The organism is Marinomonas profundi, from assembly GCF_020694005.1.
Taxonomy (GTDB): domain Bacteria; phylum Pseudomonadota; class Gammaproteobacteria; order Pseudomonadales; family Marinomonadaceae; genus Marinomonas; species Marinomonas profundi.
The window spans coordinates 2,766,379-2,823,695 of the sequence record NZ_CP073013.1; the positions used below are offsets into that span (position 1 = coordinate 2,766,379).

Sequence of the window (57,317 nt, forward strand, 5' to 3'; positions counted from 1 at the left end):
GCCGGAGAGATTACCTATGGGCCGATGTTGCCGTATTTTACCCAGTGGCGCTGGATGCTGGTGCCGGATCTAAAAGGCATGGGCGATTCTTTTCATTGTTACAGTGAAAAGGGCGAGTTTCATCATCGTGAGGAAGGCGCGGTGTCGATTGATGAATTGACCGACGAAGTCGACGCTCTATTGGCTCATGTGAAATGGGACGATTTTGACTTGGTGGCGTATTCTCTTGGTGGTTTGGTGGCGCTAAAGCTGAATTATCAGCGTCGTTTGCAAGGCAAAAAGCCAGTAAAAATGGCCCTGCTGGAACCTGCGTCTTTGGATCGTGAAGATTTATCGACCTTGATGGATGTGCGACAAAAATATCGTCATGCGTCGAAACTGATTCGGGATACCGGTGATGTGGAGCTTGGCGTGGCGAGTTTTATGGATGGCGTGTCGCCGAATCGTCGTAAGCATCCAGTGGCGGAAGCCACGACACAATCTCGTCTTGCTCATCGACCATTTGGTTTTGCTTATGCGTTGGATGCGGTGACGGATCATGTGGCGCGAATGGCGAACGAGCCTCAGCTGCGTCAGTCATTGATCGAGGCGTCTGAGCAGGTATTTTTGTTTTCCGGTGAATTGAGTCATGACGCCTTACGCCAGCATTATGATTTGTTGAGCGAGCAAAATGCCGCCTGGCAGCACAAGGCGCTGAGTGGCTGTGATCACTCTTTGCCTTTTCAAAAACCCAGACAAATTGCAAATCATATTAACAAATGGTTCGAGACCGTTTAGTTTTAGTCGTCTTTGTGCTAAATGTTACTTTCATAAGATAACGTTATTTTTGTACTAAACGTTATCTTTGTACTAAAAAGCGCGGGCAGGATGCCCGTTCGCTGAACAAGCAAAACAAGGAGGTTTTCAATGGGCCATCAGCATGGCTTTTCTTTATTAGAGCTTTTATGTGTGCTCGCCATCATCAGTATTTTGGCGTATGTCGGATCCACGCCGATTTTAAGCATGAGTCAAAAAAGCAAAGACAAAAGCACCCTCAACGACAGCATCTTGCATTTAGCCAACGCCTTAACTCAGGCTCGCCAATTGGCGGTGCTAAGTGGTCAAGCGAGTTTTTTATGTGGCGGTGTGGCGTGCGATGGGCATTGGTCTTCCGGTTTTAAACTCTATCAAATCGAACCTGTAAGCGGTGTGGAAAAAACCTATCGACAGATTGTATTTGATGCCTCGTTGCAAGTGTCTTGGCGAGGCTTTCCCGTTAAAAAGCAGCAAATAGAGTTTCAATCTAATGGCTTGTCTGGTTATCAAAATGGCACCTTTGTTTTTTGTTTGGGCGTTTGGCAAGCCGACTTGGTGTTGAATCAAAGCGGTCGTTTCTACCTGACGGGCCCGGAAGGTCAAAAGGAGGGACAATGCCAGTGAATAAAAGCAACGCAAACAGCACAAATAAGACACAGCCTAAGCAGCAGAAAGGCTGGATAGCGATTGAAGTTATGTTGTGCTTGCTGCTGTTTGCTGTGGTACTGCACCTTGCCCAACGTCAGACCCATGCCCAGTGGCATTCTGTTCAACAGCTTGAAAGGCAGAAAAAGCAGCAGGAAAACACCCAAAAACAACAAGCCATGCAGCAACTTATTGGCAATGTGGCTTGGCTAGAGGAAGACGAGTCAGTAAAGCGTGCTTACCCCCGCTGCCAGCAATGCACAGGGGATGAGTTTAAAAATTGGTTTTATGCAATACAACACAATACCGCGCCCCTGCAACAGGGGGCGCCATGAACAGACGAGTTCATTTGCACGGCGGTTTGTTGGTCGAGCTTTTGCTCGTTTGTGCCTTGATCGCGATGTTTTTGCCTTTCCTAGTGACTGCGCTTTCTCGTCTGCAAGAGCGTCATTTATTGGCCGAAACCTACCAGCAACAGCAGGCGCTTAATGCCGCCATAGAGGCGCATTTTCAGGCCCAGTGGTCACGTTTGGTGCCCGCTAATTGCCGACCGAATGATGCCTTGTTTTTAACCATACAATCTGGCGCGTCGCCACCTGATCGATTAGCGTCTCGGTCTGTCGCCGCGGATTCGGATTGGTTGCAGGGGCGTGATTATGGCTTATGTCGGCGTGCTATTGAGGTGTCAGAAAACCCCTTTGAAAGTACACTAGCATGCCACTGGAAAGCCGGTGATCGGGTGACGTTTTCATCTTGTGAGTCTTATTATCAGGGCGAGGTACTGAGTGTTTCGACACATAAAAGTGTGATCCAACTGGCTGGCGACGGGACTGCGGATGGCGCCATTGGACAATCTGGCATGCTGGAAAGCCAAGATGGATTCTATTGGTATGTCTCCAAGGGAAAAGATGGACTGAATGCTTTTTGGCGAACACCAGAAGAAAGTGGTAATTCATTGGAGCTATGGAATGGCATCGAACGCTTGTCGGTTTTTCCCTTATTGGACAATAACCAAGATGGGCTGGTGGATACTTTAGACACGCGTTATGGCGATATTAGACTGACTCATTTACGTGGATTATGGGTCGAGTATCAATATCGACTCAGTGATTGTTTGGCGATAGATGATCAATGGCAGACTCAAGAATACACCTCTATGCGTGGTGATTCGTGGCAATATGCTTCGCCTTGTCAGGGTGTGGGTAATCAAATTATCGTATTGAAGGGGAGGTAATCGGTATGATTTATAACAAACACAACATCCAGCGCGGTTGGGTATCGTTGCCGATCATCGCCCTTTTATTGGCCATATCTGCCTTGTCTTCCCAGTACCAGCAGCGATTGCAAGCAGGGTATAAATGGCGCGGTCAATTGCATGACGTCGAAGAAGGGCAACAAATATGGGGGGATTTTTATCAAGCGTGGGTGGTGGCTGCCGATTTTTCTAGCGCGAAGGCGAGTGCCTGCGTGGGGTTTTGTGATTTACAACAATCGGCCTTAGAGCGTATTTGGCAAAGTAATGACCAATGGGTGTATTACCGTTGGGAACGTTATGTCTCCGTGCCTGACGAATCGGAAAACACACATTTATCCTATCGACTTTGTGCCACACAAAACCAGCAACAATACCGTTGCTGGTGGTGGCAAGAAAGTCGCTTGCTTGCCAGCGGCTGGGTCAGTGCTTCTGGTTGAAGATTTTTAAATGTTCCGCGCTGCAAAATGGACGGGCTTCTTGGTCATGAATCGCATGGGAGCGCGGCGTGAAGGTTTTGCATTCTGCACAGCGAACCATGCTTTCTTGTGCTTCCTCTTTTTTGCCAGACGCCTTCTTTTTCACTTCTTCTGGCGACTGACTGCGTTTAAAAGCGACAAATTGGCGATACAACCACCAACCAATAAAGAAAATAGCAACAAAAACGATCAAACGTACGATCATACACTTTACCTAGCTTGGGTAATTCCAGACAATAACGGGCATATTCTAACAGAGTTCACGAGATAGCAACTGTATGACATTACGAATTGCAATGGCCCAGCTGGATATGCTGGTCGGCGACATCACAAAAAACACCCAATCCGTGATTGATGCGGCATGTAAAGCCCGTGATGAAGAACACGCGGACGTGGTGGTGTTTCCTGAATTAACCTTAACTGGCTATCCGCCAGAAGATCTACTGTTACGTTCTAGCTTAGATACCCGTATTGAATCTGCACTGGCTAAGTTACTGGCCGAGATCCGCGATATCCATGTAGTGGTCGGCTATCCACGACGTATTGATGGCGAACTGTTTAACTGTGCTGGGGTGATTTACCAAGGACAGCTGTTGGTGGAATACGCCAAGCAGGAGCTGCCAAACTTCCTTGTGTTTGACGACAAGCGTTACTTCAGTGAAGGCTGCGAAGCGGGTCTGGTTGATATCAAAGGTGTTAAAGTTGGCTTAAGCATCTGTGAAGACATTTGGCATCCAGAGCCTATCGCACAAGCCAAAGCGGCTGGAGCAGAACTGATTCTTAACCTAAACGCCTCGCCTTACCACATCGAAAAAATGGGCGAGCGCGAAGCACTGCTTCACCAGCGTGCCATTGAAGTCACTCTGCCTATTGTCTATGTTAACTACATGGGCGCACAGGATGAATTGGTGTACGAAGGTGGCTCTTTTGTGGTCAACGCCAAAGGCGAGAAAATCATGCAAGCGCCTTGGTTTGAAGCGGGTTTGTACAGCATCGATATGATCGTTGACGACAGCCAACCCAACAAGGTGGAACCGGTGGCGGGAGTCATTGCGCCAGCGCTAGGAGTGGAAGCCAGCGTCTATCAAGCCATGGTGCTTGGATTGCGAGATTACATCACCAAAAATCGTTTCAAAGGCATTGTGCTGGGCTTGAGCGGCGGTATTGACTCCGCCTTATCTTTGGCGGTCGCGGTAGATGCCATCGGCGCAGATCGCGTTCAAGCGGTGATGATGCCTTATACTTACACGTCTTCCATCAGCTTGCACGACGCCGAAGAAGAAGCCAACTTGCTGGGCGTGAAATACAGCGTCTTACCCATTGAAGCCATGGTATCCGCCTTTACCGACGTGCTGGCACCAGAATTTGAAGGCTACAGCAAAGACACCACAGAAGAAAACCTACAAGCCCGTACCCGTGGTGTGACCTTAATGGCGATTTCCAACAAGAAAGGCTATATGGTTCTAACCACAGGCAATAAGAGTGAAATGGCTGTTGGTTATGCGACGCTTTATGGCGATATGGTCGGCGGTTACTCCGTCCTAAAAGACGTCTTCAAAACCTTAGTCTTCAAGCTTTGTCGCTACCGCAATACTTTAGGCTACGTCATTCCAGAACGCGTCATCACACGTCCACCTTCTGCAGAACTGGCACCCGACCAAAAAGACGAAGATTCTTTACCAAGTTACGACATACTCGATGACATCTTACGCATGTACATCGAAGAAGACCAAAGCGCCGAAGCCATACTTGCGACCCAGAAATTCGACCGAGAAACCGTCTACCGCGTACTTCGCCTTGTCGACATCAACGAATACAAACGCCGCCAATCCCCAACCGGCGTGCGCATCACCGCCCGTGGTTTTGGACGAGATCGTCGCTACCCGATTACCAATGGCTGGCACATCGGCGAATAGCGCTTTCAAAAAAGCGCTCAAAACTCGTTTACTCCCGCCCTGCTGAGCAGGGCTTAGTTCCTTCCCCTTTCTTCAAGGGGAGGGTTAGGATGGGGTTGTTCTTTGTTCCCTCCCCTTATGTCTTCCAAGGGGAGGGTTAGGGTGGGGTTAATCTTTGGGCTTCAAGTGTATTTGTTTCTTCTCAATTGCTTTTAGCTGCAGGTTTTTTCCACTTTTTAATTCAGGAAGAAGCTGAGCGGGTAACTTTTTGCTAGCGCCCAAAAACTTCAGTTTAAAGGAAAGCAAAAATTCGCTTTAAGATCTTTAGTGCCTCGCTTTTTTCATAGGCGCATGGTTTTCGCCTACGCTCGTTATATCGTAAGGCATGGATTGTTTATTTGGTGGATGATAGATCGTCAAACAATGACTCTGAAACGCCATAAAGTCGCGCAACTTCGTCGCGTCGAACTAACTTCTTCGTAGCTATTCGTAGGGCCTGATGAGGGAGGCACGACCGTAATCAGGCGTTATCCATTTGTATTGTTTTTTTGTAGGTCGTGGCTTCAGCCCGACGCGGAATTCATGTTCCATTCAAACGTTTTTATCCCCGATTTGCTTACCGCTATCATGCTTATAACAGCAAGTCTGCTCACTATGTTGATGGGCCTGATCACACTTTTGATAATAAATTGATGAATCAGATGTAAGAGCCTGAAGCATAAGGCTTGCCAATTGAGTGAAGTCGACGTAAAAAGAGACATAGAGCAAAGTAAAGATAACGTATTAAAACTGTCAGCAACTAGAAAACGACCGTAATACGCACAAAACCACACCGCAAACCAACAGGGAAGTCAGATGATAAAAAAAGCAAATTCCCTATATAAAATGCGGCCGTTCAACAGAGAGTTATAGCCGTGGCTACGCCACTGTATAAGCCTTAATTGTTGAGTGTTATGTTTGAACAATTTTTTGTAGTTTAGGAGTTAGTGTGGTCATTTTTTTATTTTGGATTTTCTTCTCTGTATTAGTGGCTGTTTGGGCTAAAAAATGGAATCAGTATACTGGTTGGTTTTTTTTCGGCTCATTAATATTATCGCCTTTAATTGCCGCAATTATTTTGCTTATTAGTGGGAACGGGAATCCGAAGTGTCCTCGCTGTAAAGGAAGGGTAGAAGAGGGCGCTCGTGTGTGTATGCATTGTAACCAAAAGTTTAAGGCAACCACATAAAAGGAGCTTAAAACTTATGTAAGCCATCAAGACCCACGCAAAAATCTTTAGAAGCCAGTCATATCAAGGGGTTTAGTTTCGATTTGATGGATTACGATTGCACTGTAAATTGCTAACAAGGCCATGCACGGCGACGGCTTTTTCGTTGCGGCTGCACCTCCACTACAAAGCTGCACGTGTTGGCGGCGTTATAAGGCGTCATGAAACTATGAACGAACAAAATGAAATCCTTTGGCGCCAGTACCAGCAACATATAGATACCTATAAGTTCTATTTGGATACTGTCGTTAAGTTGATGAGCCTCTACTTTGCCGTTAGTGGTGCCATTATTTCTTACTACGCATCAAATAGCGAAACCACAAACGCTTTACTTGCTCTTTTTCTTCCTCTCGTAATGGGATTTGCCCTTGTTGTGGTTGAATTAGCCGGACACTTCAATAAAGGATAATATCCAATTATTGAGGTGTAAAATGACTAAACGTACTAACAAACAATATCCAAACGATTTTAAGCAAGAAGCGGTGGCGCTGGTGATTGAGCAAGGTTACTCCGTTGTTGAGGCTGCCGCTTCACTGAATATCACTGACAAGCTACTTTATAACTGGGTAGCGAAGTTTAAACAACAAGATGAAGATTCAGAGTTGTCGAAGGATGAGCGGGCTGAACTCGTTCAGCTCAGAAAAGACAATAAGCGCTTGCTGATGGAGCGCGAAATATTAAAAAAGGCTTCAGCGTTTTTCGCAAAAGAAATGAAATAAAATATTCATTTCTCAAAAGTTTAGGTAAGCAGTACCCAGTTGCCATATCGTGTAAAGTGATGCGCGTTAGCAAATCTGCATACTATGCTTGGCGAAAACGTCCCGCGATAATTATCAGTGCACAAACACTGAATTTACATCGTAGGGCGAAGGCGCTTTTTGAAGATAGTCGAGGCAGTCTGGGTAGCCGAGAGCTTGCGAAAAAGCTTCGCAAAGAAGACTTTGATGTTAGCCGGCATCGTGTCATTGGCTTGATGAAACGATTGGGGTTAGTCGTTAAGCAGCGTATCGCTTACAAAGTCACCACAAAGCGCAAAGACAGTGATGCTGTAGCGGATAATTTATTGAACATGAATTTTAACCCGTTAGGCCCAAACCAGGTGTGGGCTGGGGATGTGTCATATTTAAAAACAGGCGAAGGCTGGCTATACCTTGCTATTGTAATGGATTTATTTGGTCGTCGCATAGTGGGTTGGCACACGTCAAAACGTATGACGACAGACTTAATTGAGCATGCATTTTTAAAAGCACATCGCTTACGACAGCCGCCAAAGGGCTTAGTGTTTCATAGCGACAGAGGCTCGCAATACACGAGTAAACACTTTAGAAGCCTATTAAAACGGCTTGATTGCCGCTCTAGCATGGGTGACGTCGGTGCGTGTTGGGATAATGCCGTGGTTGAAAGGTTCTTCGGCAGTTTAAAACATGATTGGTTGTTCAAGGTAGCACAACCAACAAGAGAGCATATGAAGCAAGATGTTGCGGCGTATGTGAAATATTACAATCTGGAGCGATTACATTCGTCGAATGGCGACCAATCACCCATTGAGTATGAAAACTCCTTTAGGAAAGTGTCCGGTTGGACTTGACCAGAACACCTCTTCATTTTTTTCACAACAGGGGCCGTTCTATCTCTGGTTACGCGAAATAATGTTTTTGAACTCCGTGACGCATTAGGTCTTCGCGTAGCTCCAGAAACCGGCGTACTTACAATGCTATTAGCAATTTTTGCTTTTGTTTTGCTGGTTTGCTCTTGCGCACTTAGTTACGCAATTTGGTGTGGCAATGCTTTATGACAAGTTGCTCAACCACTGTTCCGGCCCAAAAACGGCTGCCACTCATAGCAGTGGCTGTTTGGGGTGTTAGGGTTCTTGACATCGGGTCTTGATGTACATACGATGTACATATGATTAAATTTGAATGGAATCAAACCAAGGCGGCTTCAAACCTTAAGAAGCACGGTGTCTCTTTCGAGGAGGCGCAGTCAGTATTCTATGACGAGTTTGCCATTCAATTTTTTGATGAAGACGGCTCAAAAGCTGAAGATCGCTTCCTTATGCTCGGAATGAGCAGTGAGGCTCGGCTTATCCTTGTGTGTCACTGCGAGCGTGACGGTGGAGGGACGATACGAATCATCTCCGCTCGGAAAGCCACTAGCAGCGAACGCAAGCATTACACGGTGGACTAACATGAAAACTGAATATGACCTTTCCAAAATGAGCTCCCGTAAGAATCCTTATGCCTCTAAGCTCAAGAAGCCCGTCACTATGCGCTTGAGCGAAGATGTCATCTCTTATTTTAAAGACATGGCAGAAGAGGTCGGTGTTCCTTATCAGAGTCTTATTAATCTTTATTTAAGAGATTGCGTGGCTCAACATCGTAAGTTGAGCATTGATTGGCCATCCCAGCCCTAACAATCGGCTGCACCGGATAAATTTCCGCTGTCATCTTTTGTGCAAAAATACGCAAAAAACCTACCGAATATTCAGGCTAAGTAGGCAGATCGGTTGATCGGTTGATCGGTTGATCGAAATCGATAGTGGGATGCCTCTGGAGAAGTTCCATAGAATGTTTCCTGAGGCTTATGTTGGAGGGCAAAATCGTCAAACAACCGCCTACGAGATCGTAGATATTCAAAAGTATGTAACTCAAGAGGACACAAATTACGCCTTGTCGGGCTAAAGCCACGACCTACAAAAAACAATATCAATCAATCAATTGCAGGCTAAATAACGTCACATGCCTGATCACGGTCGTGCCTTCCTCATCAGGCCTACAAAAACAATATCAATCAATTGCAGGCTAAATAACGTCACACGCCTGATCATGGTCGTGCCTCTCTCATCAGGCCTACAAGACGTATCCAACCTTCGCTGACTACCTTTGGCGAAACTTGAATGTAATAACCCTTTAATACCTTTTCTTTGTCTCTAGCTGTTACAACATAGGACGTTTTAAACACAGTAGGAGAAGGTGTCATGTCGAATAAAAAAATCTTAATGATCACGGGTGATTTCACGGAAGATTATGAAACTATGGTGCCGTTTCAGGCGTTGATGAGTGTCGGTCATACGGTGCATGCGGTGTGTCCAGATAAGAAGTCTGGTGATTCGGTGGCGACGGCGATTCATGATTTTGAAGGCGATCAGACGTATACGGAGAAGCCGGGGCACCGTTTTTCGTTGAATGCGACGTTTGCGGATATCAAGGTGGAAGATTACGATGCGTTGGTGATTCCCGGTGGTCGAGCGCCTGAGTATCTGCGTTTGAATAAAGCTGTGGTGGCTATGGTGAAACACTTTTTTGCGGCTAATAAGCCGGTGGCGGCGGTGTGTCATGGTGCGCAGTTGCTGGCGGCGGCAGGGGTGTTGGAAGGTAGGAAGTGTTCGGCGTATCCGGCGTGTCAGCCAGAAGTGGAGCTTGCCAAAGGTGAGTTTATGGACATTCCGGTAGATCAGGCGGTGACGGACGGTAATTTGGTGACGGCACCAGCGTGGCCAGCGCATCCGGCTTGGTTGGCTCAGTTTTATGTGTTGTTAGCAAAGTGATTTGCTGATTTTTGATAAGGGCGAATTTTACCACTGCCATGAGGCAGTAAAAGTGAAATTCGCCTGACTTTTCATTTTGAAAATAGATTAAACTCTTCACATCGTGCCACGTTTATTCCGATCTTCATCGTTCGGTTCTTATAGTTGATAATAATAACTAGCCGTCTTATAAGGAACATAATATGTGTAAGCTCTTTGTGAATTCAGATCCAAGTCTCTGGCAAAATGTCACGCGTTCTTTGCGCATTGATGGCATGGTGACCAGTATTCGATTAGAAAGTTTTTTTTGGTTTACGCTGGAAGAAATCGCTCAACGGGATAAGCTCTCTTTGTCTCAAATGATCGCTAAGTTGAATCATGAAGCCTTGGATGCGGGTCATAATTTGGATAATTTCACGTCTTTTCTTCGGGTTTGCGCCATGCGTTATCTGCATTTGCAAACCATTGGCATGTTGCCCCATTCCCATGAGGTGAGCTTGGCGTCGCTAAACACCGATCGTATTCTTGAGCAGGAAAAGCACTATTTAGAGGCGCATCTGTAAGGCGGGATATTTTTACGCTTTTTGCTTTACTCGCCTAAAATACGATACGGGTTTCCTGTACAATCAAGCGCATTTGATAGACCCCTTTGATTGACAGGCAAGATGGCGCTTATGTTTAATGCTTCCTCCACTCGTTTAAATAAATACATCAGCGAAAGCGGTATTTGCTCTCGCAGAGACGCAGATCGTTTTATCGAACAAGGCAATGTGTTCATCAATGGCAAGCGCGCTTCGGTGGGTGATCAAGTGGTGGCCGGTGACACGGTTCGAGTCAATGGGCAGATTATCGAGCCGCAAGACGCGGATGATTTTGTGTTTATTGTGTTGAATAAACCGGTTGGTATTGTTAGTACTACGGAAAGTTCTGAGAAACATAATATTGTTGATTTTGTTAGTCATGGGGTGCGTATTTTCCCGATTGGTCGATTGGATAAAGACTCTCAAGGGTTGATCTTTTTGACCAATAATGGCGACTTGGTTAATAAGGTGTTGCGTGCGGGCAACAATCACGAAAAAGAGTATCTGGTGACGGTGAATAAGCCGATTACCGATGATTTTATGGCGGGGTTGGCGGGTGGTGTGCCTATCTTGGGCACCATGACGAAAAAGTGTCCGGTCACTAAGGTCGCGCCGAATGTGCTTAATATCACCTTGGTGCAAGGTTTGAATCGCCAGATTCGTCGTATGTGTGAGCATTTTGGCTATGAGGTGATGAAGCTGGAACGCACGCGGATTATGAACGTAAGTCTTAAAGGCATTCCGGTCGGTGAATGGCGAGATCTCACGCCAAAAGAGTTGGCGGTTTTGCTGAAAGCGGTTGACGATTCTTCTTCAGAAGCGAGCGCGCCAGCGAAAAAGTCTCGCCATGCCGCGCGAAAAAACACGCGCCCTAAAGTACCGGCAAAACCCACCAGTAGCACAAAAGGTAATACGAAATTTCCCAAGGAAGACGCCCGTAAACCGGCGGGCTCTAAGGGGAAAGACCGGCGTCCTTTTGCTGACGGTAAGAAGCCTGCGGGCAACGGTTCGGGAAGTGGTAAACGGCCGAGCGGAAACCCCAACGGATCACCAAAAAACAATGGTAAGCCCGCGGCAAAGGGGCAACGTCCTGCAAAAGGCCGAGGGCCGCAGAAGTCTTCGCGTCCATAGTGGTTAACGTGTTTTAGGTAGGTTTTTTTCATTAAAAAGCCCTAATCAAATTAGGGCTTAGATGGCTCGAATATCAGGCCATCATTAGGTTTTGATGGCGAGTTTTAGGAATTAATTACCTAATACATTGACTGAGGATTTTTTCGTTACCTTCGCGGCTTTCTTTTCTTTTGCGGTTAAAAGCGGTTTCTTTTTAGTGTCTTTTTTACTGTTTTGACCTTTACTCATGATATCCACCATTAGTCATAACGTATAAGCTTAGTTGATTTTTATCAGCCTAAGGGATGTTGCTACGAACGCACATAAAGACAGGAATAACGTGCTACGTAGCACACTGAGTATGGCCTTATTACAGAGCAAGTAAAGGGGGCTTTGAAGTAAAAAGAGTATATTTTGCTTATCCTGTTGGTTTGTCGCTTGTCGGGCAGTGTTTTTTATTTTGCTTATCTTATAATGAGCTGTTGTGCGTGCTGTGGCGTTTTTTAAACGCGCTATTATGCGCGCATTTTTATTGGCGTCTGTGCTGTGAGAGTCGTATATGCATCCAATTGCATTAAGTGTTGTGTTGTTAATTTGTAGTAATATTTTTATGACATTTGCTTGGTATGCTCATTTGAAAGAGCTGAACAATAAGCCTTGGATTATTGCGGCTTTGATCAGTTGGGGCATCGCTTTGTTTGAGTATCTGTTGCAGGTGCCGGCCAATCGAATTGGTTATACCGCGCTGAATGTTGGGCAGTTAAAGATTATGCAGGAGGTGATAACCCTGATGGTGTTTGTGCCGTTTTCGGTTTATTACTTAAAAGAGCCTTTAAAACTCGATTATCTTTGGGCTGGCTTATGCTTGGTGGGCGCGGTGTATTTTGCGTTTCGCAGTAAGTTTAGCCTTTAGGGTAAGCCTTGAGGGATGATTATGTACACAGATGAAGAGTTGGATTTAGCGATAAAGAAGGGTGTATTTTCATCCGCGTCGGTTGATGCGTTTCGTGACTTGGTTGCGGCCTCAAAAGGGTCTCTATCGGCGGATGAGGAGAACGTTCGTTTAGTGGGCGGTTTTAATGATATTTTCATTGTTATTGCGTGCGCTTTGCTGCTGTTTTCTGCGCTTTGGGTCATGCAATCTGTTCATGACAGTTTAGGGTATGGGGTGTTTGCGGCTTTGGCGTGGGGCTTGTCGGAAGTATTTGTACGCCGTCGCAAGATGGCGTTGCCAGCCATTGTGTTGTTGCTGGCATTTGTTGGGGGTGTGTTTGCCTTTGTTGGGTCTATATTTGGCAGCCAGTCAAGTATTGCGGTTATTTTGGCGACTTCCTTGTCGACTGTGGCGGCGTATGTTCATTGGCGGCGTTTTAATGTGCCTATTACGGTAGCGGTTGGAACGGGAGCGGCGCTGGCCATGCTTGGGGCGGTGATGCTGAGTATTTTCCCGCAGAGTGAGGCGCTATTGCTGACGACGTTTTTCGTCTGTGGTTGTTTGGCTTTTGCATTTGCTATGTATTGGGATGCTGGCGATACACGCCGCACGACACGAAAGTCCGATGTGGCGTTTTGGTTGCATTTGTTGTCTGCGCCTTTGATTATCCATCCTATTTTTTCCCGCCTTGGGGTGTTAGAAGGTTACGAAAGTTTGACTAATATGGCGATGATTGTGGTGTTGTATTTGCTGATGACCGTGGTGTCTTTGGCGATCGATCGTCGTGCTTTCATGGTGTCTTCTTTGATGTATGTGATTTATGCCTTGTCGAGCTTGCTGGAAAACTATGGCGGTATTGGTTACGGCTTTGCGGTGACGGGAGTGGTGATGGGCGCGTCTTTGTTGTTGCTATCGGCGTATTGGCAGGCCGTAAGGGCTTGGTTTGTAAAGAAGCTACCTGAGTTTGTTCGGGGCTATCTTCCTGCGATAAGAGAATAGTTAGCTATTGTGAAAGAGTTGTCTAATAAAGCATATCTTGGATAGCTTGATTCCTAGCGCAGTTGTCATGTTATGCTGTTTTCGTCTTATATAAGGCGCTCTTTTATAGTGGTTGGGTGTGCAGTTGAAATGAGTCGTTTTAGATTCCACGAGGCAATGACCGCGTGTGAAGTGTGTGATTTTTTGAATTGTATTCCACCACTTCAAAATGGTGAACGTTTTCGATGTCGGCATTGTGGGCATGTTTTAGTCAGTGTTTACGAGCAGGCGCCTGTCAGAATTCTGCTTACAGGTTTGTCTTGTCTGCTGATGCTGGCGTTGGCGATGAGTTTTCCATTTCTTGGTTTTTCGAGCAGCGGTATTGAGCGTAATATTACGTTATTCAACCTTGTGAGCGTGTTGCTAGAACAGCGCCATTTGCTACTTGGTGCCATTATTAGTTTGGCGCTGTTTGTTTTTCCGCTTGTGTATTTATTCTCCATCTTATTTCTCGTCTGGTCTTTTCAACATCGATATCCACTTAACATTGCACAACGATACTGTATTCGTTGGGTTCAAGTTATTCAGCCTTGGTTAATGGTTGATGTCTTTTTAGTGGGGATTTTGGTTGCCTTGGTTAAGATGATGAGTTTTGCTGATATCTCTTTAGAATTATCTTTTTGGGCGTTTTGTGGGTATATCCTGCTGCTGTTGAAAACGGTTGCGTTGGTGGATCGTCGTTGGCTTTGGTTTAACGTCGCAGGGCCTGCGTTGGCGCCATCGGTGGCTACAGGCACAGCGCAACAAGAAGGGCTAATCGGTTGCCATTTTTGTGGTGCAACCATGGCTGGAGATAGGCGACATTGTGATCGTTGTGGGCATGCTGTTTATTCTCGGCGACCCAATAGTGTTGGTACAACCACCGCGCTTCTGTTGGCGTCGGTTGTCATGTATGTACCAGCCAATGTGTTTCCTATTATGCACACTACGTTTTTAGGCAATACTGAACCTTCGACGATTATGGGCGGTGTTTTATTGCTTTGGTCTTTGGGTTCTTATCCTGTGGCTTTGGTTATTTTGTTCGCCAGTGTGGTGATTCCCATTATTAAAATTCTGTCGCTTGGCTGGTTGTGTTGGCAATGCCATTTTCCTAGTCGGCGATTGACGGCGCAAAAAATTAAATTGTATCAGCTGACCGAGTTTGTTGGTCGCTGGTCGATGATAGACGTTTTTGTGGTGGCTATTTTGACCAGCTTGGTACAGATGGGAAATGTTATTGCGATTTATCCGGGTGCTGCTGTGTTGTCATTTTCAGCGGTGGTTATTTTTACTATGTTGGCGGCCATGACGTTTGATCCTAGGTTATTGTGGGACAAAGATGAAGCGTTGTCTGTGGCGGCGTTTACAGGAGAAAGGCGTGGCGGATAGCACTAAGCAAGTAGAAGGGATGCGAAAGGTGCGGTTCAATTCAATTTGGCTGGTGCCTCTTATCGCTGTTTTGGTGGCTGGGTGGATGCTGTATCAAAATTGGTCAAGTCAGGGGCCGATGATTACGTTAGTTGCCGCCAATGCGGATGGTCTGGAGGTAGGTAAAACCAAGCTCAAATCGCGCAATGTAGATGTCGGGAGGGTGACGGATATTCGCCTTAGTGACGATTATGAGAGCGCTATTATTAGAGTGAGAATGAATCAAGGGACGGATCAAATGTTGCGCGAAGATGCCAAGTTTTGGGTCGCAAAGCCTCGTATCGGAAAAGAGGGCGTGAGTGGTCTTGGGACGCTATTGTCAGGGGCTTATATTGATATGACGCCGGGGGTAAAAGGCGCCTTGAAAGATAACTTTACCGTTTTAAATCAACCACCTTTATCAAAAGAAAACGAAGGTATTCGGTTGGTATTATCCAGTAAAGAAGGCTCTACGTTGGATGTGGGCGCGTTGGTGCATTTTCGTGGTTATGAGGTTGGCTATGTCGAGAAAGTGGCATTTGATACGGATAAGGGGGTGATTACTTATGCTGTTGTTATTCGTTCGCCTTATGATGTGTTGGTCAATCAGGGCGTGCAGTTCTGGGTTACTCCAGGGTTGTCGTTCAAAAGCTCTGCCAGTGGTTTTGAAGTTCGGCTTGATTCGTTAGAGACGTTTTTCGCGGGCGGTATTTCATTTGGTTTGCCGCCAGGGCGTCCGGCTGGTGCGTTGGTAGCGGATATGGCTGAGTTCCCTTTGTTTAGTAGCAAAGAAAGTGCAGAAAATAATCTTTATGATGAATTTATTCATTATGTTTTTCTGTTTGAGAACAACATTAGTGGCTTGATGCCAGGCGCCGCGGTTGAGTTTCGAGGGGTCCGCATTGGTACGGTATTAGACGTGCCTTTTAATGGTATTTCGATGAATACATTAACGTCTCTGGATACACCATTGATCCCTGTTAGAGCGCGTATTGAGCCGCAGCGCTTAAATGCAGCGGATGCGTCTGATGCGATGTCTTTGCAAAAATGGAATGAATTCATTCAAGGTCGTATTGATAAAGGCTTACGAGCGTCGCTAAAAATTGGCAATTATCTAAACGCCGCAAAAGTGATTAACATTGATTTTATGGACAATCCGTCTCCGGTGAAGTGGCAAGAGTTTGAAGGCTATCGTATTTTTCCGACGGCACCTGATGGTCTTGCTAATATCGAAACAAAAGTTGGGGATCTGTTGGATAATCTTTCGCAAGTGCCTTTACGAGATACCTTTGAGCAACTGGGGCAGACCATGGCGGAAGCCAATGAAACCTTACGCCAACTGCAGTTGGTCAGTAAGAGTGTGAATGGGCTTTTGAATCAAACTGAAACACAACAGTTGTCAGCCGAGTTAGTCGCGACGATGAATGATTTGAGTTTAACCTTGGAAACCTATCAAGCTAATGGCCAGATTGGTGGTCCACTAAGGGAAAATATGGTGTCATTAGGGCGTGCATTGAATGAGTTGCAACCTTTGCTGCGACAGTTACGTGAGAGTCCAAATACCTTGATTTTTGATAGCAAGCCTCGCTTAGATGTGCAGCCAAAAGCGGCGCAGGAGTCCCCATGAAGTTGGTTGATAGACGTACTCTTTTGATTGTTTTGATGAGCTGGATAATGGTGGGTTGTGCCGCTTCTTCTACGCCACCAAGTCGCGAATATTTGTTAATGGACGCGGGCCTGCGCGACGTTCAAGCTCAGACGACAGAGCCTATTTCTGTTCAATTAATGCCGATTGTTGTGGCTAATTATTTGACAGGTAATGAGATAGTGTTAGTCACGGCGCAAGGAGAAGTGTATCGCTCACAGAATAATTTATGGGCTGAACCCTTGTCTCCTCAGTTGACACGCTTAACTTTACAGCGTTTAGAAAAAGCGTTGCCGGATATAACGTGGTTTGCAGGTCAGCGCTTGCCTGCTGGTGCGGTTGCCCTGCTGAATGTTGAAGTGGATGATTTTTATGCTGATTTAGACGGTGTGGTGCATGTTTCTGGGCGTTGGCAGGTCATTTCTGACTCAGGTGAGCTGTCGGCGTCAAGTACCTTTGATGTAAAAAGTGAGCTTAAATCTGATGGTTACGGCAGTATGGTACAAACGCTTTCAGCCAGTTGGTTTGATCAGGTGATGAAACCAATGATTGATGGCGTAGTGCAGGTTTTTAATGATTAAGCTCTAATCCTTGTTCGTCTGTGGGGTGCGCTTGTAAAAAAGTCATCATCTGGTCAAGCACGTGTAATGGATGGGTGACGTGCAAGCAGTGCCCGTTGCCTTCAATGATTTTTAATTGTGCATTCTGTAAGTTTTTCTGTATGTATTCACCCACGCCAACGCTAACCAACGTATCGTTAGAGCTTTGTAATACTAAGCTGGGGTGCGTTATGCGAGGCAACAAAGAACGATAATCCGATAAAAATGTGGCGGCTGCAAAAGGTTTGGAATAGGTTACGTCGGTAGAGCAAAAACTGGAGAGCAGTTCGTGTACCAAAACGTCACTTTTGTCTATGCTTGGTCCAATTGGAGCAAGATCAATACCCATCACAATCGGCGCTAAATAGTTTCCCCAGCCGATATAATCCTTGTCCATTAATGCGATTAAATCTTCTAAATATTGCTGTTCAAAGCCGCCTTGGTATTCATTGTCTAGGTTTAAAAAACAGGGTGAAGGACAAATTGCGACAACGTGTGAAAACAGCTCTGGTCGTTGCTGAGTAACAATCCAGCCGATTGTGCTGCTAATGGAGTGGCCGACAAAAATGGCGTCTTTTATGTTCATGGCATCGCATATTTCAATAACATCTAAGGCATAGCCTTCTAGGTGTTTGTAACGTTCGACTTGGTAAGCTGAAAAATCAGAGTTTCCACTGCCAACATAATCAAACAACACCACTTGGTAGTGCTCTTCAAGGTATGGCCTTATAAAGCGCCAGAGGTGTTGACTGCAACCAAAACCGTGCGCCAGCATAATGGTCTTGTTACCTTTGCCTGATATGTTGACATGGTTGCGTTGTAGAATGTTGTTCGGTTTGTGTGGCATTACGACGTTTCTTCCTCTCGGGTATGTTTAAAAATACACCCATGATGTCTTATTCGGGCTATCACTATAATGTTATTTTATAATAACTATGTGCATGTTTTAGTGATTTGAAGCAAGGTTTATAGAAAGGGGCGATTCTGGGGGAGATAGAATCAATGAAAAAGCCAACGCGGCGTTGGCCTTTTCACCGTAACCAGTATGATGCTGGCTATTTGTTTTTTTCTTTAGCGGCTTTTAGGCTGCTTTGTATCATCGGAGAAATAGTGAGGCCCTGAATGATGATGGAGAAAATCACCACAACATAAGTGATCACGACCATAATATCATGCAGATCTAAGCCTTCAATGTTAAATTGATTGGTCGGAATAGCCGCTGCCATGGCCAGTGCCAACCCGCCTCGTAGACCGCCCCAGGTTAAAATTTTCACGGAATGTTTGTCGTATTCACGAAAGCGTCTAAAGACTAGGTAAGGGCTACCGACACTCACAAAACGCGCAAATAACACCACTGGAACCATGATGATACCCAGCCCAATGACCTCCCATGTTAGGGGAATGGTGACAATCAACATGCCGATTATAAGGAACAGCAAGGCGTTCAAGAAGCTGTCCGTGGCGTGCCAAAAGTCTTTCACATAGCGGGTGCCATCTGGCCCATTGCGTTCAGATGCCTTGGCCCGAGTAATGTTACCAAGCAAAATACCGCTGGTTACCATGGCCAATGCCCCCGAGATTTCCCAAATATTAGCCAAGGCAAAACCGGCCGATGGAATGGTCAAGGTGACAAGTAAGCGAATGTTCATGTCTTTACAATTGATGATGACGATATGACCCACCGCGGCGATCACGAGGCCAAATAAGATACCGCCAATAGCATCGACCAAAAATAATTCAGCCACGTCTTGGAAATTGGCCTCTGTGCCATAAAACGCCACGGAGAAAATCGTGGTAAAGATAACCAAACCGACCCCATCATTAAACAGCGATTCCCCTTCGATTTGAATCGAAATACCTTCCGGTGCGCCCATTTGTTTGATGATGGCCAGTACGGCAATCGGGTCATTCGGGCTGATAAGCGCGCCGAACAGCAAACAGTAAATTAGCGGAATGGGGAAGTTAAGCAGAGCAAATAAGTAATAACTCATGTAGCCAATCAGGAAGGTGGAGGCTAGGGTAGAGAACAGCACCAATACGGTGATTTCCCAGCGTTGCCTTTTTAGCGCCGCAAGGTCAATTTCCAGCGCGCCAGCAAACAATAAAAAGCCTAACATGCCTTCTAATAGCAATTTATTAAAATCGATATCAGAAACGATTTGCGTAATAAACAGTGCGTTTTCATCCCCCAGCATTTTGACCGCGATAATCAGCAGCAAGGAGATCACCACAGAGCCTGTGGTAATGGCGATTGTTGTTTGCATTTTTAGAATAAATTGGTTGGTAAAAGCGATAAAAATCGCTAATGCCGAGAGAAAGCAGATGAGATACCAAGCGTTCATTTGAGAACCTTAACATTATCAGTAGGATTGAAAAGCGTAAAAGGGTGCATGGGGGATGCTGGGTGATATGTTATCCCTAGGCGGTGTTCCTGTCACTTACCCATTATGTAAAAAGTTCCCTAAAAACGAAAAAAAATCCCTAAAAACGGCGATTTTTATAAAAAATAAGAAATTTTATTTCAAAACTTAGCTTTTTAGCGTCTGGTTTTGTTTGTCGTGTAAGAAAATTACAAGAAATGAGGCGTTTTTATGCCGTTTTGCCATGTCATTATTCTGTTTCTCGATTGCTTGTTTGAAGGTTGAAGGTTGAAATAAGGCTGATTGCCAGCACCACTGAATAGCTGTTTTATCATCCTCACTTTTTTCACAATCCCTGTCATTGTTATTAAACCTCAGTAGATCGGTTTTTTCTTGTGGTTATTTAGTTACAAAACATGACCAAATGGTTGGTTAGTAATGAAGCTTGCTGACAAGGCGAGTATAATTGCCGTCAATTTGGCCATGTGTAATTTGGTGATATTTTAGGAGTAAATAAATGGCGACACCTTCTCAGCACGATTTACGCAATGATTTTCGTGCCTTATTAAAAAGCGGTCAATGCTACTACACGGCTTCTACTTTTGACCCTATGTCGGCTCGTATTGCGGCTGATCTAGGTTTTGAAGTGGGAATTTTAGGTGGCTCTGTGGCGTCTTTGCAGGTCTTGGCGGCCCCCGACTTTGCCTTGATTACCTTGAGTGAATTTACTGAGCAAGCGACTCGTATTGGCCGTGTTGCCCGTTTGCCTATTATTGCTGATGCGGACCATGGCTATGGCAATGCTTTGAATGTGATGCGCACGATTGTTGAACTTGAACGCGCTGGCGTGGCGGCGCTCACGATTGAAGATACCTTGTTACCTGCAAAATACGGTCATAAATCGACCGATTTGATTCCTGTGGAAGAAGCCGTTGGCAAACTAAAGGCCGCATTAGAAGCACGAATCGACCCCGTTATGAGTATTATTGCGCGTACCAATGCGGGTCAATTGACCACGGAAGAAACCATTTCACGAGCGAAAGCTTATCAAGCCGTGGGTGTGGATGGCATTTGTATGGTGGGGATTCGTGATTTTGCGCATCTAGAAGAGATTAGCCAGCATATTTCTATTCCAATCATGCTGGTGGCTTACGATAACCCCGCATTACGCGACCGTGAGCGTCTCGCTGCCAATGGTGTGCGTATCGTTGTAAATGGCCATGCCGCGTATTTTGCTGCGATTAAAGCGACGTACGACTGTTTGCGTGAGCAGCGTGGTATTGCCGAAGGCACCTTGAATGCGTCAGAGCTGTCGACGCGTTACTCGACCCTTGAAGAAAATAGAGTGTGGGCGAACAAGTATATGGACGTTCAAGAATAAACCAGAGCGCTTTGTCTGAGTCGTTTTTTTAAATACGTCACTTTCTTAATAAGTCGCACAGATAAAAAAGCCAACGTTCCTGTGACGCGTTGGCTTTTTTGTTGCTGGTTAACAGTGCGCTGCGCTATTAACCAAGTTGTGCCAATTGCTCGTAGCTGTTGCGCAGCCAAACTTTCATGCGCTGACGTTCGGCAATGTTCATAATGCCTTTGTCGTTTGCTACGGCCCAAAAGCTGCTGCTATTAAAGTCAATTTTTTGGGTGAGTTTGCTTTGTAGTTTTGGTAATTCAATGATTAACGCGTCACGACTCACGGCTTTTTTAAAGGTGTCTGATTTTTGAAAACGAGAAAAATCAGTACCTCGCCCTAGGTTTTGTACGACGACAAAATCGACTGAGGGTTGTGTATAGCGGTCAAGCAAATCGTCTAGTAGCGCGACGGAATCGGCGCCATCGTCCATGACATGCCAAAGGCAGACTTGATAGCCCATTTCATCTAACAAGCCAAATACGTCGGTTTCTTCAATCCATTTACCTAGTGGCTGAGCGGCCTGAGCGGCTAGGTCAATGATCAAATCACGTTCTGGATATGCTTCGATCGCCGCTAACATGCCGTCTAGGCTGTCTTCTTCGCCAATCAAAATGGGCGAAGCAAACTCGCTATAAAAGCGTGAAAACGTGGCATGAGACGCATCGCAGTCGAATCCTAAAAAGGGCTGTTCGTGATCAATATAATATTGTGCCAATACACGTGCCGTCATGGATTTGCCAACACCGCCTTTTTCACCGCCTACAAAATGTACTTGACCCATTGAAATGTCCTCATCAAAGTTGAACCTAACCATGTTTATTAAGGCTTGAAGCAAAACACTTTATCAATTTTCAGCGAAAAAGCATGAAGTATTGATAATAAATACAATATAAGTCAGACAGAAATTTCTGTCGCCCTTCGTTTGGTAGGGCTTGGCTATGTTCTGAGCTAAATCGATGCTAGGCTAATGACAATTACATAGGATAAGGATGAGAACGATGGAAGTACTGGCTTTTATAGTTATTGGTGCGTTAGCGGGATGGTTGGCAGGTCAGCTAGTGAAGGGGTCTGGCTTTGGTTTGGTCGGCAATATCGTTATTGGTGTGGTGGGTTCTTTTGTTGGGGGCTTTGCTTTTCAGCTGCTTGGTTTGCATTCGGGGAGCGTTTGGGGGTCCTTGGTTACCGCGACCGTCGGGGCGGTGATTTTGCTCTATGTTGTGCGCTTAGCAAAATCTTAAGCTTGCTATACCTCGTTCGTTGTCGTGAGTAAACAGACAAAAAAACAGTAAACAAATAAAAAACCGGCAATGATTTTTTTGATCATTGGCGGTTTTTTTGAGTTCATTTATCTATTTTCTGTCGATTGATCGGGTATCTAGGCTATAAAAAATACACCACGCAAAGTCCACCAACAATACTCAGGACAACGGTGTAAGGCAGCGCCATCCAAACCATTTTGCCATAAGACAAGCGTAGCAATGGCGCAATGGCAGAGGTTAATAAGAACAAGAAAGCTGCTTGGCCATTGGGTGTCGCTACACTTGGCAAGTTGGTACCTGTATTGACCGCAACGGCGAGTGTATCAAAGTGTTCTCTTGTGATGACACCAGCGTCTAAAGCGGCTTTGATTTCGTTGATGTAGACGGTTGCAACAAACACGTTGTCGCTGATGGCTGATAGCAGACCATTGGCGATGAAAAGCATGATGGGCTGGCGCTCAGTAGGCATATTGAGCACGATGTCGATAACCGGTTGAAATAAATGCTGGGCATGAATGACCGACACAACGGTAAAAAACACCACTAATAGCGCGGTGAAGGGTAAAGACTCTTCAAATGCGTGACCAATACGGTGCTCTTCAATGATGCCATTAAAGGAGGTTAATAAGACGATCACCATTAGGCCTACTAGGCCCACTTCTGCGACGTGAAACGCAAGAGACAGCATCAGAATAATGGCGACAACACCTTGAACAATCAGTTGTGCTTTGGTTTTGTTGGTGTGTTTTTTACTTTCTTCTTTTTCAAAGTTATTCAATATGTCTCGAACGGTATCAGGGAGCTGGGCGCCATAGTCAAACCAAGCGGTTTTTTCTAAAACGACGACGGTCAATAGGCCAGCAACCAGCACTGGCATAGAAACAGGCGCCACATTCAGGAAAAATTCAAGGAAATCCCATCCTGCGACTTTAGCGATCAGTAGGTTTTGTGGCTCACCCACTAAGGTAGACACGCCGCCAAGAGCCGTGCCGACGGCGCCATGCATTAATAAGTCGCGTAAAAACGAACGGAACTCATTTAGGTCTTCGGTATTGACTGGCAAAATCGTGTCGTCTTTACCATGGTCATGGTTTTTGTTGGAGCTTTGGCCGGAAGCGGCCTTGTGATACACCGAATAAAAGCCGACGCCAACGCTGATCAAAACAGCGGTGACGGTTAACGCGTCCAAAAAAGCAGAAAGTAGTGCTGCGGAAAAGCTAAAAATTAACGAAATGACAATTTTCGATTTTACTTTCACTAAGAGTTTATTGAAGATAAACAGCAGCATGTCTTTCATAAAGTAAATGCCGGCCACCATAAACATCAATAACAAGATAACTTCGATGTTATGAGACACTTCAGTGTACACACCTTCGGGAGTGGTGAGGCCAAGTACCACCGCCTCGATTGCGAGCAATCCACCGGGCTGTAAGGGGTAGCATTTTAATGCCATGGCGAGGGTGAAGATAAATTCGATAATCAGCAACCAGCCTGCGACGAACGGCCCTAATACCACTAAAACAATGGGGTTTATGATTAAGAACGCGATGATGACTTGTTTGTACCAGAGCGGTGAGGCACCGAGAAAGTTCCGTCCAAACGACTGGGATAATGAGGGTTTCATTGATTACTCCTTTTAGAAAGGCACTAAAAATGTGCAAAAAAATTAACAAGATTGTTCTGTTTTTTGCTAATCAAAAGAATCTTGTTATTTTTCTTGGCAGATCGTGATAGGGAGGCTTTTCAAAAGTGTGCAGATAATAAGACATATACGGAACAGTATCTAGAGTGATTTATCAGTAAAAGAGATTGTTTTTTGTCGAAATACCCCCAATATGCCAAGAACTTATGATGATTTAGAGGAAATGAACGTTGGAATTTTTAACTGACTATGCGGGTTTTTTATTGAAGTTGATCAGTGTCGCTGTGGTGATTGGCTTTTTGTTGGCAATAGTCGCCAGCGGCAAGCGCAAGGCACAGCCGGGCAGTTTATCGGTGAGTAAATTGAATGAAGGCTACGATGCCATGAAGGCAGAGTTGGATCGTCAATTATTGGATAAGAAGACCTTAAAAAATATAGCCAAAGAAAAAAAGAAACAAACAAAACTGGATAAGAAAGCTCAAAAAAACGCCCCTAAAGACAGTGTTGTAGAAGAAAGCGCGAAAAAGCGTGTCTATGTGCTGGATTTTGATGGCGACATAAAGGCATCTGCCGTCGATACAATGCGCGAAGAAATCACCGCGGTTCTTAGTGTGGCGACACCGCAAGATGAAGTGGTCGTTCGTTTAGAAAGTGGTGGCGGTGTGGTGCATGGTTATGGCTTGGCGGCGTCTCAATTGCAGCGTATTCGCGAAGCTCATATTCCGTTAACCATCTGTGTTGATAAAGTGGCGGCCAGTGGTGGCTACATGATGGCGTGTGTGGCCGATAAGATTATTGCGGCTCCGTTTGCTATTTTGGGGTCGATTGGTGTGGTTGCGCAAGTTCCTAATGTACACCGTTTGTTGGGTAAAAGTTTGATCGATGTGGAGCTTCATACGGCTGGGCGTTATAAGCGCACGCTGACCATGTTGGGGGAAAATACCGATGAGGGTCGTGAAAAGTTCAAGCAAGACTTAGAAGACACGCATGGCTTATTTAAGCGTTTTGTTTCCTCGCAGCGCCCACAGTTAGACATTGAAGAGATTGCGACAGGTGAAACCTGGTATGGCTCGGAAGCATTGGGCAATAAATTGGTGGATGTGGTCATGACGAGCGACGCTTATCTGGTCTCTCATTATGAGAAAGCCGATGTGGTGCAGGTTGTCTACAAACAGCCAAAAGGTATGGCGGAGCGTTTAGGCTTGTCATTTTTTGCGGTGTTAGAGCAAAAAGCGGTCTCTTGGCTGGGAAAGTTGGCGCAGTCGCGTGGCTATTAGTGGCTAAGGCTTGTCGATAGCACTTATTGATAGCTTTTTGTTGATAAGAATAGAACGAGAACGAAAAAGGGAGGCATGTGTGGCATGCCTCCCTTTTTTTATGTGCTTGATTAACGAGGCGAAAGCTCATTGGTGCTTTGCAGTTTCTCGTAGGTCAGGCTGCGCCCCGTTTCTGGCGTTAAGGTTTGCAATACGATTTTTTCCATTGCGTCTGCTAATTCGATGGGTTCGAAATAGAGTAAGGTGCCAATCGTCGGGTGATCTAAATAATTGATTTTCTTGCTGGCGGTTTTGTTACTTTGCTCCAGCGTGAGAACAGACCCTGGGCTCAACCTAGTTGAGTCGGTGGAAGGTATCGCGGGTGAAAAAAACAACGACGCTGTGTTGTCATCGGGTATTAGCGTGTTTTGTGTAAGTGGTGCAAGTTCGTTAAATAAGTAGTGTTGGTAGTGAATACTAGACTCCAGATAACGGCCTAGTTTAATTGAAATATCTCCGGTTAACTCAGGGTAACCTTCTGTTTCTTGTGAGCTGCGAAATGTTTTTTTGATGCTGTCGCCTGGCTGTTTGAAGATAAGAACCCATCTCTCATTCGTTAGTATTTTGACGTGTCTGCCGAGCTTTTTTTCAATCGCGTCGAAAGGCGAAGCCATCTCTGCGTTTATCGCGCTATTGGTTGATTGGCTTGGCGGAGGTGGGGAGGGAAAGCCGTCAGTGGCAAGCAAATTGGTATAATCTACTTGCTCAATGGACTGACTTTCAGGCCATTGAAAAGTGAGCAGATACCCTTCATACGCTCTGGCCGTATCTGGGTCGATGGGGTCGGCAAAGGCTCGACCGGTAAATGAGACGCTTAATAAGACAACAAAAATCAGTGTTTTCAATGTAATAATTCCAAGGTTTTTGTGGTGTGTTGGAAGCGCTCTTCTGCGCTGTTCATTTGGGCTAAGAACTTTAAGGTATCAGAGCCAGCTAGCTTGTAAACATCTGGTTTGGTTTGAATGAGTCGAATGAGTTTCATCGGATCGACTGGGGTTTTGCTATTGAAGAAAATCTTACCTTCTTTGGCGTTTGCTTCAATTTTATGAATGCCGAGACTTTCTGCTTTTAGCTTTAATTCTGTTTGGCGGAACAGGTTTTTGGTCGCGTCAGGTAACAGCCCGAAACGGTCAATCATTTCCACTTGTAAGTCTTTTAGGTCTTCTGTGGTGGTGGCACTGGCAATGCGTTTGTAGAGAATCAGTCGGGAGTGCACATCGCCAAGATAGTCTTCTGGAATGAGGGCTGGTACGCGTAAATTGACTTCAGTTTGGGCGGGCGATGTTATGTCAATATCGGGCGATTCGCCATTTTTTAAGGATTTGACCGCGCGATCCAGCATGTCCATAAAGAGGGAGAAACCAACGTGCTCAATATGGCCGCTTTGACCATCACCCAATAGTTCTCCTGTGCCACGAATTTCCAAATCGTGAGTGGCTAGCGTAAAGCCGGCGCCTAGCTTGTCGGCAAGCATAATGGCTTCTAGGCGTTTTTCAGCGTCGCCGGTCACTTTGCGATCATTTGGCGTGAGCAAGTAGGCGTATGCTTGGTGATGTGATCGACCTACCCGACCTCGTAGTTGATGAAGTTGGGCCAAGCCAAACTTGTCGGCTCGTTCAATAATGATGGTGTTCGCGTTGGGAATGTCGATACCGGTTTCTATGATGGTAGAGCAGACCAATACGTTGGCGCGTTTGTGATAGAAATCGGACATGACTTGTTCGAGCTCTCGTTCACGCATTTGGCCATGACCAACAATAGCCCGCGCTTCGGGAATCAAGGCTTCCAGTTCTTCGGCGGCTTTTTGGATGGTTTGTACTTCATTGTGTAGGTAATACACTTGTCCACCACGATGCAGTTCTCGCAAGATGGCTTCTTTTATTTGATGCTCGTCTTTTTGTTTGATAAAGGTTTTGACGGACAGACGCTTAGCTGGCGGTGTGGCAATGATGGACAAATCTCGAATGCCAGACAGCGACATATTGAGGGTTCTTGGGATTGGCGTTGCCGTCAGCGTGAGTATGTCGACTTCCGACCGCAAGGCTTTGAATTGCTCTTTTTGTTTGACGCCAAAGCGGTGTTCTTCGTCAATAATCACCAAGCCTAGATTGGCAAATTTGATGTTACTTTGGATCAATTTATGGGTGCCGACCACTATGTCTGCTTTGCCTGATTCGAGACGATCTATTGAGCTGTTGGACTGCTTTCCAGAGCGAAAGCGAGACAGTAATTCGACTTCGACTGGCCAGTCAGCAAAGCGATCACAAAAATTCTCATAGTGTTGTTGGGCGAGCAGCGTGGTGGGCACAAGCACCGCGACTTGTTTGCCATCTTGAACCGCCAGAAAGGCCGCTCGCATGGCAACTTCTGTTTTACCAAAGCCTACATCGCCACAGACGAGGCGATCCATGGGCTTTTTGGCTGACATGTCGCCCATAACCGCGTCGATGGCCATTTGCTGGTCTGGGGTTTCTTCAAACGGAAAACCCGCTGAAAACAATTCGTATTGGTCGTCGGGTTTGGCAAATGCGTGGCCGACTCGGGCCTCGCGTTTGGCGTAGATTTCCAGTAGCTCGGCGGCGGTGTCACGGGCTTTTTCGGCGGCTTTTTGCTTCGCGACGCTCCACTTGTCGGTGCCCAATTTGTGCAGTGGTGCGGTGTCTTCATCGGCGCCTGTGTAGCGCGAGATTAATTGTAATGAAGAGACGGGGACGTAGAGTTTGGCGTCATTGGCATAGCCAAGCGTCAGCAGTTCTGTTTCTTGCCCGTCGATTTCCAAGTTGGTCAGCCCGAGGTAGCGGCCAACCCCATAGTCTATGTGCACGACTGGCGCATTTAGTCTTAGCTCGGTGAGGTTGCGAATGATCGCGTCTTCACTGATATTGTTTTGTTTGTTGCGTCTACGGTGCTGGGCAACACGCTCGCCTAGTATTTCACTTTCCGCTATGAGTACGAGCTCATCGGCAATGATAAAACCGCGGCCAATATTGCCTTCGGTGATGGCGAGTGTCTTGGTGGATTTGCTGAAGGCTTCCCAGTTGTCGACTTGTTTGGGTTTGATGTTGTGCTTTTTGAGCAGCTCAAGCAGCGCCTCACGACGGCCTGCGGACTCGGCAACAATGAGCACTCGAGCGGTGGTTTCCTGTAAAAAGTCGTGTAATTTATTGAGCGGTTGCGCCGCTTTAGAGTCGATTTTTACCAGCGCTGGCGCGCGATAAGTAGGGTGCTCACCTGTGGCGGAAAAAATAATGTTGGTGAATTGGTTGAGTTGGGCAAAAAGCTCGTCTTCTCTTAGGCATATTTCATCGGGCTTTAAGATGGGGCGCTCAATATTGTAGTTGAGCGACTCGTGACGGCTGCGAAAATCGAGTTGGATGCTGGCAAATTGCTCATTAAAAGTATCGGAGCGAATCACTAGGGTGTTGTCGGGCAAATAGTCAAACACACTGGTGGTTTGGGTGAAAAATAACGGTAAGTAATATTCGATGCCAGCGGGAATGAGCCCGCTGGAGATATCTTGATAGATTGGGCTAGACAGTGGCGCGGTATCAAAACGCTCTCTAAATGCCTGGCGAAACTGCTGAATTCCCTGTGTCGTGGTGGGGAACTCTTTCGCGGGGAGCATTTTTATTTCGCTGACTTTGCTAATGCTGCGCTGGGTTTCTGGATCAAACCAACGAATGGATTCAATTTCGTTGTCAAACCAATCGATTCTGATTGGGTTGTCGGCGCCCATCGGGTAGACGTCCATCAAGGCGCCACGAATGGCGTATTCGCCGTGTTCATGGACGTTGTCGACGTTTAAATAGCCAGCATTGCTGAGTTTTCTCGAGAGTTGCTCAAGCGGAAGTTCTTGTCCTTCTTGCAGGTGAAAGCGCTGTGCGTCTAGGTGTTGTTTCGGGCAGAGGCGCGTTAAGCAAGAGGCAACGGTGCTGAGTACAATGGGGGTTTGCGTTTCGCTTAGTTTTGCGAGCGTTTCTAGGCGTTGCGATACGATGTCTTGGTGGGGTGAAAACGCATCGTAGGGTAGGGTTTCCCAATCACTAAACCTGAGCAGTTCTCTTTTGTTTTGGTTGAGAAATTGAATTTCGTCTTCCAGTTCATTGAGCTCTGCGACTGTGTTGGCCATGAATAAAATAGGCTGCTTATGATGTGATGCGATGGCAAGCAGCTGCAGGGCTTTGCGGCTTCCATCTAGGCCATTGATCACATTCTTGAAGCCTGGTTTTATGGTAAGGGATACGGTTTGTGACATATTGGGTGTATTAATCTCTATCTAGTAGCGGACAGGGTTAAGGAGACAGAGTCGGCAAAACGCAGGGCATGGGGTTTCGCGACTTCCACTTTAGCAAAGGTGACATTATCTGGCGCCATACAAAGCTCAAGTAGGTCGGCGGTAAGCTTTTCTAGTAACAAAAAGCGATGGTTCTCTGCATGGGCTATCATGTCTTTACAAATTGATCGGTAGTTAACGGCATTGTCCACATCATCCGTATCATACGCTTTAGCGGCGGGGTAGTGTATCCAAGCATTGATAACAATGTCTTGTTTGTTGGCTTTTTCCGCTTCGTTAAACCCAATGTAGGTCCGTAAACGTAAGTTTTTGATGTGGATCTGTGCGTCTGGCTTAATCATTGTTGTGTTTCCATGTTTATTGCCTGGGCAATATTGTGTCGTTTTCAATTAAGTATGGCAACTGGCGGTGACACTATGTCGGTTAAACTATGGCGGCCGGCCTTTAGTCTGTTGAAAGTTTTTAGTCTGTTGAAAGCAAGTCGCCTCTATGTACCGTCTCAATACATACAATATCAATACATACTGTCTCAATATGCCTTTTGGATTACTTGGTTTGGATGTTGTCATGGTTAGGTCGTAATAAAACAACAAAAAATAAGGTTTTTATCAGGCTGAAAGCCTTTCAATAAGGAAGATGTGGTGCTTTTAGATAAAAGTTGATGCGCAAAGTCGGTGCCATGAGCTGGTCAAGTCAGGCAATGACCTTTATAATACGGCGGTTTTTTGGTGAAGTGAGTTTGCGTTTTACAATTATCTTAACGTTGGTTGGTTTTACAATTAGCTGACTATTTTAGTTGTTAGTGAGTACATGTTTTCCCGGAGGGGGGTACGAGCACCACGCATTACGCTTTTGTGTTCAATTTATTGTTGGGCAGAACATATGTATAAAATTACAAAAGGCCTAAATCTTCCGATTTCAGGCGCTCCCAATCAAGTGATTGATAAAGCTGCTAACGCAAAAACAGTGGCTGTTATTGGTCCTGACTTCCATGGTATGAAACCCACCATGCTAGTCACGGAAGGGGATAAAGTTAAAAAAGGTCAAGTGATCTTTACAGATAAAAAGACGGAAGGGGTTAAGTATACGGCGCCTGCTGCAGGCACCGTGATCGCCATCAACCGTGGTGGGAAACGTGTTTTTCAATCATTGGTTATTCGTGTTGAAGGCGATGAGTCAGTAGCCTTTTCTTCTTATTCTGGGTCTGAGTTAAAGTCTTTAGAACGCAGCAAAGTTGTGGACAATCTGGTTGAATCTGGATTATGGACAGCATTGCGCACGCGTCCCTTTTCGAAAGTACCTGAAGTCGCGTCAGTTCCAAGCTCTATTTTCGTGACGGCAATCGATACCAATCCGTTAGCGGCTTCGCCAGAAGTGGTGCTTGCTGAGCAAGCGGAAGCCTTTGCTGATGGTTTGACTGTGTTGACGCGTTTGACCGAAGGTAAGGTGTTTTTGTGTAAAGCTGCTGGCGCCAAAATCCCTACCATCTCTGATGTCACGGTTGAAGAGTTCTCTGGTATACATCCTGCCGGTTTAGCGGGCACGCACATACATTTCCTTGATCCAGTGAGTGACAAAAAGACGGTTTGGTCGATCAATTACCAAGACGTTGTTGCGATCGGCAAGCTTTTTGTAACAGGTGAACTGTCTGTCGAGCGTGTGGTTGCTTTGGCGGGACCTCAGGTTAAGAACCCTCGTTTAGTTCGTACGCAAGTCGGAGCAAACTTGGATGATGTGACCTATGGCGAATTGGCTGAGGGTGACAATCGCGTCATCTCAGGGTCGGTTTTATCGGGTCGCAATGCTTTTGGGCCGTTTGCTTTCTTAGGTCGCTACCACAGTCAAGTGTCTGTTTTGCTTGAAGGTCGTGAGCGTCAAATTATGCATTACCTGCGCGCGGGGACGGAAAAACACTCCATTATGAATGTGTTCTTGTCCAAGCTGACGGGTAAAAAGTCATTTGATATGACAACGACGACAAACGGTAGTGACCGTACTATGTTGCCGCTAGGAAACTTTGAGCGTCTTATTCCGCTTGATATTCTTCCAACTCAGTTGCTTCGCGCATTGGTTGTGAACGATACCGAGCAAGCTCAAAAACTGGGCGCGCTTGAGTTGGATGAAGAAGATTTGGCTTTATGTACTTACAGTTGTTCAGGTAAGTTCGAATATGGCCCGATCCTTCGTGATTGTCTCACTCTAATAGAGAAAGAGGGTTAATCCATGGGGCTTAGAAAAGTACTCGACAAAATGGAGCCTGAGTTTCATTCAGGTGGTAAATACGAAAAGTGGTATGCGCTCTATGAAGCCGTAGACACCATTTTTTATCGACCAAGTTCCGTCACCAAAAATGGCTCACACGTTCGCGATGCCGTGGACATGAAGCGTATTATGATTTTGGTGTGGATGTGCACATTTCCAGCCATGTTTTTTGGTATGTACAATATTGGTTTGCAAGCGAATACGGCAATGGATGTCATGGGCGTTACCGCGGCAGACTCTTGGCGTCATGCTGTTATTGGCGGTTTAACCAATTACGATGCTTCCAGCGTATTGGATAACATGATTTACGGCGCAATGTACTTTTTGCCGATTTATCTTGTGACTTTCGTGGTGGGTGGTTTTTGGGAAGTGTTGTTTGCTTCGGTGCGTAAGCATGAAGTGAACGAAGGCTTCTTTGTGACCTCTATCTTATTCGCTTTGTCATTGCCTGCAACTGTGCCTTTATGGCAGGTGGCCTTGGGTATTACCTTTGGTGTTGTACTGGCAAAAGAAGTCTTTGGTGGAACGGGTAAGAACTTCTTGAACCCTGCTTTGGCGGGTCGTGCCTTCCTATTCTTTGCGTACCCAGCGTCTATGTCTGGTGATGCAGTTTGGACTGCTGTAGATGGCTTTTCTGGTGCAACCGCGCTAAGTCAGCTTGCCGTGGGCGGTGTTTCGGGTTTGAGCGTTACATGGTCTGATGCTTTCTTTGGCTTCGTTCAAGGCTCAATGGGGGAAACCTCTACCTTGGCGATTCTTATCGGCGGTGGGGCATTGTTAGTGATGCGAATCGCAGCGTGGCGAATTGTCGCTGGTGTCATGCTGGGTATGGTGCTGACTTCTGCCTTGTTTAATATGATTGGTTCTGATTCGAATCCTATGTTTGCTACGCCGTGGTATTGGCACCTAGTTTTGGGTGGTTTTGCTTTTGGTATGATGTACATGGCAACAGACCCTGTTTCGGCGTCAATGACAAATCATGGTAAGTGGTTCTACGGTGCCTTGATTGGGATAATGGTTGTGTTAATTCGTGTTGTTAACCCTGCTTATCCAGAAGGTATGATGTTGGCGATTCTATTTGTGAATTTGTTTGCGCCATTTATTGACCACTTTGTTGTTCAGGCAAACATTAAACGGAGGATTGCACGCAATGGCTAGCAGTAACGATAGTATTAAAAAGACCATCATAGTGGCTTTAGCTCTATGTTTGGTTTGTTCTATTTTTGTCGCCGCCGCCGCAGTGGGCCTTAAGCCTATTCAGAAAGCGAACAAAGATTTAGACCGTAAACGCAATATCTTATCGGCTGCGGGCATGCTTGAGCCGGGTAAAACGGTTGATGAAATCTTTGAAACGGTTGAAACTCGAATTGTTAATTTGCAAACGGGCAAGTTTGCGACGCAAGACGAGTTGCAGTCTGCGGGCATTAATGCCGCGACATTTGATCAACAGGCCGCTGCCAAAGATCCTCAGTTGTCGGTGGCACTGAGCGGTGATGAAGATCCTGCCGGTATTAAGCGTCGTTCAAACTTTTCGGCGGTGTATCTTGTGAAGTCTGGTGATGATATTGAACGTATTATTCTGCCAGTCCATGGTTATGGCTTATGGTCAACCATGTATGGCTTTATGGCTCTGCAAAATGACTTCAATACCGTGCTTGGCTTTGGTTTTTATGACCAAGGTGAAACACCTGGGTTAGGTGGTGAAGTAGACAACCCTAATTGGAAGGCACAGTGGGTAGATAAGAAAGTTTACAATGAGCAAGGCGAAGCGGTTATTGAGCTTGCCAAAAGCAGTGTAGACAGCTCTGATCCGAAGGCAATGTACAAGGTGGATGGTCTGTCTGGTGCAACATTGACCAGCCGTGGGGTAACTCATCTTGTTCAATACTGGTTGGGTCAAGAAGCTTTTGGGCCATTCTTGTCGCAGCTGCGTAGCGAAGGAGTTCAATAATGTCTGATATGAGAAAAGTTCTTTTTGGGCCAATTCTTGCGAATAACCCGATTGCGCTGCAAATCTTGGGTATTTGCTCGGCCTTGGCCGTAACAAGTAGTTTGAGTGTTAGTTTGGTTATGGCGATTGCCTTGACCTCGGTAACGGCTTTTTCTAACTTTTTCATTGCGATTATTCGTAATCACATACCAAACAGCATTCGTATCATTGTGCAGATGATCATTATTGCTTCCTTGGTTATTGTGGTCGATCAAATTTTGAAGGCATTTGCTTTTGAAATTAGTAAGCAGCTTTCGGTGTTTGTTGGCCTGATTATCACCAACTGTATCGTAATGGGTCGTGCAGAAGCATTTGCCATGAAAAATGGCCCAGTGATCAGCTTTGTTGATGGTATCGGTAATGGCTTAGGCTACAGCGCAATGTTGCTGGTGGTTGGTTTTTTCCGCGAGCTGTTGGGCGCCGGTAAGCTGTTTGGTGTTGAGATCTTTGCTACCGTTCAAAATGGTGGCTGGTACCAGCCAAATGGTTTGATGTTGCTTCCACCGAGTGCGTTCTTTGTTATTGGCTTGGTGATTTGGGTCTTGCGTTCTTACAAAAAAGAACAAGTTGAAGCGCCCGAATTTAAAATTGCGGCAAATTCTCGTTCTCAGGAGGCACTATAAATGGAACATTTAATCAGTCTGTTTATTAAAGCCGTTTTTGTTGAAAACATGGCGTTGGCTTTCTTCCTTGGCATGTGTACTTTTTTGGCTTTGTCCAAAAAAGTCGAAACGGCCATAGGTTTGGGGATTGCCGTTGTTGTTATCTTGGCCATTACGGTTCCGCTTAATAACTTGTTGTATCAAAACCTTTTGGCAGACGGCGCGCTTGAATGGGCCGGCTTACCGGGCGTAGATTTAAGCTTTCTAGGTCTATTGAGCTACATCGGTGTTATCGCTGCTGTGGTTCAGATATTGGAAATGACGTTAGATAAATATATGCCTGCTTTATACAACGCACTAGGCGTATTCCTACCGTTGATCACAGTGAACTGTGCCATCATGGGGGCTTCTTTGTTCATGGTGGAACGAGATTACAACTTTAGTGAAAGTCTTGTTTACGGTGTAGGTGCTGGTGTTGGTTGGGCGCTTGCTATCGCTGCGCTCGCTGGTATTCGTGAAAAACTTAAATATTCAGATGTTCCGGTAGGATTGCGTGGTCTTGGTATCACTTTTATCACTGTTGGGTTGATGAGTTTAGGTTTTATGTCATTTTCGGGTGTGCAGCTTTAATAAGCCGCACATTGAGGCAACCAAGAATAAGGTTTAACTAACATGGTCAACTTAGAAATTATTCTAGGTGTGGTGATGTTCACAGCTATCGTGCTGGTGCTAGTGGCAATTATCCTTGCTGCTCGTGCGCGCTTGGTAAGTACTGGTGACGTGACAATCCGCATCAATGGTGAAAAAGAAGTGACGGCGCCTGCAGGCGGTAAGTTACTTCAAACTTTGGCAAACAGTGGTGTTTTTCTATCCTCCGCGTGTGGTGGTGGTGGTACTTGTGCCCAGTGTAAATGTAAGGTGATGAGTGGTGGTGGCTCTATGTTATCCACGGAGCAATCTCATTTTACTCGCCGCGACGAGAAAGAAGGCTATCGCTTATCCTGTCAAGTTTCGGTGAAACAAGACATGGATGTAGAGGTGCCAGAAGAGGTTTTCGGTGTTAAAGCGTGGGAATGTACGGTTGAGTCTAACCCTAACCTCGCTACCTTCATCAAAGAATTGACGTTGAAATTGCCTGAAGGCGAAAGCGTCAACTTCCGTGCGGGTGGTTATGTGCAGTTAGAAGCGCCAGCGCATACTGTGCATTACAAAGACTTTGATATCGAAGAAGAATATCGTGGTGATTGGGATAAATTTAACCTTTGGAAGTTTGTTTCTAAGGTAGATGAAACCGTTATCCGTGCTTATTCGATGGCCAACTACCCTGAAGAAAGAGGCGTTGTTAAGTTTAATATTCGTATTGCTTCTCCGCCTCCAGGCAAAGATGACTTGCCGCCAGGTCAAATGTCTTCTTATGTGTTCAGCCTTAAGCCAGGCGATAAGATCAAAGTGTACGGTCCTTTTGGTGAGTTTTTTGCTAAAGATACCGATGCTGAGATGGTGTTTGTTGGTGGTGGTGCTGGTATGGCGCCAATGCGTTCGCATATCTTTGATCAGCTTAAACGTCTTAATTCTAAGCGTAAGATTTCCTTCTGGTACGGTGCTCGTAGCGTACGTGAAGCCTTCTACGTGGAAGAATACGATAAGCTTCAGGAAGAGAATGAAAACTTCAAATGGCATTTGGCGCTTTCTGATCCTCAGCCCGAAGATAACTGGGAAGGTAAGACTGGCTTTATCCATAATGTTCTTTACGACAGCTATCTAAAAGATCACCCGGCGCCGGAAGATTGTGAGTTCTATATGTGTGGACCTCCAATGATGAACGCGTCTGTGATTAAGATGTTAGAAGATCTAGGTGTCGAAAAAGAAAACATCTTGTTAGATGATTTCGGTGGCTAGCACTTAATAAAGACCCACCAATTGGTGGGTCTTTGTTTTATTGGCGATTAAAAAGACTTTTTATGCGTAAAAAAATATTGTTCTCGGTTTGTCTGCTGATCATTGTTGCTGTTTTTTACCGACTTTCTGTGTTTACTCCAGAATTAGTGAGTTTCTCCGGCCCGACGATGGGCACTACCTATACAGTGAAATTTTACACGACTGAGGATGTGAAGCAGTCTCGGGATGTGAAGGACGACGTTGACGCGGCGTTGTTTAGAGTCAATAAGCTGATGTCAACATATGACCCTAATTCAGAACTGTCTGAATTTAATAAATTAGCCGCAGGGCAATCGCTAACGATAAGCGAAGATATGGCGTATGTAATCGACAAGGCTTTGCTAATAAGCGATATGACAGATGGTCAATATGATGTGACTGTCGGGCCTTTGGTCAATATTTGGGGGTTTGGCCCGGGACAGCGTGAAGATAAAGTGCCGACTCAGGCGGTGATTGAAGACGCAAAATCACGGGTTGGTTATCAACACTTAACACTCGATGGTCGCCTTTTAAGTAAAGAGAAAGAAATCTATGTGGATTTATCGTCCATTGCCAAAGGATATGGTGTGGATGCGGTGGCCAATGTGTTGAAAGAGAAAGGCATTGAGAGTTATTTGGTCGAGGTGGGCGGTGATATTGCATCTAAAGGGATGAAGCCTGATGATACGCCTTGGCGAATCGCAATAGAAAGCCCAGCGGGTGGACACAATATCGCGGAGCGAATTGTCTCTGTCACCGATATTGCGATGGCGACATCGGGTGATTATAGAAACTATTTTGAAGCGGGCGGGGTGCGTTACTCTCATACGATCAGCCCGCTGACTGGAAGACCGATAACCCACCGTTTGGTATCGGTTACTATCATAGATCAAACCGCTACTATGGCGGATGGGCTTGCTACGGCGATTACTGTACTTGGCCCCGAGCTAGGTTATGAATTCGCTCAGAAGAATGGTATCGCCGCGTATTTGCTGGTGAAAACCGATTTTGGTTTTGAAGAACGTCCGTCCGATGCGTTTAAAACCTATTTAAAGTAGGCGCCTTGTTATTGTATTTTTTTCCTTAGGAGGAAAGTTATGTTGACGATTGTTTTGGCATTTATCCTGATGCTGTTGTTGGTTGCGGCAATGTCGGTTGGTGTATTGATGGGAAGAAAGCCGATTTCTGGTTCATGCGGTGGTATGAGCTCTTTAGGTATGGAAGTGGCGTGCGATATTTGTGGTGGCGATAAAGGCAGATGTGAGAAAGAGACGAAGAAAAATGTCGCAGAAACACGCTCTGAAGACACGTTTTATGACGCAAGCAAATAATTGAACAGCAAAGAGGCTATTATGACAACAAGACATTATGATGTCGTGGTTCTGGGAACAGGCCCTGCCGGAGAAGGCGCGGCGATGAGCGCGGCGAAAGCAGGCAAAAAAGTAGCCGTTGTTGAGGCTAGCTCGCAAGTCGGTGGTAGTTGTACGCATTTAGGCACTATTCCATCAAAAGCATTACGTCATGCTGTTAAAGAAATCATTGCTTTTAATACCAACCCTATGTTCCGGGACATTGGTGAGCCTCGTTGGTTTTCTTTTCCAAAAGTACTAGACCGCGCCAATAAGGTTATCGACCAACAGGTAATGGGGCGAACGGAATATTATGCGCGTAATAAAATTGATATTTACTTTGGTAAAGGTAAGTTCAAGGATGTGAACACCATTGAAGTGAATACTTATGAGAAAGGTCCCGAGTTGTTGGTGGCGAAAAAAGTCGTCATAGCGACCGGTTCTCGTCCTTATCGTCCCGCCGATATCGATTTTTCTCATCCGCGAATTTATTGCTCCGACACCATTTTGAGTCTAAGCCATACTCCACGCTCTTTGATTATTTATGGCGCGGGTGTGATTGGTTGTGAATACGCGTCTATTTTCTGTGGCCTAGGAGTTCGGGTTGAGCTGATTAATCCAGCGAAAAAATTATTGAGCTTTTTGGACGACGAAATAACCGATGCCTTGAGTTATCATTTGCGTGATGGTGGTGTGCTTATTCGCCATAACGAAACTTATGACTCGGTTGAAACGACAGAGCGTGGTGTGGTGATGCACATGGCGTCTGGCAAAAAGATACGCGCTGACGCTTTGTTGTTCTGTAATGGCCGTTCCGGTAATACCGATAGTTTGGCTTTGCAAGCGATTGGCTTAGAAGCCAATGCTCGAGGTCAGTTAGCGGTGAATGATACCTACCAAACTCAGGTTGAAACTGTCTATGCTGCAGGTGATGTTATTGGTTGGCCGAGTTTGGCGAGTGCGGCCTATGATCAAGGTCGTGCTGCCGCGGCGAACATGTTTGGCTTGGCGGGTGGTGAGTTTATCAGTGAGGTGCCAACAGGCATTTATACCATTCCTGAAATAAGCTCCGTTGGCAAAACAGAAGCTGAATTAACGGCTGAAAAAGTGCCTTATGAAGTTGGGCGGGCTTTCTTTAAAAATACGGCGCGAGCTCAAATTACAGGCGAAGCGGTGGGGATGTTGAAAATCCTATTTCATCGTGAGTCATTGGAATTACTAGGCATTCACTGTTTTGGTGACCAAGCGTCGGAGATTGTGCACATTGGTCAAGCCATTATGAAGCAGCCAGGTGAGCAAAATACACTCAAGTATTTTCTCAATACGACGTTCAACTACCCGACTATGGCGGAAGCGTATCGAGTGGCGGCGCTGAATGGATTTAACCGAGTTTTCTGATTGTTATTGGCTATAAAAAATGCCCGCTTTAAAGCGGGCATTTTTTTTGTTCTCAGTTTCTGTTTTTTTAATTAGCTGCCTTTGATGGCGTAAATGCCTTTTAGATTTCTAAAAAAGCCTTTGTAGTCCATGCCATAACCAAATAGAAAGCGATCTACAACGTCTGTACCAACATAGTCTGGCACCATATTGGTTTTACGGTCGTGTAATTTATTGATGACGGTTGCGGTATAAACACTGCTCGCCGTTTGTGTTTCAAGCCAATTGACGATTGCTTCAAGGGTGTGTCCTTGGTCAAAAATGTCATCAATCACTAGGATGTGTCTGTCTTTTAGGCTGGTTTGTGGGTAGCTAAGCCAGTTAAGGGAGGCGCCCTCTGTTTCCATTCCGTAGCGTGTGGCGTGTATATAATCAAGCTCTAACGGAAAATCTAGGCGCTCTATTAAGGCCGCTGTTGGTACTAGGCCGCCGTTCATGACGCATAAAACGAGTGGCAGTTTGTCCGCAAGGTCGGCTGATATTTGTGCGGCCATTTTATCGAGGGCTTCATTGAGTTTTGCTTCGTCGACTAAGCAATCTGCTTCACTTAGGATTTTGTTTAGTTCGTTGATAGTTGTCATGAGTTGCCCTGTTGTAGAAAATTGGCGGGATTTTACATTAATCTTGACCAGATGCTAAGTTTTTATCTTGTGCGATATTTTTTATATTGTGCAATGTGGCGCATAAGCAAATAGACGCCAAGACAATCAGCCATGAACTTTGTAGCCAGATGAGAAAAATAGGGATGGCGGCAAATGCGCCATAAACAACTTGATAGCCCGCAAAGAATTGTGCAAAAGAGCCAAATAGCGTGTTTAAAATGTAAAGCCCTAGGCTGCCAGCCAAGGCGGATATTGATGCCCATTTTATCGAGACATCAGCGTTTGGTGTTAAAAAGTTTAGTGTTAGAAGCATTAGGAAATACAGTGTTATGGTGCCGAGTTCTAGTAGGTTGTTAAGCCAGTTGTTGGCTTCTGTATTCTGTAATTGCATGGAGATGAGTGTGCCGTAAAGGCTCAAAGAGGCGGCGAAAATAATAGGCCCTAACGTCAGTATGGCCCAGTAGGTTAATAATCGTTCTCTTAGTTTGCGTGGCTTTTTTATCTCCCAAATTGATTGTACGCTGTTTTCAAAGCTGTTTAATAACAGTAGGGCGGTTAAAAATAAAGCGATCAGCCCTGCAATGGGAAGGTTTTTGGTTTGCGCTGAAAACTGTATTAAGTAGGGTAAAATGATGTCGCTCGAACCGGGCGCCAGATGTTGCTCAAGAAGCTGAAATAACTGATTTTGCATGCTTTCTAGGGCTGGGGTAAAGCTGAGTATACCGGCGATAATGGTGATGATAGGAACCGCTGCAAGCAGACTGGATAAAGTGAGTTGTGCCGCTCTTTGGGAGAGGTTGCTGTTTTGGTAGCGTGCTATTGTCAGGTGTCCATAACGTTTGAGCGTGAGTAGTAGATAAAGAAGGCGTTCTGGCATGGTTATTTAGCTCTGTTAGAAAGATAGTTGTTTGGCTTTGTTAAAGGTGGTTATTTGGCGCTGTTTAAGGGCGTTTTTTGGCGCTGTTAAATGAAGCCTATACGATATCACAGCTTGAGATTGATTATAAAAAACTTCTTATTGGTGAACATTGCACAAACACAGTGCAACGTGACTCTTTTTGGCGCGGTTTGCTTGTTTTCACTAGGCGCTGCTTGTATTATTTATCGCGTTCCTTTTGTGATATTTGTTCTGCGGAGCAGTAGATCTAAGCTATTCTCGGTTCGTTAGTTACAAATAGTCATTTTAGCCCAGTTTTACTGGGCTTTTTTATGTCTATTGGTTGACGATTGCTATTCCATCCCTATAATAGCCCACCACATGAAATGTAATGAGCTTAGTTCCGTTAGCTCAGTTGGATAGAGCAACCGCCTTCTAAGCGGTAGGTCACTGGTTCGAATCCAGTACGGAGCACCATTTCAGCCCATTACGGTAATTGATTTTTTATTCAGGTTTTGTTGGCAATAATTAAATATAGGTCATTGCTGATGATGATATTGCCAACAAATTAAAGCAAGTTCCCGAGAGGAAGTTTTATGCAAGTTTCTGTAGAGACAACGTCTCCAATCGAGCGCGTTTTGACCATTAGTGTTCCAGCTGCTCGTGTTGACGAAAAAGTAAATTCTGAAGTGGCTAAAACAGCGAAGACAATTCGTATTGATGGTTTTCGTAAAGGTAAAGTGCCTGTTAGTGTGGTTAAGAAGCGCTACGGTCAGGGTATTCGTCTTGATGCTGTTGAGCAAATCATGCGTGACGCGTATGTTGAGGCGATTCAAAAAGAATCTATCCAGCCTGCTGGCATGCCTTCGATTGAGCCTAAAAACTTTGCTGAAGGCACGGATCTTGAGTTTGTTGTTAAAGTAGAAGTTTACCCAGAAGTTGTTTTGGCTGATAACGCCGCGATTAAGGTAGAGCGTGTCCTGTCTGAAGTAACAGACGCTGATGTGGATACCATGCTAGAAACATTGCGTAAGCAGAATGCTGAGTGGACGGCGGTTGAACGTGCGTCGGCTGATGGCGATCAAGTAACGATTGATTTTGTTGGTTACCTAGGCGATGAAGCCTTTGAAGGTGGCGCAGCAGAAGGTCATAAATTGGTGCTAGGTTCCAATACTATGATTCCAGGTTTTGAGTCTGGTATTCTAGGCGCTAAAGCAGGTGAAGAACGTACTATTGCTGTGACTTTCCCTGAGGATTATCAGGCTGAGAATTTGAAAGGCAAAGAAGCGTCTTTCAAAATTAGTGTTTCAGAAGTAGCAGAACAAATTCTTCCTGAGCTAAACGATGCTTTTGTAGAGAAATTTGGTTTGGAAGAAGCGACTATTGGCGCTTTGCGTGCTGAAGTGCGCAAGAATATGGAACGTGAGCTTAATCAAGCGATTAAGTCTAAATTGAAAAATGCATTGTTTGAAGGTTTGTCCTCTATCAATGAAGTAGAAGTGCCTTCAGCGCTTATCGATCAAGAAGTGGATGCGTTGCGTAAGCAAGCGGCACAACAGTTTGGTGGTCAAGGTTTTGATGCCTCTCAATTACCGGCTGAGTTGTTCCAAGATGAAGCGAAAAAACGCGCTAAACTTGGTTTGTTGATTTCTGAAGTGATCAAGCAAGACGACCTGAAAGTAGATGACGATCGTGTTCGTGCTTTCTTGGAAGATATGGCTCAGGCTTACCAAGAACCACAGCAAGTGATTGATTTTTACTTAAAGAACAAAGAACAATTGGCGCAAGTGCAATCTGCTGTACTTGAAGAGCAAGTTGTTGATAAACTGTTAGAATCTGCTCAAGTTACTGAAGTAACATTGGGATATGAAGACGCTATCAAGCCAAATGCCCAAGCTGAAGAGGCTGGGGAAGAAGCATAAGACAAGTCTTATCTTTTTTAATAAGGTCGACATAGCAATTGCTATGTCGACCTTTTTGTTTTAAGGAATGCGATATGAATTTGATGAACCCAACTACCGGTCCTGTTGCTATTACTAGCAATGGCCTTGTTCCTATGGTGATTGAACAGACTGCTCGTGGAGAAAGGTCATTTGATATTTACTCGCGCTTACTTAAGGAGCGAGTGATTTTTTTGGTTGGTCAAGTTGAAGACCACATGGCCAATTTGGTTGTTGCTCAGTTGTTGTTTTTAGAATCAGAAAATCCAGATAAAGACATTCATTTGTATATAAACTCTCCTGGTGGCTCGGTGACGGCGGGTATGTCTATTTATGATACCATGCAGTTTATTAAGCCAGATGTGAGTACCATGTGTATTGGTCAGGCCGCTAGTATGGGAGCTTTGTTGTTGACCGCTGGTGCGACAGGCAAACGTTATTGCTTACCTAATTCTCGAGTGATGATTCATCAGCCATTAGGTGGTTATCAGGGGCAAGCGTCTGATATTGAAATACATACTCGTGAGATTTTGAGCATTAAGCATAAATTAAATGAAATTATCTCTTTTCATACTGGCAAGCCAATTGAGCAAGTTGCTATTGATACGGATCGTGACAACTTCATGAATCCGCAGACAGCAAAAGATTATGGCTTAATTGACGAAATTTTGCAGAAACGAAAAGTTTAATAAAGGGTGGAATAAATGTCGGATGATAAATTTAGCCGTGGCGACCACTCCGATCGGTTATTGTATTGCTCATTTTGTGGCAAGAGCCAGGATGAAGTGAAAAAGCTCATTGCAGGACCTTCGGTGTATATCTGTAATGAATGTGTGGACTTATGCAATAACATTATTACTCAAGAGTTGTCACAAATTAATGAAGAGGGTGAGTCGGTTGACGAGTTGCCTACGCCTTCTAAATTGAGCGCAGCACTTGATGATTATGTTATTGGTCAAGACAAGGCTAAACGAGTTTTGGCTGTCGCTGTGTATAATCACTACAAACGCTTACGCCATCAAGGTAAAACCGATACCAGTATTGAACTGGGCAAAAGTAATATTTTGCTGATTGGCCCGACGGGTAGTGGTAAGACGCTTTTGGCTCAAACATTGGCGCGTGTTCTGGATGTGCCTTTTACGATTGCTGACGCGACAACATTAACTGAAGCGGGTTATGTGGGTGAAGATGTTGAAAACATCATTCAAAAGCTCCTGCAAAACTGTGACTACGATGTTGAGAAAGCGCAACGTGGTATTGTTTATATCGATGAAATAGATAAGATTTCTAGAAAGTCGGATAACCCCTCTATTACTCGTGATGTTTCGGGTGAGGGCGTGCAGCAGGCATTGCTTAAATTGATCGAAGGCACGGTTGCTTCGGTTCCGCCACAAGGTGGTCGTAAGCATCCTCAGCAAGAATTCTTGCAAGTAGACACATCCAATATTCTGTTTATTTGTGGTGGTGCGTTTGCTGGATTGGAACGCGTCATTAGTGATCGTACCGAAAAAAGCAGCATCGGTTTTTCTGCCACAGTGAAAAGCAAAGAAGAAGGTCGATCTTTTTCTGAGGCGGTTCACCGGGTAGAAACAGAAGATTTGGTTAAATTTGGTTTGATTCCAGAATTTGTTGGTCGTTTGCCTGTTGTCGCAACGCTGTCAGAGTTGGATGAAGAAGCCTTGATGATCATTTTAAGTCAGCCGAAAAATGCCCTTGTGAAGCAATATCAGCACTTGTTCGAGCTTGAAGGGGTTGAACTGGAATTTACCCCAGAATCCTTGAAAGAAGCGGCTAAGCTGGCTTTAGAGCGTAAAACAGGAGCACGAGGCTTGCGCAGTATTTTGGAGTCTGCTTTATTGGATTGCATGTATGAACTGCCTACTCGTAATGACGTGGTTAAAGTCGTTATGGATGGTGCTTCTATTCGTGGCGATTCTAAACCGCTAATGGTATTGGAGAAAGAAGCGTTAGCGAAAGCAAAAAACGCTTAATCTTTTGAGTTGAGATATCAGTAAGGCCGAATTTTAGTTTTATTACTTTAATTCGGCCTTTTTTATGGTGTTTCGTTCTTAAACACTGTGTAGACTAAATTCAAAACGTGACAGCGCTTGTAATTTCGGGCTTTGCCCCTATCTCTTTCCTAATCAATGTTGAATATTAAAGTGCGCTTTTTATGCGCCCAGATTGGAAGAAAATATGACAGATTCTTTGCTCCTGCCAATGTTGCCACTTCGTGACGTTGTGGTCTATCCCCACATGGTGCTGCCTTTATTTGTCGGCCGCGCAAAATCTATAGCAGCATTAGAAGCTGCTATGGAAAGTGATAAGCATGTCTTTCTCGTTGCTCAGCAGGATGCCTCTAAAGACGATCCGAGTTTAGAGGATCTTTATTCTATCGGGACAACCGCTAAGGTGATGCAATTGCTGCGTTTACCTGATGGTACGGTAAAAGTCCTTGTCGAAGGGGGGAAGCGCGCCCGTCTTGAAAAAATGGAAGACGCGGATGGTTTTGTTCTGGGTAAGATTGTCGAACTTGACCTGCAAGAAGAAGATCAGACTGAACATGGCGTTATTCGTAATGCGCTAATTAAGCAGCTGGACGAATATGTGGCGGGTAGTAAACGCATACCTGCTGAAGTTGTGGCTTCATTAAAGTCTATTGATGACCTGTCAAAATTGATTGATAACATTACGGGTCACATGAGCTTAAAGCTCGAAGATAAGCAAAAGGTGTTAGAGATTGACCTGCTAACCGGGCGCGGTGAATACCTTATAGGCTTAATGGATGGTGAGCTGGATATTGCGCATCTGGAAAAAAACATTCGCAGTCGCGTTAAAAAACAAATGGAAAAAAGTCAGCGAGAGTATTATCTGAATGAGCAAATGAAGGCCATTCAGAAAGAGCTGGGTGATATGGAAGATGGCAGCAATGAGTTGGATTTGCTGCAGGAAAAAATTATTGAAGCGGGCATGTCGGAAGAAGCGAAAGAGAAAGCTGAAGCCGAGCTGAAAAAGCTTCGTATGATGTCGCCTATGTCTGCTGAGGCAAGCGTGGTACGCGGTTACATTGACTGGTTGACGTCTTTGCCATGGAAAAAACGCAGTAAAGTGCGTAATGATTTGGCTTACGCCGAGAAAATATTGAATCAAGACCATTATGGTCTTCAAGATGTTAAAGAGCGAATTTTAGAATTTCTTGCGGTGCAGCAGCGCGTGAAAAAAGTAAAAGGCCCTGTTTTGTGTTTGGTTGGGCCGCCGGGTGTGGGTAAAACCTCATTGGGTCAGTCCATCGCAAAAGCCGTCAATCGTCAGTATGTTCGTATGGCACTTGGTGGCGTGCGTGATGAAGCAGAAATTCGCGGCCATCGTCGTACTTACATTGGCTCAATGCCGGGTAAGTTGCTACAAAAACTGGCGAAAGTAAAAGTTAAGAATCCGCTCTTTTTGCTCGATGAAATTGATAAAATGGGCATGGATCAACGGGGTGATCCAGCGTCTGCGCTGTTAGAGGTGCTTGATCCAGAGCAAAACCATACGTTCAATGATCATTATCTTGAAGTGGATTTTGACTTGTCGGATGTGATGTTTATTTGTACGGCGAACAGCATGAATATCCCTGGTCCATTGCTTGATCGCATGGAGGTGATTCGTATTCCGGGTTACACCGAAGATGAAAAACTAAATATTGCGAAACGTTACCTGTTGCCTAAGCAAATTAAGCTGTCAGGCCTCAAAGAGAAAGAAATTCAGGTGGCCGATGAGGCGCTAATGGACGTCATTCGTTATTACACTAAGGAAGCGGGCGTTCGTGGTTTAGAGCGTGAGTTAAGTAAAATTTGTCGCCGGGTGGTTAAAAAGCAAGCGCTTAGTCAGGATAAAGAGACAAAAGCGGTTGAGGTTACCAGCGCTAATTTGGAAGATTTTTCCGGCGTGCATAAATTTAGTTATGGCAAAGCGGAAGAAAAAAATCAAATAGGACAGGTAACGGGATTGGCTTGGACATCCGTTGGCGGTGAATTACTGACGATTGAGGCGGCGGGTGTTCCCGGTAAAGGTCGACATGTAAAAACAGGATCGCTGGGGGATGTGATGCAAGAATCCATTCAAGCGGCCTTAACCGTGGTGAGAAGTCGCGCTGCGGGTCTTGGGATTGATGATGATTTTCACGAAAAAGTAGATTTGCACTTGCATGTTCCAGAAGGTGCAACACCCAAGGATGGGCCGAGTGCTGGCGTGGCTATGTGCACCGCTATTGTTTCTGTGCTCGCTAAGATCCCCGTAAAGGCCTCTGTGGCGATGACAGGCGAGATTACGTTGCGTGGAGAGGTGTTGCCTATAGGTGGCTTGAAAGAGAAGCTTCTGGCGGCTCACAGGGGGGGGATAAAAACCGTTATCATTCCTCAAGAAAACGCTCGTGATTTAAAAGAGATTCCTGATAATATCAAGGCTGACATTGAGGTTGTTCCCGTCAGATGGATTGATGAGGTATTGGATATTGCTTTAGAGTACATTCCTTCACCAAAAAAGGCAGAAAGCCTGCCTTCGAATGAAAAAACTGTTGATGAACAAGAAACTGTCAGTCATCATTAAGTCATACCCTGTGTTGACAGGGAGTAGGCTGGGCTTGTATAACTGCTGGCTCGGCCTTGTTGCTAGGTATTTATACTGAGCCGAAAAAATATTAAAGGAACCACGAAAATACTGAAGGGGTACAACGTGAACAAATCTGAATTGATTGATGCTATTGCAGCGTCTGCTGATTTATCTAAAGCTTCTGCTAGCAATGCTCTTGACGCTACTTTAAAAGCAATTGAAGCGGCTTTGGCAAAAGGAGACCAGGTTACACTAGTTGGTTTTGGTACTTTTGCAGTAAAAGAACGTGCGGCGCGTACAGGTCGTAATCCTCAAACAGGTGAGGAAATCCAAATTAAAGCAGCGAAGGTTCCTGGCTTTAAAGCCGGTAAAGGTTTAAAAGACGCTGTAAACTAATGTTTTTGGAGCAGTAGTTCAGTTGGTTAGAATACCTGCCTGTCACGCAGGGGGTCGCGGGTTCGAGTCCCGTCTGTTCCGCCATTAGACACAAAAGGTGTATTCCAAGCGGAATGCACCTTTTTTATTTGTTATTTAATTCACTCATTTGGAGGCAGTAATGCTCCAGGATATAAGAGATAAGTCACAAGGCATTGTGGTAAAGATCATTGTAGGTTTTATCGTTGTGACTTTTGCTCTATTTGGTGTAGATGCTTTAGTTCAGAGCTTTAGTGCTTCCGAAAAAGTCGCTGAAGTAGATGGGGTTGATATTACAAGGACTCAAATGCTGCAAGGCGCAGAGACCCAGCGCCGTCAATTGATTTCAATGATGGGAGGTCAGGTTAATCCCGCCCTGCTGGAAGACAATGTGTTACAACGCCGAGCGTTAGATGAACTGGTTCAGCGCGTGGTATTGGCAAACCAAGCCAGCGGTTTAGGCTTGGGTGTGTCAGATGCTCAAGTCGATGCGTACTTGTTGCAAGCTGAGCAATTTCAAACCAATGGACAGTTTGATCAAAATAAATATCTTAATTTCATTCGCTCGCTCGGCTTTACGCCGCTTGCTTTTAAAGAGCGCATTAAACAAGACGTTTTGATTCAGCAGCCGCGTAATGCGATTGCAGGTTCTGAATTTGTTTTGCCCTATCAGGTGGAAAGCATTTCGACGTTGCAGACGCAAAAAAGATCGTATGATTATGTTTCATTTTCATTGGCTGACGAGTCTGAAAACACCAGCGTGACGGATGAAGAGTTAAAGGCCTATTACGAAGCCAATAAGGCAAACTTTAAAACGCCAGAGCAAGTCAAAGTTAATTATGTGGCGATTTCAACGGCTGACTTTTATGACCGAGTAAGCGTCACCGATGCGGAATTACAAAATGCGTATCAAGCGTCCATTGCTTCGTTAGCGCAAGAGGAAAGGTCGGCGTCTCATATATTGATAGACACATCAGAACGCAGTGATGAGGAAGCGAAAGCCCGCTTAGATGAGGTACAAGGTAAGCTGGACTCTGGTGTCGATTTCGCGGACTTGGCCGCCGACTACTCAGATGATATCGGTTCTAAAAATGACGGTGGTCATTTGGGTTACGTTGAAAAAGGCACGATTGATCAGGCGTTTGATGATGCGTTATTTTCAATGCAAAAAGGCGAGGTTAAATCGGTTAAAAGCCAATTTGGCTACCATCTTATTAAGGTAGACGATATTAGCAAACCGGATGTGCCAAGCTTTGCCTCTCAAGCAGCGGAGCTTAAACAAGCGCTACTAGAAGACAAGGCAAGAGACGCGTTATTAACGGCTCATGAAGACATTACCGATTTGGCCTATGCCAGCGATAAACTGGATGCGATAGCAGAAGAGTACGGTGTTGATGTGCTTCAAAGTGCGTATTTTGGTCGTGATGGTGGCTCTGACGAGATCACTGGTAACCCGAGTGTCATTGCCGCTGCGTTTAATACTACGGTATTAGAAGATCGCCAAAACAGCGATTTAATTGAGTTAGATGATAATCAGGTTGTCGTCATTCACTTGAACGATTACAAAGCAGAAGCGTTTCAATCTTATGAAGAAACGAAAGAGCAAGTAACCTCTATTGTGGTGCAGAATAAAGCCGTGGAGTCTCTCAGAGCAAAAGCGGAAGCAGCGAAAGGTTCTGCAAGCACAGCATGGACTTCTATTAATGACGCTCAGCGTGGTCAAGATGAAATGACATCATTGGCTTTCTCTTTGCCTCACCCAGATGGTGAGCCTGTTGTTGAAATCAAAGGCTTGTCTGATGGGGATTTGGCGCTGATTCGCTTAAACACAGTGGATGTTGGTAGCGATATCGTTCCAGAAGATCAGAAGCTGGCTTATGAGCGTTACTTGAACCAAACTCAAGCAACGCTTAGCTCGCAAGGCCAAGAAGACTTTTTAAAGAATCACGCCAAAATAGAAAGATAAACCCTTATATGGCGTAATAAATCGAAAAAGCCACTCAAATTTGAGTGGCTTTTTTATTGCCTGCTGTTCTGTTCCGTACCTGAAAAAATACCGTACTTAAAAAATACGGTACCTGAAACAACAGATTAGAGAGACATCAACCATTGGTTTGATGGTGCGAAGAAGGCTTGACCTGTTGTTGCGCGAGTGTATTTCATCAGGTGATCGGTGTTGCCATGTTCGTCGCCCTTTATCATGCTTTCCAGCATTAGGTTGAAAATCACTGGCGTTTTGCTGTAGCTGGCAAACATCAGACCTTTTTCGCTTAACGAGGCGAAAGGCATGCTGTGACGCAGAATTTCCATAGATTGCCCATTCTCATCTTTTAGTGAGGTTCGCTTGGTATGGGCATGGACTGATTTTTCGGCGGCAGGGTATTCTTGGTTGCTGTGTTTGGTTCGCCCAAAAACATCTTCTTGGGTTTTTAGGTCTTCTTTTTGCCATTTTTCTAGATCATGAACAAAGCGCATTAGATTAAAGTAAGAGCCATTTTTGAAATCTGGGTCTTCATCTCCAACAAGGGCTACGGTTTTGCGCTTTTCACCTGCTGGGTTTTCTGTGCCATCCACAAACCCCGTTAAATCACGGTTATCTAGATATTTAAAGCAGCGGACTTCTTCTACCAGAGTAACGCTTTTGCCTAAGGCGGCAAACAGAGTGTGGGCTAATTGATAGCTGGCGTCATGGCGAGATGAGCGGATGTGTAATACCAGGTCTACATCGGTTGGTTTGATTTCCGTTTCTTTGCCAAGGATGTGGGGAAAGGGGGCGAGGTATTGAGGACGCTGTTTGTCCAGTTCATCCCATATCAGGCTGCTAAGACCTAATACGGCGTGCAGTTCAGCATCTGGGAACTGTTGTTGAAGTGCCTCAATCAGCTTAGGCGTCGCGGCTAGGGCGCTTCTAAGGGTGCTGATTTCAGATCTATTCACATTGAGTGTAATAAAAAGGGCGTCACTTGAGGCCTCGGCAACAATGCCAGATTGATATGTTGTTGTCATAATATTGTCGAATAATCGCTGTTTAAAAGTTTGGGTAAAGGGTTTTTAGCTGACTCGCCTGAGAAGGTTTGGCTTGTCCGCTGGTGTATTCTTCAAGTGCGTCAGCAAGCGGTTCGCCTTGCCATTCATGGGCAGGATTGCTTGAGTACAGCATCAATTCGGCTTCCATAAGTAGCTGGGTGACGTGTACGGATGTTAGGCGTTTTATGTCATCAACACTGCGAATTTCGTCGTCGCCCCAGCGATGCCGAGCCCACTCTAATAGACTTGGTCTTAACGAGGGGAGATGATTTTGCTGGCAGCACTCTATTAATGCGCGATAGGCGCTTGCTTCATCCAACGTGCTAAGTGGGGCAAACTCTTGCAGCGTGGGGACGGCTTGATGGCTGTCGTTAAGTTCGGCTTTCTTGCGCTTAAAGTGCAGTGCCGCCCAAGTGCCTATCATGGCGAAGGCAAGTAAGAGTAATCCGCTGATCAGGTAATGGCGCCAAGCGAAGGTTTGCTCCGTTTGCAACGTTTCATCACTAAGAGCATTGGGCGCGGTGGTTTTTTCCACCGATGGTTTGGCGAGAGAAATCGGTGCCACAGATTTGGCTTGTGCTGGTAAGGGGCTGCTGGCGGCTTGCTTGTTGGTTGTTTCGTTTTGGCTTTGCTTTGAGCTGCTGGGTAACGGCGCAATTTCAATGCTCTGAGTCGTGGCGCTGGCCGTGCTTATGGCTCTTTTTTCTGTGTCCCAATAAGTAATATTGATATCTGGTAACGACAGGCTGCCTTCCTCGGTCGGCACCACTTCAACACTAATGCTTTGATGGCCTGTTACGCCTGCGGCGGTTTTTTGATTATCGAATGTGGGGGGCTTTGGGTAAAGTTTGTATTGGCGTGTGCTATTAAAATCCAAGGCTGGAATTTGTTCTGGTAAAGCGCCTTTGGCCTGGATATCAATGGTCCAGATAAGCGTGTCGCCTACTCTTGGCGCGTCATCTGTTTTCGTCAGTGTGGTTGACAGAGTAACGGCTTGACTGGGCAACCAGGTGTCCCCTGTGTAGCTGGCGGGAATAGGCAGTACCTGAAGGCTGAGGGGTTCACTTTGAACCTTTATCATTCTTCTCCCCGTCGAGGTATTGATCATCGCCTGTATGCTTTGTGGCGGTATGGTCAATAGGCCGCTGCGCTGGGGAAAGGCCAGATAATCTCGTGTGATGACCTGATATTGGGTGCCATTGATTGTTTGGTAATTCATTTGGTCGTCAATCAGTCTTTCAATCACAAGATCAGGATGCGAAGGCACGGAGCGATTCGCATTTTGCAGGGCAACTGACGTAAACAGTTGCACGCTTAAAATAACTTCTTGTTGTAAGTAAGGCTCAATTTCGGAGACGTCAGTTTTGATTATGACAGGGGGATTGCCATTGCTGTCCAACAGTTGCGGAGAGCTTTTAACGGTCAGTCTAATCGGTTGAGATTCATGATCACCGATTTTAATCGGGGGGATTTCTACCGTGCCAACGGATTTTGGCATTAAAGAAATCACCCAAAAATTCAACGCCGTACTGGTGCCCAAGTTAAAGCTAAATTGACTGTTTTGGCTCTTGCCTAAGATTTCAAAATCGCGCTCTAGCGGCGTTAAGTCTGGGCCGTTGCCCGTGTCAGAAAAATCAGCGCGCAAGGTAAGTTGCACCACATCATTTTCGGTAACGACATTTTTATTAAGTGTAGCGGTAACGCTGGCGGCGTGAAGAGAGCCGCTCAGCATGATAAAAAACAACATCGTCATTAGTGAGGCAAACAAGCGGCTATGCTTATTGGGCGATATTAATGAAAGTGAGTATTGCTTTATTACCATGGGTTTTGCCCATCCTCTTGTGTGAATCGATGTTCATTGCGTTGTTCTTGGTGCAAATACCAAAGCTTGCGCTGTAGCAACAATCCTGGATCATCTTGGATTTGTCTCAGCCATTGGTTTAGTGCCTGTGTTTTTTCTTTGTCTAACTGTGTGTTTTCAGGTTGTTGCTGTTTTTGCTCATCTGAGTTTTCATCTTGCTTATTATCCTCAGGTGTTTTGTCCTTGTCTTGTTTTTCGTTCTTTTTATTGTCTTTTTTTGGTTCGGACGGCTCTTTTGAGTCGTTTTTGTCATTTGAATCCGATGACTTGTCTTGTTGGTCCTGATTCTGTTTTTGCTCTTGTTGCTTGGATTTCTGCTGATCTTTTTGTTGCTGTTCTTGTTGCTGCTGTTTCAAGTAATCGAGATTGTCTTTGGCGGTTTTTAACGATGGGTCTTGCTCTAATGCTTTTTCATAGGCCTGTATGGCGTTTTCGATGTCGCCCGACAGCGCCAAGGCATTACCCAGATTATAGTTTTCGGCCGCATTGCGGTTGATTTTTTCTAGGGCTTGAGCGCTGGCCGGGTAATTTTCTAGAGCGTAAGACGACGCGGCTTTCCAGTCGGGGCGTTGGAAATATTGATCAGCGGCTTGCCAATCGCCTTGATCAACCGCTTGCTGGCCTTTTTGATCCTGGGTTAAAAACCAATCCAGTGGCGCGGCGTATGACTTTTCAGACGGCAACGAAAACAGGCCAATAAGCAGCATGAAAAGCATGCCTCTGCGAAACTGCAAGGCGAGCCAAAGTAGAAAAGGCACGGCAAGCCACTGGCCTTGTTCTCTCCAGTGTATGCTTTTGTTTTGTGCTTTTTGAGTTTGCCGATTGTCTAGTTTTGTATTGGTGATTTGGGCGAGCGCTTGAGTGTTTAGGCGTCCCTGATGAAAAGTACCGCCAAGCGAGACGGTCAAGGCTTCTAAGTCATTGAGTGGGGTTGTTGGGGTGATGTTATGGCCATTTTTTCTTAGGATTTGGCCATCAGGCAATTGGATTAATGAGGGCGTAGCTGTCCCCACTGCAATCAAATCTAGCGAGATATTTTTGCCTTTTAAGCGTGCTGGAATCTCAGTCTTATCTTGTTCGTTAAGATCATCGGTTAACACGATAAGATGCAGTGGCATGGCGTTATCTTGGCTGAGCGACAGCGCAGTTTCTATGCCACTGGTCAGGTTGCTGCCGTACATTGGCATGATGATGGGATCGAGTGCCAGTAAAAAATGGGTGATGGTTTCTCTGTCTTGGCTAAAAGGGCTGATAACAAAGCCTTCGCCCGCAAATGCAACCAAGGCAATATCGCCTTCTTTACTTTGCTCTAGTATATCCCGAATGGTTTGTTTCAACTGAGTTTGGCGATTAGGTTTGATGTCCGTTGCATACATGGACAGGGACTGATCGACCACGATGACGGTTTTTTGGGTATTTTCAAACATGATGCTGGGGGCTTTTGTCCAACTGATGCCAGCCAAACCAATCCAGCATAAAGATACCGCCACAAGACCGAGCCATTTATTAAGGTGGCTCGTGGTATTTTGATAAAGCAAATGGGGCAGCAAGTGCGGATCGACAAGTGGATTGAGCTTGTTTTTGCTAGCGCGATTGGCGGTGACAAAAAAAGCCAATACCCAAGTGAGAGGGATCAAAATAAGCCAGTAAGGGCGTTCAAAATGAATCAAGTCGAAAAGCATCATGCCTGACCTCTTTTTCTGAAACTAAGTTGTCGACTGGCAACTAGTGATAGGGCGAGAAAAACCATCGAGCCAAGGCCTAGCCAATGGAACAAACTGGTCAAGGGGCGTTGCCAAATATCTTCGTCAGGCGTCGGTTCTAGTGCGTCAAGGGTTTGATAGATGGCCTGTAAGTCTTCTGTGCTCTTGGCGCGAAAATACTCTCCGCCCGTTTGTGCGGCGATATTTTTGAGCAAGTTTTCATCCAAATCGCTGGAGGGATTAATGGCTTTTGGCCCAAAGAAACTTTGCACTATCATGCTGTCTGCGCCAATGCCAACAGTGTGGACTTTTACATTTTGTGAGGCAGCAAACACGGCCGCTTGCTGGGGTTGGACTCGACCTGCCGTGTTCGCGCCGTCGGTCATTAAAATGAGCACTTTTTTGTCAGACGGTTTGTCTTCGAGCCTTTTTATACCGAGTCCAATCGCATCGCCGATGGCGGTTTGTTCGCCCGCAAAACCAATTTGCGCTTCTTGTACCAGCTGATTGATGGTCTTGGTATCAAAACTTAACGGCGCTTGAAGGTAGGCTTTGGAACCAAAAACAATGATGCCAATGCGGTCGCCACGACGTTCCTGAATAAAGTCAGATAACACAGACTTAGCCGCTTCTAATCGGTTTGCCGGCTGATCATTGAGCACCATGTCACTGACCTGCATACTGCCCGATAAATCCAGCGCAATGAGTAAGTCTCTACCAGAAGGCGTTACTTTTGTTGGCTCGCCAAACCAAACGGGTTGGCTCATGGCGAAGATCAGCAGAACCCAAGCGGCCAATAAACAAGCGTAAGGCAGTGTTGGACGCTTAGGCATTGCTTGATGGTCTTGATGATGAAGTAATTGCGCGCTATTGCCCCACCAAATGCCGTCGCCCTTGGGCTTGGCTTTGGGCAGAAAATACATTATCAAGGGCAAAGGTAAAAGAACAAGGAACCAAGGCCAAGAAAGTTCAAGCATGGTGTTTCCTTATCCAGTAACAGGTTGTTTTGATCATGGCGGTACGCTGTTCTTTTGTTAGCTCAATCTGATGGCGATAGGGGCCATCAATAAATTCGCTGCCAAGAGACGAAAATTGGCGTTTAGCCGGCAGGGCTTTATCCAATGTTTCAAACAGGGTTTTGCTGGGTAGGGCGGCGGTTGTTGTTTTTCCTGCGCTTAGAATGCAGCGCCGAACCATCTCATGACACAGCAAAATACACTCTTTATCAGTCAGTTCGCTGGTTGTTTGGGTGATGCCTGATAAGGCTTCCCGTCGGTAAGCGCGCTTCTTATAGCGTCGATGCCATACAATTAGTAACGCCATTATCAATAAAACAATGGCGGCGACAATCAGCCAAGTCCACCAAACTGGCGGCCACATAGCAACAGATTGTGGCAGCAAGTAAGCCTTGTGTGGCAAGTCTATCATTTGTTGAGAAGCTGGTATGTGTTGAGGAGCGAGGGCGGCTGACATCAGTGTAAGGCTCCCTGTGATAATAGATAACGCGCAATTTTTTCTGGCGCTTCAGTAATATCAAAAATTTGGTGACGAATGCCAAAAGAAGCCAGTTTTTCCTTCATTCGGCTATTTTCTGCGAAGAAATCGAGTTTGGCTTGTTGCATGCTGTTCTTACTAATAGACACGGATTTAACCCCCTGATTGTTGGTCATCTGGCTGTCAACTATCTGGCTGTCAACTATCTGATATTGACCTGCGGGTAGGTTAAAAAGGTTGCTGTCGATGATTTGTATCCAGTGTACCGAGTTGTGCTGGGCGAGTCGTATGAGTGCGCTTTCTTCGCTGTCGCTCCAGTTCTGTTTGTCGGTCAGTATAATCACGTCTTTATTGTGGGCTTTATTGGTCAGCAGGCTGTTAGACCAAATGCTTGTATTGCTAGCGCTGGCCCTATGTGCGATCTGCGATGCGTCTTTGAGTTGGCTTAGCAAAGCCGATAAATTTGCCGATTTATTACTGGCGTGTTCTTGGTTGCCATAGGTGACACGATACGACAAGGTGTCGCCTTGCTGTTTAGAACGCCATGCAATAATCCCCGCTAGTTGAATAAAGCGTGTGGAAATAAACGTGTGACGAGTACCAAAATACGCGCTGCTAGAAAGGTCTAACAGCAAAAGCCGCTGGTGGTCATTTTCTTGGGCATACAGTCGAGTATGCGTTTGGCCGGTTCGCGCCGTCACGCGCCAATCAATGTGACGTAAATCATCACTGGCTTGGTAAGCGCGCAGTTCAAGCATTTCCATGCCGTGGCCTTTTTGCCGAGAACGACGCTCTCCTGAATGGGGGGCAAAGCGAATGGCTTTGGGAGCTCTTCCCAGATGCTTGGCGTAATGGGCCAACAGAGCCAGATGGGCGTCATCCAGCTCAGGCGATTCGGGTGATAATAATGGGCTCATGGTTACAGCATGCCTTGTATTAAATGCCTTGTGTTGCGATTGCTTGCGTTACAATTGCTTGCATTAAAGTGCCGGAACGTGGCTAATTAATCGCTTCAATAGATCATCAACCGATAATCCGGCCGCTTGTGCTTCAAACGTGGTAATAATGCGATGACGCAACACTGGCAAGGCAATCTGACGCACATCGTCTGGTGTGACAAAGTCTCTACCATTTATCAATGCATTGGCGCGAGCACAACGATCAAGCGCCAGTGTCCCCCGTGGGCTAGCACCAAATTCAATTAAATTCGTGCCTTTGCCAGCGTCACCTAAATAAAGTTCTGGCTGGCGGGTCGCCATCACCAGCTGCACTATGTACTGCTCGACACTCTCCGACATGTACAAGGATAAGGCTTTGTGCTGCAGTTCAAGAATCTCATGGGGTGTGCAAATTGGCTGAGGCGTGCTGGCTGAGGTTTTGTGCAAGTCTTGCTGACGAACTAATCTCAGAACATCTAATTCACTGGCCGCGCTTGGATAACCAAGGTTGATCTTCATCATAAAGCGATCAAGCTGGGCTTCAGGCAAAGGGTAAGTGCCTTCTTGCTCGATGGGGTTTTGCGTCGCAATAACAAAAAACAGTGCAGACAGCGCGTAGCTGTGATTGCCCACCGTAACTTGTCTTTCGCCCATGGCTTCGAGCAACGCAGACTGCACCTTGGCGGGCGCCCGGTTGATCTCGTCAGCTAAGACGATGTCATTCATAATCGGGCCCGGAATAAAACTAAACTGCCCCGTTTCTTGCTGATAAATATCCGATCCCGTGACGTCACCGGGCAGTAAATCTGGCGTGAATTGAATACGTTGAAAACGGCTGTCGATGGCACTGGCCAAGGCTTTCGCCGCAGTGGTTTTG

At 45.6% G+C, this 57,317-nt stretch carries 53 protein-coding genes and 2 tRNA genes (2 of these 55 only partly in view); 38 read left to right on the plus strand and 17 right to left on the minus strand.

Annotated elements, in window-relative coordinates:
• The 5 genes from J8N69_RS12915 to J8N69_RS12935 form a co-directional block, all read left to right on the plus strand.
• Positions 1–777, plus strand: the 3' portion of a protein-coding gene (locus tag J8N69_RS12915) for an alpha/beta fold hydrolase (RefSeq protein ID WP_168826145.1). Its footprint begins 114 nt before the window's first position; only the last 777 of its 891 coding nucleotides appear in the window; the start codon falls outside the window, past its left edge; it ends in the stop codon at positions 775–777.
• A gap of 129 nt (positions 778–906) precedes the next feature.
• Positions 907–1,419 carry a GspH/FimT family pseudopilin gene (locus J8N69_RS12920; RefSeq protein ID WP_168826147.1) on the plus strand — a complete coding sequence of 171 codons (513 nt, stop codon included), beginning with the start codon at positions 907–909 and terminating at the stop codon, positions 1,417–1,419.
• Positions 1,410–1,775, plus strand: a complete 366-nt coding sequence (locus J8N69_RS12925) for a type IV pilus modification PilV family protein (protein WP_168826149.1) — start codon at positions 1,410–1,412, stop codon at positions 1,773–1,775. Before J8N69_RS12920 ends, J8N69_RS12925 begins: the two co-directional genes overlap by 10 nt.
• Positions 1,772–2,674, plus strand: a complete 903-nt coding sequence (locus J8N69_RS12930) for a hypothetical protein (protein WP_168826151.1) — start codon at positions 1,772–1,774, stop codon at positions 2,672–2,674. Before J8N69_RS12925 ends, J8N69_RS12930 begins: the two co-directional genes overlap by 4 nt.
• A 5-nt stretch (positions 2,675–2,679) precedes the next feature.
• A complete protein-coding gene (locus J8N69_RS12935) occupies positions 2,680–3,132 on the plus strand; it encodes a hypothetical protein (protein ID WP_168826153.1) in 453 nt (150 codons plus the stop codon).
• On the opposite strand, the gene J8N69_RS12940 is transcribed toward J8N69_RS12935, so the two are convergent.
• Positions 3,116–3,376 carry a PP0621 family protein gene (locus tag J8N69_RS12940; protein WP_168826155.1) on the minus strand — a complete coding sequence of 87 codons (261 nt, stop codon included), beginning with the start codon at positions 3,374–3,376 and terminating at the stop codon, positions 3,116–3,118. The two genes, J8N69_RS12935 and J8N69_RS12940, sit on opposite strands and share 17 nt — an antisense overlap.
• A 73-nt stretch (positions 3,377–3,449) precedes the next feature.
• Here J8N69_RS12940 and J8N69_RS12945 point away from each other — a divergent pair, with 73 nt between their 5' ends.
• From J8N69_RS12945 to J8N69_RS13005, 13 genes are all read left to right on the plus strand, one after another.
• Positions 3,450–5,087: an NAD+ synthase gene (locus tag J8N69_RS12945; RefSeq protein ID WP_168826157.1), complete on the plus strand. Its 1,638-nt coding sequence runs from the start codon at positions 3,450–3,452 to the stop codon at positions 5,085–5,087.
• Between the two features lie 1,415 nt (positions 5,088–6,502).
• Entirely contained in the window at positions 6,503–6,742 is a 240-nt protein-coding gene (locus J8N69_RS12950; protein WP_168826159.1) for a hypothetical protein, read from the plus strand.
• A 22-nt stretch (positions 6,743–6,764) separates the two neighbouring features.
• Positions 6,765–7,921 (plus strand): IS3 family transposase gene (locus tag J8N69_RS12955; RefSeq protein WP_168827682.1). Its coding sequence is split into 2 segments (ribosomal slippage): positions 6,765–7,035 and positions 7,035–7,921, totalling 1,158 coding nucleotides; the frame shifts between segments, so codons are not numbered across the junction.
• A gap of 317 nt (positions 7,922–8,238) precedes the next feature.
• On the plus strand, positions 8,239–8,520 hold the full coding sequence (locus J8N69_RS12960; RefSeq protein WP_168822976.1) for a BrnT family toxin: 282 nt from the start codon (positions 8,239–8,241) through the stop codon (positions 8,518–8,520).
• A gap of 1 nt (position 8,521) precedes the next feature.
• On the plus strand, positions 8,522–8,746 hold the full coding sequence (locus J8N69_RS12965) for a BrnA antitoxin family protein (protein WP_168822977.1): 225 nt from the start codon (positions 8,522–8,524) through the stop codon (positions 8,744–8,746).
• Positions 8,747–9,310: 564 nt separating this feature from the next.
• Complete coding sequence (locus J8N69_RS12970; RefSeq protein ID WP_168822979.1) at positions 9,311–9,880, plus strand: DJ-1/PfpI family protein; 570 nt, start codon at positions 9,311–9,313, stop codon at positions 9,878–9,880.
• A 182-nt stretch (positions 9,881–10,062) separates the two neighbouring features.
• Positions 10,063–10,422: a ribbon-helix-helix domain-containing protein gene (locus J8N69_RS12975; RefSeq protein WP_168822981.1), complete on the plus strand. Its 360-nt coding sequence runs from the start codon at positions 10,063–10,065 to the stop codon at positions 10,420–10,422.
• A 111-nt stretch (positions 10,423–10,533) separates the two neighbouring features.
• On the plus strand, positions 10,534–11,571 hold the full coding sequence (gene rluF, locus J8N69_RS12980) for a 23S rRNA pseudouridine(2604) synthase RluF (protein ID WP_168822983.1): 1,038 nt from the start codon (positions 10,534–10,536) through the stop codon (positions 11,569–11,571).
• A 538-nt stretch (positions 11,572–12,109) separates the two neighbouring features.
• The gene (locus tag J8N69_RS12985; protein WP_168822985.1) at positions 12,110–12,463 is read left to right on the plus strand and encodes a DMT family protein; all 354 of its coding nucleotides are present in this window, start codon (positions 12,110–12,112) and stop codon (positions 12,461–12,463) included.
• A gap of 21 nt (positions 12,464–12,484) precedes the next feature.
• Entirely contained in the window at positions 12,485–13,483 is a 999-nt protein-coding gene (locus J8N69_RS12990) for a DUF2339 domain-containing protein (protein WP_168822987.1), read from the plus strand.
• Between the two features lie 129 nt (positions 13,484–13,612).
• A complete protein-coding gene (locus tag J8N69_RS12995; protein WP_168822989.1) occupies positions 13,613–14,890 on the plus strand; it encodes a PqiA/YebS family transporter subunit in 1,278 nt (425 codons plus the stop codon).
• Positions 14,880–16,535 carry an intermembrane transport protein PqiB gene (gene pqiB, locus J8N69_RS13000; RefSeq protein WP_168823486.1) on the plus strand — a complete coding sequence of 552 codons (1,656 nt, stop codon included), beginning with the start codon at positions 14,880–14,882 and terminating at the stop codon, positions 16,533–16,535. Before J8N69_RS12995 ends, pqiB begins: the two co-directional genes overlap by 11 nt.
• Positions 16,532–17,134 (plus strand): PqiC family protein, encoded by a 603-nt coding sequence (locus J8N69_RS13005; RefSeq protein WP_168822991.1) that lies wholly within the window; start codon positions 16,532–16,534, stop codon positions 17,132–17,134. The genes pqiB and J8N69_RS13005 overlap by 4 nt, the downstream gene beginning before the upstream one ends.
• Here the strand turns inward: J8N69_RS13005 and J8N69_RS13010 are convergent.
• Both J8N69_RS13010 and J8N69_RS13015 read right to left on the minus strand, forming a co-directional pair.
• Complete coding sequence (locus J8N69_RS13010) at positions 17,124–17,999, minus strand: alpha/beta fold hydrolase (RefSeq protein WP_168822993.1); 876 nt, start codon at positions 17,997–17,999, stop codon at positions 17,124–17,126. The two genes, J8N69_RS13005 and J8N69_RS13010, sit on opposite strands and share 11 nt — an antisense overlap.
• Before the next feature lie 208 nt (positions 18,000–18,207).
• Positions 18,208–19,494: a cation:proton antiporter gene (locus J8N69_RS13015; protein WP_168822995.1), complete on the minus strand. Its 1,287-nt coding sequence runs from the start codon at positions 19,492–19,494 to the stop codon at positions 18,208–18,210.
• Positions 19,495–20,029: 535 nt separating this feature from the next.
• Here J8N69_RS13015 and J8N69_RS13020 point away from each other — a divergent pair.
• Entirely contained in the window at positions 20,030–20,893 is an 864-nt protein-coding gene (locus tag J8N69_RS13020; protein WP_168822997.1) for an isocitrate lyase/PEP mutase family protein, read from the plus strand.
• Between the two features lie 127 nt (positions 20,894–21,020).
• Here J8N69_RS13020 and J8N69_RS13025 read toward each other — a convergent pair whose 3' ends face one another.
• Positions 21,021–21,704 (minus strand): P-loop NTPase family protein, encoded by a 684-nt coding sequence (locus tag J8N69_RS13025; RefSeq protein WP_168822999.1) that lies wholly within the window; start codon positions 21,702–21,704, stop codon positions 21,021–21,023.
• Between the two features lie 217 nt (positions 21,705–21,921).
• Here J8N69_RS13025 and J8N69_RS13030 point away from each other — a divergent pair, with 217 nt between their 5' ends.
• Entirely contained in the window at positions 21,922–22,161 is a 240-nt protein-coding gene (locus J8N69_RS13030) for a GlsB/YeaQ/YmgE family stress response membrane protein (protein ID WP_168823000.1), read from the plus strand.
• Between the two features lie 142 nt (positions 22,162–22,303).
• Here the strand turns inward: J8N69_RS13030 and nhaB are convergent, their stop codons facing one another.
• Positions 22,304–23,806: a sodium/proton antiporter NhaB gene (gene nhaB, locus J8N69_RS13035; RefSeq protein WP_168823002.1), complete on the minus strand. Its 1,503-nt coding sequence runs from the start codon at positions 23,804–23,806 to the stop codon at positions 22,304–22,306.
• A 248-nt stretch (positions 23,807–24,054) separates the two neighbouring features.
• Between nhaB and sohB the strand changes: the two genes are divergently transcribed.
• A complete protein-coding gene (gene sohB / locus J8N69_RS13040) occupies positions 24,055–25,101 on the plus strand; it encodes a protease SohB (RefSeq protein ID WP_168823004.1) in 1,047 nt (348 codons plus the stop codon).
• A 110-nt stretch (positions 25,102–25,211) separates the two neighbouring features.
• On the opposite strand, the gene J8N69_RS13045 is transcribed toward sohB, so the two are convergent.
• The 3 genes from J8N69_RS13045 to folX are packed head-to-tail and all read right to left on the minus strand — an operon-like array spanning position 25,212 to position 29,775.
• Entirely contained in the window at positions 25,212–25,985 is a 774-nt protein-coding gene (locus J8N69_RS13045) for a hypothetical protein (RefSeq protein WP_168823006.1), read from the minus strand.
• Positions 25,982–29,395 (minus strand): transcription-repair coupling factor, encoded by a 3,414-nt coding sequence (gene mfd, locus J8N69_RS13050; RefSeq protein WP_168823008.1) that lies wholly within the window; start codon positions 29,393–29,395, stop codon positions 25,982–25,984. Before mfd ends, J8N69_RS13045 begins: the two co-directional genes overlap by 4 nt.
• A 17-nt stretch (positions 29,396–29,412) precedes the next feature.
• Positions 29,413–29,775: a dihydroneopterin triphosphate 2'-epimerase gene (gene folX, locus J8N69_RS13055; RefSeq protein ID WP_211084873.1), complete on the minus strand. Its 363-nt coding sequence runs from the start codon at positions 29,773–29,775 to the stop codon at positions 29,413–29,415.
• Between the two features lie 541 nt (positions 29,776–30,316).
• Between folX and J8N69_RS13060 the strand changes: the two genes are divergently transcribed.
• The 9 genes from J8N69_RS13060 to sthA all read left to right on the plus strand — a co-directional run bounded on the left by J8N69_RS13060 (position 30,317) and on the right by sthA (position 38,952).
• Entirely contained in the window at positions 30,317–31,654 is a 1,338-nt protein-coding gene (locus tag J8N69_RS13060) for a Na(+)-translocating NADH-quinone reductase subunit A (protein ID WP_168823010.1), read from the plus strand.
• A gap of 3 nt (positions 31,655–31,657) precedes the next feature.
• Positions 31,658–32,854: an NADH:ubiquinone reductase (Na(+)-transporting) subunit B gene (locus J8N69_RS13065; protein ID WP_168823012.1), complete on the plus strand. Its 1,197-nt coding sequence runs from the start codon at positions 31,658–31,660 to the stop codon at positions 32,852–32,854.
• Positions 32,847–33,647, plus strand: coding sequence for a Na(+)-translocating NADH-quinone reductase subunit C (locus J8N69_RS13070; RefSeq protein WP_168823014.1), 801 nt, complete (start codon positions 32,847–32,849; stop codon positions 33,645–33,647). Before J8N69_RS13065 ends, J8N69_RS13070 begins: the two co-directional genes overlap by 8 nt.
• Positions 33,647–34,309, plus strand: a complete 663-nt coding sequence (locus J8N69_RS13075) for an NADH:ubiquinone reductase (Na(+)-transporting) subunit D (protein WP_168823016.1) — start codon at positions 33,647–33,649, stop codon at positions 34,307–34,309. The genes J8N69_RS13070 and J8N69_RS13075 overlap by 1 nt, the downstream gene beginning before the upstream one ends.
• Positions 34,310–34,918, plus strand: coding sequence for an NADH:ubiquinone reductase (Na(+)-transporting) subunit E (nqrE, locus tag J8N69_RS13080; RefSeq protein WP_168823018.1), 609 nt, complete (start codon positions 34,310–34,312; stop codon positions 34,916–34,918).
• A 42-nt stretch (positions 34,919–34,960) separates the two neighbouring features.
• Positions 34,961–36,187, plus strand: a complete 1,227-nt coding sequence (gene nqrF, locus J8N69_RS13085; protein WP_168823019.1) for an NADH:ubiquinone reductase (Na(+)-transporting) subunit F — start codon at positions 34,961–34,963, stop codon at positions 36,185–36,187.
• A 62-nt stretch (positions 36,188–36,249) separates the two neighbouring features.
• Positions 36,250–37,263, plus strand: a complete 1,014-nt coding sequence (locus J8N69_RS13090; RefSeq protein ID WP_168823021.1) for an FAD:protein FMN transferase — start codon at positions 36,250–36,252, stop codon at positions 37,261–37,263.
• Between the two features lie 39 nt (positions 37,264–37,302).
• A complete protein-coding gene (gene nqrM / locus J8N69_RS13095; protein ID WP_168823023.1) occupies positions 37,303–37,536 on the plus strand; it encodes a (Na+)-NQR maturation NqrM in 234 nt (77 codons plus the stop codon).
• Between the two features lie 21 nt (positions 37,537–37,557).
• Positions 37,558–38,952 (plus strand): Si-specific NAD(P)(+) transhydrogenase, encoded by a 1,395-nt coding sequence (gene sthA, locus J8N69_RS13100; RefSeq protein ID WP_168823025.1) that lies wholly within the window; start codon positions 37,558–37,560, stop codon positions 38,950–38,952.
• 71 nt (positions 38,953–39,023) lie between these two features.
• Here the strand turns inward: sthA and J8N69_RS13105 are convergent, their stop codons facing one another.
• On the minus strand, positions 39,024–39,572 hold the full coding sequence (locus J8N69_RS13105) for a hypoxanthine-guanine phosphoribosyltransferase (RefSeq protein ID WP_168823027.1): 549 nt from the start codon (positions 39,570–39,572) through the stop codon (positions 39,024–39,026).
• 37 nt (positions 39,573–39,609) lie between these two features.
• Positions 39,610–40,470 carry a YihY family inner membrane protein gene (locus J8N69_RS13110; RefSeq protein ID WP_168823029.1) on the minus strand — a complete coding sequence of 287 codons (861 nt, stop codon included), beginning with the start codon at positions 40,468–40,470 and terminating at the stop codon, positions 39,610–39,612.
• 400 nt (positions 40,471–40,870) lie between these two features.
• Between J8N69_RS13110 and J8N69_RS13115 the strand changes: the two genes are divergently transcribed.
• From J8N69_RS13115 to J8N69_RS13150, 8 genes are all read left to right on the plus strand, one after another.
• Positions 40,871–40,947, plus strand: a tRNA-Arg gene (locus tag J8N69_RS13115).
• 119 nt (positions 40,948–41,066) lie between these two features.
• On the plus strand, positions 41,067–42,392 hold the full coding sequence (tig, locus tag J8N69_RS13120; protein WP_168823031.1) for a trigger factor: 1,326 nt from the start codon (positions 41,067–41,069) through the stop codon (positions 42,390–42,392).
• Between the two features lie 74 nt (positions 42,393–42,466).
• A complete protein-coding gene (gene clpP, locus J8N69_RS13125; protein ID WP_168823033.1) occupies positions 42,467–43,099 on the plus strand; it encodes an ATP-dependent Clp endopeptidase proteolytic subunit ClpP in 633 nt (210 codons plus the stop codon).
• Between the two features lie 15 nt (positions 43,100–43,114).
• Positions 43,115–44,401, plus strand: coding sequence for an ATP-dependent protease ATP-binding subunit ClpX (gene clpX / locus J8N69_RS13130; protein ID WP_168823035.1), 1,287 nt, complete (start codon positions 43,115–43,117; stop codon positions 44,399–44,401).
• Positions 44,402–44,606: 205 nt separating this feature from the next.
• The gene (gene lon, locus J8N69_RS13135; protein ID WP_168823037.1) at positions 44,607–47,000 is read left to right on the plus strand and encodes an endopeptidase La; all 2,394 of its coding nucleotides are present in this window, start codon (positions 44,607–44,609) and stop codon (positions 46,998–47,000) included.
• Positions 47,001–47,111: 111 nt separating this feature from the next.
• Complete coding sequence (locus J8N69_RS13140) at positions 47,112–47,399, plus strand: HU family DNA-binding protein (protein ID WP_211084884.1); 288 nt, start codon at positions 47,112–47,114, stop codon at positions 47,397–47,399.
• A 7-nt stretch (positions 47,400–47,406) separates the two neighbouring features.
• Positions 47,407–47,483: transfer RNA gene (locus tag J8N69_RS13145), tRNA-Asp, on the plus strand.
• A 76-nt stretch (positions 47,484–47,559) separates the two neighbouring features.
• Positions 47,560–49,383: a SurA N-terminal domain-containing protein gene (locus tag J8N69_RS13150; protein WP_168823039.1), complete on the plus strand. Its 1,824-nt coding sequence runs from the start codon at positions 47,560–47,562 to the stop codon at positions 49,381–49,383.
• Between the two features lie 125 nt (positions 49,384–49,508).
• Here J8N69_RS13150 and J8N69_RS13155 read toward each other — a convergent pair whose 3' ends face one another.
• The 7 genes from J8N69_RS13155 to J8N69_RS13185 all read right to left on the minus strand — a co-directional run.
• Positions 49,509–50,423 (minus strand): Dyp-type peroxidase, encoded by a 915-nt coding sequence (locus J8N69_RS13155; protein ID WP_168823041.1) that lies wholly within the window; start codon positions 50,421–50,423, stop codon positions 49,509–49,511.
• Between the two features lie 22 nt (positions 50,424–50,445).
• Positions 50,446–52,266, minus strand: coding sequence for a BatD family protein (locus J8N69_RS13160; RefSeq protein ID WP_168823043.1), 1,821 nt, complete (start codon positions 52,264–52,266; stop codon positions 50,446–50,448).
• A complete protein-coding gene (locus J8N69_RS13165) occupies positions 52,260–53,990 on the minus strand; it encodes a vWA domain-containing protein (RefSeq protein WP_168823045.1) in 1,731 nt (576 codons plus the stop codon). The genes J8N69_RS13160 and J8N69_RS13165 overlap by 7 nt, the downstream gene beginning before the upstream one ends.
• Positions 53,987–54,985, minus strand: coding sequence for a vWA domain-containing protein (locus J8N69_RS13170; RefSeq protein ID WP_168823047.1), 999 nt, complete (start codon positions 54,983–54,985; stop codon positions 53,987–53,989). The genes J8N69_RS13165 and J8N69_RS13170 overlap by 4 nt, the downstream gene beginning before the upstream one ends.
• A complete protein-coding gene (locus J8N69_RS13175; protein ID WP_168823049.1) occupies positions 54,978–55,481 on the minus strand; it encodes a DUF4381 domain-containing protein in 504 nt (167 codons plus the stop codon). Before J8N69_RS13175 ends, J8N69_RS13170 begins: the two co-directional genes overlap by 8 nt.
• A complete protein-coding gene (locus tag J8N69_RS13180; RefSeq protein ID WP_168823051.1) occupies positions 55,481–56,419 on the minus strand; it encodes a DUF58 domain-containing protein in 939 nt (312 codons plus the stop codon). The genes J8N69_RS13175 and J8N69_RS13180 overlap by 1 nt, the downstream gene beginning before the upstream one ends.
• Positions 56,420–56,482: 63 nt before the next feature.
• Positions 56,483–57,317 carry the 3' portion of an AAA family ATPase gene (locus J8N69_RS13185; RefSeq protein ID WP_168823053.1) on the minus strand. Its footprint extends 134 nt past the window's final position, so the window shows 835 of its 969 coding nt (coding positions 135–969); the start codon falls outside the window, past its right edge; the stop codon is at positions 56,483–56,485.

Excerpts from the sequence above, each read along its gene's own strand:
- J8N69_RS12920 (WP_168826147.1), top strand. The coding sequence starts at position 907 with ATGGGCCATCAGCATGGCTTTTCTTTATTAGAGCTTTTATGTGTGCTC.
- J8N69_RS12925 (WP_168826149.1), top strand. The coding sequence starts at position 1,410 with ATGCCAGTGAATAAAAGCAACGCAAACAGCACAAATAAGACACAGCCT.
- J8N69_RS12930 (WP_168826151.1), top strand. The coding sequence starts at position 1,772 with ATGAACAGACGAGTTCATTTGCACGGCGGTTTGTTGGTCGAGCTTTTG.
- J8N69_RS12935 (WP_168826153.1), top strand. The coding sequence starts at position 2,680 with ATGATTTATAACAAACACAACATCCAGCGCGGTTGGGTATCGTTGCCG.
- J8N69_RS12940 (WP_168826155.1), bottom strand. The coding sequence starts at position 3,376 with ATGATCGTACGTTTGATCGTTTTTGTTGCTATTTTCTTTATTGGTTGG.
- J8N69_RS12945 (WP_168826157.1), top strand. The coding sequence starts at position 3,450 with ATGACATTACGAATTGCAATGGCCCAGCTGGATATGCTGGTCGGCGAC.
- J8N69_RS12950 (WP_168826159.1), top strand. The coding sequence starts at position 6,503 with ATGAACGAACAAAATGAAATCCTTTGGCGCCAGTACCAGCAACATATA.
- J8N69_RS12960 (WP_168822976.1), top strand. The coding sequence starts at position 8,239 with ATGATTAAATTTGAATGGAATCAAACCAAGGCGGCTTCAAACCTTAAG.
- J8N69_RS12965 (WP_168822977.1), top strand. The coding sequence starts at position 8,522 with ATGAAAACTGAATATGACCTTTCCAAAATGAGCTCCCGTAAGAATCCT.
- J8N69_RS12970 (WP_168822979.1), top strand. The coding sequence starts at position 9,311 with ATGTCGAATAAAAAAATCTTAATGATCACGGGTGATTTCACGGAAGAT.
- J8N69_RS12975 (WP_168822981.1), top strand. The coding sequence starts at position 10,063 with ATGTGTAAGCTCTTTGTGAATTCAGATCCAAGTCTCTGGCAAAATGTC.
- rluF (WP_168822983.1), top strand. The coding sequence starts at position 10,534 with ATGTTTAATGCTTCCTCCACTCGTTTAAATAAATACATCAGCGAAAGC.
- J8N69_RS12985 (WP_168822985.1), top strand. The coding sequence starts at position 12,110 with ATGCATCCAATTGCATTAAGTGTTGTGTTGTTAATTTGTAGTAATATT.
- J8N69_RS12990 (WP_168822987.1), top strand. The coding sequence starts at position 12,485 with ATGTACACAGATGAAGAGTTGGATTTAGCGATAAAGAAGGGTGTATTT.
- J8N69_RS12995 (WP_168822989.1), top strand. The coding sequence starts at position 13,613 with ATGAGTCGTTTTAGATTCCACGAGGCAATGACCGCGTGTGAAGTGTGT.
- J8N69_RS13005 (WP_168822991.1), top strand. The coding sequence starts at position 16,532 with ATGAAGTTGGTTGATAGACGTACTCTTTTGATTGTTTTGATGAGCTGG.
- J8N69_RS13010 (WP_168822993.1), bottom strand. The coding sequence starts at position 17,999 with ATGCCACACAAACCGAACAACATTCTACAACGCAACCATGTCAACATA.
- J8N69_RS13015 (WP_168822995.1), bottom strand. The coding sequence starts at position 19,494 with ATGAACGCTTGGTATCTCATCTGCTTTCTCTCGGCATTAGCGATTTTT.
- J8N69_RS13020 (WP_168822997.1), top strand. The coding sequence starts at position 20,030 with ATGGCGACACCTTCTCAGCACGATTTACGCAATGATTTTCGTGCCTTA.
- J8N69_RS13025 (WP_168822999.1), bottom strand. The coding sequence starts at position 21,704 with ATGGGTCAAGTACATTTTGTAGGCGGTGAAAAAGGCGGTGTTGGCAAA.
- J8N69_RS13030 (WP_168823000.1), top strand. The coding sequence starts at position 21,922 with ATGGAAGTACTGGCTTTTATAGTTATTGGTGCGTTAGCGGGATGGTTG.
- nhaB (WP_168823002.1), bottom strand. The coding sequence starts at position 23,806 with ATGAAACCCTCATTATCCCAGTCGTTTGGACGGAACTTTCTCGGTGCC.
- mfd (WP_168823008.1), bottom strand. The coding sequence starts at position 29,395 with ATGTCACAAACCGTATCCCTTACCATAAAACCAGGCTTCAAGAATGTG.
- folX (WP_211084873.1), bottom strand. The coding sequence starts at position 29,775 with ATGATTAAGCCAGACGCACAGATCCACATCAAAAACTTACGTTTACGG.
- J8N69_RS13060 (WP_168823010.1), top strand. The coding sequence starts at position 30,317 with ATGTATAAAATTACAAAAGGCCTAAATCTTCCGATTTCAGGCGCTCCC.
- J8N69_RS13065 (WP_168823012.1), top strand. The coding sequence starts at position 31,658 with ATGGGGCTTAGAAAAGTACTCGACAAAATGGAGCCTGAGTTTCATTCA.
- J8N69_RS13070 (WP_168823014.1), top strand. The coding sequence starts at position 32,847 with ATGGCTAGCAGTAACGATAGTATTAAAAAGACCATCATAGTGGCTTTA.
- J8N69_RS13075 (WP_168823016.1), top strand. The coding sequence starts at position 33,647 with ATGTCTGATATGAGAAAAGTTCTTTTTGGGCCAATTCTTGCGAATAAC.
- nqrE (WP_168823018.1), top strand. The coding sequence starts at position 34,310 with ATGGAACATTTAATCAGTCTGTTTATTAAAGCCGTTTTTGTTGAAAAC.
- nqrF (WP_168823019.1), top strand. The coding sequence starts at position 34,961 with ATGGTCAACTTAGAAATTATTCTAGGTGTGGTGATGTTCACAGCTATC.
- J8N69_RS13090 (WP_168823021.1), top strand. The coding sequence starts at position 36,250 with ATGCGTAAAAAAATATTGTTCTCGGTTTGTCTGCTGATCATTGTTGCT.
- nqrM (WP_168823023.1), top strand. The coding sequence starts at position 37,303 with ATGTTGACGATTGTTTTGGCATTTATCCTGATGCTGTTGTTGGTTGCG.
- sthA (WP_168823025.1), top strand. The coding sequence starts at position 37,558 with ATGACAACAAGACATTATGATGTCGTGGTTCTGGGAACAGGCCCTGCC.
- J8N69_RS13105 (WP_168823027.1), bottom strand. The coding sequence starts at position 39,572 with ATGACAACTATCAACGAACTAAACAAAATCCTAAGTGAAGCAGATTGC.
- J8N69_RS13110 (WP_168823029.1), bottom strand. The coding sequence starts at position 40,470 with ATGCCAGAACGCCTTCTTTATCTACTACTCACGCTCAAACGTTATGGA.
- tig (WP_168823031.1), top strand. The coding sequence starts at position 41,067 with ATGCAAGTTTCTGTAGAGACAACGTCTCCAATCGAGCGCGTTTTGACC.
- clpP (WP_168823033.1), top strand. The coding sequence starts at position 42,467 with ATGAATTTGATGAACCCAACTACCGGTCCTGTTGCTATTACTAGCAAT.
- clpX (WP_168823035.1), top strand. The coding sequence starts at position 43,115 with ATGTCGGATGATAAATTTAGCCGTGGCGACCACTCCGATCGGTTATTG.
- lon (WP_168823037.1), top strand. The coding sequence starts at position 44,607 with ATGACAGATTCTTTGCTCCTGCCAATGTTGCCACTTCGTGACGTTGTG.
- J8N69_RS13150 (WP_168823039.1), top strand. The coding sequence starts at position 47,560 with ATGCTCCAGGATATAAGAGATAAGTCACAAGGCATTGTGGTAAAGATC.
- J8N69_RS13155 (WP_168823041.1), bottom strand. The coding sequence starts at position 50,423 with ATGACAACAACATATCAATCTGGCATTGTTGCCGAGGCCTCAAGTGAC.
- J8N69_RS13160 (WP_168823043.1), bottom strand. The coding sequence starts at position 52,266 with ATGGTAATAAAGCAATACTCACTTTCATTAATATCGCCCAATAAGCAT.
- J8N69_RS13165 (WP_168823045.1), bottom strand. The coding sequence starts at position 53,990 with ATGATGCTTTTCGACTTGATTCATTTTGAACGCCCTTACTGGCTTATT.
- J8N69_RS13170 (WP_168823047.1), bottom strand. The coding sequence starts at position 54,985 with ATGCTTGAACTTTCTTGGCCTTGGTTCCTTGTTCTTTTACCTTTGCCC.
- J8N69_RS13175 (WP_168823049.1), bottom strand. The coding sequence starts at position 55,481 with ATGTCAGCCGCCCTCGCTCCTCAACACATACCAGCTTCTCAACAAATG.
- J8N69_RS13180 (WP_168823051.1), bottom strand. The coding sequence starts at position 56,419 with ATGAGCCCATTATTATCACCCGAATCGCCTGAGCTGGATGACGCCCAT.